Here is a 56,892-nt window from a genome sequence, read left to right as displayed (position 1 = left end):
GTGAGTATAGACGAGTTGCCAAAAAGTTTTCCAGTGTTACAGGTGGATAAGAAATTCTATAGATATATTGTTTAAGAAGGTCATGTAGAAATGGTCTTTTTTTATGAACTAAAATGGAAAAAGTGGTATAATTTGGGGTAGGGGGTGCGTGTATGAACATTCCGATTCAAAGAAGTAAATCGGTAGTAATTTTCGTTTGTCTCACGTTAGCTTTTATGTTTGTATATCCACTTGTCATGATTCTCACAAATAAAGAGCAGTGGATGTCAGCGTTAATTGGAATGGGTTTATGTTTCCTTGTAAATGTACCACTCGTTTGGGAAGTATTTATTAAAAAGCATAAAGTAGAAAATGGTGTATTAAAGTACGGCATTTTAAATGACGATATCGTATTAAAAGAGATAAGAATCATTCGTCAAGTGGGAAAATCTCTTGAAATTACGACGAATGCATACAAAGTACATATGGTTGCGATGCCGCAAGATATGAATGAATTTTTGGCGCTTATCGAGAAAGTGAACCCAAATGTGAAAATAGAAATGGTAGGTAAGAAATGAAATATGTAAAACCTTTATTCTGTTTAGAAATTTTGTTTGTGCTTGTTGGTTGCACTAGAGTATATATTAAATGGGATCTGCCCTTATATGTTCCAATATTAATAGGTACTATTGCAGTGGCGCCTTTATATTATTTTCATTTCCAGCAAACAAAAAGCGAGAAAAGTAGCTCTATGTAGTACAGGAGGGTTAGAAATGAAAAAAATCTGTATGTTGTTTTTGCTTCTGATAACAGCATCATTTCTTGTAATAGGGTGTAGTACGAAGAAGGAAAAGGCAGATATGAACTTAGAAAAGGCACAAAAGGTTGAGATTGAATCACTTACTGATTCAAGTGAGAAAAAAGTAATTACTGATAAGAAAGAAATTGAAAAGCTGTTTGAAGTTATGAAAATGGATAAGTGGGAAATGCAGTCGGTTCCTTTAGATACTCCGCAAGGGAAAACATTTAAAATGTACCAAGCGGATACAAAAAAATTATCGGAGTCGAGTAAAGATAAAAAAGAATTACATGAAATTGGTACTATGACAGTATATAAAGATGTTCCGTATGTCGAAGTTGAAATGAAAAATAAGAAAATGAGTTTTAAAGTGCCAGAAGATGTGGCGAAAGATTTATTACAATATTAATAAAAAGACGCTCGGAGAAAATTCCGAGCGTTTTTCATTATTTTAAGTTCTCTGGGTTTAAAGCTTCTAGTTCAGTTACAACGAAGCGTCCGTCTTTACGGATTAATACGTCGTCGAAGTAAATTTCACCGCCGCCGTATTCAGGGCGCTGAATGCATACTAAATCCCAGTGTATGTTTGAGTTGTTGCCGTTCCATGCATCTTCGTAAGCTTGTCCAGGAGTGAAGTGGAAGCTGCCATCGATTTTTTCATCGAATAGAATGTCTCCCATTGGATGTAAGATGTATGGGTTTACGCCGATTGCGAACTCACCAACGTAGCGTGCGCCTTCGTCTGTATCGAAGATTTTGTTAATGCGCTCTGAATCGTTTGCAGTTGCGTCAACGATTTGGCCATTCTCAAATTTAAGTTGTACATTTTCAAATGTATAGCCGTTGTAAGGTGATGGTGTGTTATAAGAAACTGTACCGTTAACAGAATCGCGAACTGGTGCAGAGTATACTTCACCATCTGGAATGTTTAAATGACCCGAGCATTTAATAGCTGGAATGTCTTTAATAGAGAATGTTAAGTCAGTTCCAGGGCCAGTTAAGCGAACCTTATCTGTTTTATTCATTAATGTAACAAGGCTATCCATCGCCTTATCCATTTTACCGTAGTCTAAGTTACAAACTTCGAAGTAGAAGTCTTCGAAAGCTTCTGTGCTCATTTTAGCAAGCTGCGCCATAGAAGCATTTGGGTAGCGAAGAACAACCCAGCGTGTTTTCGGAACACGGATGTCTCTATGAACTTTTTTGCCAACTGTTTGGCCGTGAACTTTCATACGTTCACTTGGAACGTCAGCTTGTTCGTTAATATTATCGCCAGAGCGAAGGCCAATGTAAGCATCCATATCTTTCATTACACTAGCTTCATATGCAGCGATTTGTTCGAAATGTTCTTCAGTAGCACCCATTAATAAAGAGCGATCTACTTGATGATCTTTTAAAGAAACGAATGGGAAACCACCAGCTGCATATGCTTCTTTTACAAGTGCAGTTACAAGTTCTTTTTGTAAGCCAAAGTTTTCAATTAATACTTTTTCGCCTTTTTGTAAACGAATAGAGTAGTTAATTAAATTGTATGCTAACTTTTCAATGCGTGGATCTTTCATATGTAAAGCCTCCCTACTAATTATGTATCCTCTCCTATTGTAACCTACTTAGTGGAATTTGTTGAATCATTTATGTTAAAGTTAACGAATAAGTATGAAAATTCTAATGAAAAGATAGGGATTAGAATGAAACGGAAAATGATTGTATAATGGGAGAAAGTATGAAAAAGATAAAGGAAGTGATGAAATGCAAGTTCTTCTATATGTAAGTGCGGCTATTATCGCGGTTGCTTTCGCAGTATTAGTAGTGTATGTATGCAGAACGTTGTTATCGGTTCAGAAGACGTTAGAAAACGTTGCGAGCACGTTAGAAGGTTTAGAAAAGCAAATGCAAGGAATAAGCGTAGAGACGGAGCAATTATTACATAAGACAAATGCGTTAGCTGATGATATTCAACAGAAGTCACAGTCGCTAAATAAAGTAGTAGAAGGTGTGGATGGAATCGGAACGACGATTCACTCTTTAAATACGAAGCTTCGCAATGTATCAGAGTCTGTTACGGACGAAATTGAAAATAATGCAGATAAAGTAGCACAAGTTGTACAGTGGAGCAGCGCAGCAATTGAAGTATATAATCATTACCGTACTACGAGACAAGAGAAAAAGATTGAAAAAGAAGAGCGTAAACTTGAGAGAGCTGAGCAGAAGGCTGAAAAGAGAGAGAAGCGCTCTAGACTTCGCATGAGAGGTGAGTAATAATGAGCATGATGAAGATTGAAACAATTGAAGAATTTGAAGCGTTAGTAGAAAAGAACGAGCCTTACGTTCTTTTTAAACATAGTACGACATGCCCAATTAGTCACGGTGCATATACAGAGTTTCAAGCATATTGCGGTGAAGAAAGAGAAGTGCCAGCATATTACTTATACGTACAAGAGGCGAGAGATGTTTCGAACCATGTTGCAGAGCAGTACAGCATTAAGCATGAATCTCCGCAAGTGTTATACATAAAAGATGGAATGGTAGTATGGCATACATCGCATTGGAATATTAAAAAAGAAGCTTTAGAAGAGAATGTAAAATAGGGAGAGGCAAGCGAAGGGCTTGCTTCTTTTTTATTTTGTTGCAATATATTTAGTGGTACACTAGAGATACTTTAAAACTAAGTAAATTGACTTTTGAAAGTGGGTTTTAAGCAATGAAGAAAATGGCATTATGCATCGCAAGCTTAAGTTTATTACTGGGGGCTTGCAGCAATAATACTATTGAGAAGAAGGATGAAGTTGTACAGAAAGATACGAAAGAAAAAAGTATGATTCCAAGAACTGCTGTTTCTAAGGATTACTATAGAACTGTTATTCCTTTAAAAGAACAAAAGGTAATTAATACAGTTAATGTTAAAACTAATTCTAAACTAGATTTAGCAGAATATGAAAATGGTTTAATGGATATTGCTTCAAAACAATTCGATACAGAAAATTACGTATTACAATTAAATCAATATATTCCAGAGAAAACAATTGATGAATTAGTTACGAAACAAGAAGTACCAGTTTTGACTAATATTATAGAACAGGACTACTTCGGCAAACAAAATTCAAATGAACTAAGCTTATCTGGTGTTGTTATTGGTTTATCTATGTCTTCAAGCGTATCTAATGAGGAAGCTATTTCTAAAGGTACTGAAGTCGCTAAGGGGCTTATAGAAGCTATTAATAAAAATGATAAATATAACAAATCTCCAATTACATTTGCTATATTCAAGCAAGAAAGTACAAGTTCTTTAAAGAATGGTACTTATATTTCAAGCGCTACTGTTCAAAAGAACGAGACTAATCTTGGAAATTGGGATACTATTGATGAAAAGTCGTATTCGTATCCTTCTCAAGAATTTGGGGGGGCACATGGAGAAGATAATGATAAGCTAAAGAAATTTTCTGAAGCAATGAAGGCATTTTCTCCAGGAGATTATATCCCTGTTAATGCTAAGATTTCTTATAAGCAAAATAAGATGGATAAATTAAAGATGGATATTGTCGTTAAATATAACGGTAAGTCAGAATTAATGGCACTCTCTCAAACGGCTGCTCAAAGTATGTTAGAACAATTTCCTAAAGATGCTAAAGTTCAATTACAAATAAAGTCCGAGAATAAAATCGAGGCTGTTATTATAAAAGAGAAGAACAGCGATAAACCGTTTGTTTCTTTCCTATAATAAAAAAAGACAGTTTTTAAGCTGAGGCTACTGAAAAAGTGAATACTTCGAGAAAAACATTTCGAATTTCCTAAAGATGTTGAAAGAAGAAAGGAGGTCATTACCTGTACATAGTAGGGAATGACCTCTTTTTTCTTATGAAATAGACTCTTTCAGTGCCTTCTTTAAAGTGTCAGATTATGTTGATGTTATTCAAATTGGCGCTCGCAATATGCAAAACTTTGAACTGTTAAAGGCAGCTAGTGCTGTAAATAAACCAATAGTATTAAAGCGTGGTTTATCAGCAACAATTGAAGAATTTATTAATGCAGCAGAATATAGTATGGCAGAGGGGAATGGTAATATCATTTTATGTGAGCGTGGTATTCGCACATATGAAACAGCAACGCGTAATACGCTTGATATTTCCGCTGTGCCAATTTAAAAGAAAGAAACACATTTACCTGTTGTTGTCGATGTAACGCATTCTACAGGGCGATGTGGCCTTCTATTACCGTTTGCAAATGGGGCTTTTGCTATTATGGCTGAAGTACATCCAGACCCAGCAGTTGCATTATCAGATGAAGCGCAGCAAATGGACATTCCAGAATTGAATGAGTTTATGAAAGAATTAAAAGCATTCGGAAGTAAATTATAAAAAGATTTCTTAGTCTATGTAGCCCTTGTTACATAGCTTTTTTACAAAAATTGACCTTTTTTGCATAAAAAATACGAAAATACGAGAAAAGAAGCGAATTTTTTCGAAACTTTTGCGGGAAAATATTGTATGACCCTGCGTTTTTATCGTATCATTAGTAAAAGGAAGAACTCGGGACGATTGTTGGCATCTGCAAATAGAGTTGATGTCTTTTTTTCATTCAAGTGAACCGATACATAAAAATAGATAACATAAATAGAAGGAGTGTGCGAAGAGATGAACGTAACAATCTATGATGTAGCGCGTGAAGCAAATGTTTCAATGGCTACCGTATCACGTGTTGTGAACGGTAACCCAAACGTAAAGCCTACAACAAGAAAGAAAGTATTAGAAGCAATTGATCTTTTAGGATACCGCCCGAATGCGGTAGCACGTGGACTAGCAAGTAAGAAGACAACTACAGTGGGTGTTATTATTCCTGATATCTCAAATACGTTTTATGCAGAACTTGCTCGTGGAATTGAAGATATCGCAACAATGTACAAATATAACATCATTTTAAGTAACTCTGACCAGAACAAAGAGAAAGAGTTCCACTTATTAAATACGATGCTTGGGAAACAAGTGGACGGGATTGTTTTCATGGGTGAAGATATTACAGATATTCACGTTGAAGAGTTCAAAAAATCTCCAGTACCAATTGTATTAGCAGCGTCATTTGATGAACAAAATGAAACGTCATCAGTAAATATTGATTATACACAAGCAGCTTACGATGCAATGAAGCATTTTATTGAGCAAGGACATAAACGTATCGGTTTCGTCTCTGGTCCTTTCATTAATAAAGCAGGAAGCGCGAAGAAGTTACAAGGTTATAAAAAAGCTTTAGAAGAAGCAGGTATTTCATATGATGAAAATCTTATAATTGATGGAGATTACACATATGATTCAGGTATAGAAGCGTTTGAAAGACTTTGGGGCATGGATGAAAAACCAACAGCAATCTTCGTATCTTCTGATGAAATGGCACTAGGTGTAATCCACGCAGCACAAGACGCGGGATTAAACGTACCAACTGATATCGAAGTGCTTGGTTTTGACAACACACGTCTTGCATTAATGGTTCGTCCGCAACTTTCGACAGTTGTACAACCAATGTATGATATCGGTGCAGTAGCAATGCGTCTACTAACGAAATATATGAACAAAGAAAAAGTAGAAGATCACTCAGTTATTTTACCTCACCGTATCCAATTTAGAGATTCAACGAAGTAAGAATAAGAGGGCTCACAGCGATAGCTGTGAGCTTTTATTCATATTCAGGATAATGGTGTTTAACTACTGTATCTACACTTTCAGTTTTCTTAACATGTAAAAAGCGTGCATATAATTCTTTTCCTGTCTCAAATGGTGTGTCATCTAATTCGAAAACATGCAACACTTTTCTAAACGTCCATGTTACTTGCTCACCGTACATATTATCGTACGTATCTTCAGACTGTAGAGCTATCTTTTCACCTAGCTTGTGAGCTTCCTCTAAACTGTTCGCCTTAACGAGAATGATACTTTCTTCAAAAAGTGTATCGTGATTCTCTTCATAATGTTCATCAATTTTACTAGGATTAGGCTCACCTGAATGGACAGATTCAAATAATAATTTTACAGCATACACATGAGATCAGTCTCCTTATGCTGAATGTTTTACTTTATAAACAATACTCGCGATAAGTGAAGCGGGTATTGTAAATACGTTACTTTGATAATGATAATGTATTTGGGATTCTTCATAAGACATTCGCTACAGTTGGGGTTATTCCTTGTTATATGTCACACAAGTGCAAATTTAACTATTATAGGGCAATGTCATGTATAATAGAAAGAAAAGGCTTGTGAGGGGGGAGAAGAGATGATCGTTCTTTGGATAATTACGCTTTGCATGACCGCTATTTTTGCATATATGACGTTAAAACAAAATGGCTTAAAGCGATTTGTTCCAGGAAGTATTCTTGCAGGAATCGCCCTTATCACGTATGTAATTTCTATTTTTATTGAAAGTGTATCAGTGGACATGAGCACAAGTTTAATGTTTATGGGTATTACATTATTTGCAGGTAGTATTATGGTACTTATGGTTGCTGGTATTATTTTATTTATTCATATGAATTCAGAAACGTTATAGCATATAGAAAAGGCATGTCCCGAGGGGGCATGCCTTTTTATCCGTTCAATTATGCTCTATCTTTAGAAGAGTTTTGTTGTTTTAGTAAGTCGCGAATTTCGCCAAGAATTTCTTCTTCTTTTGTTGGTTCTGGAAGTTCTTCTTTCTTTTCTTCTTCTTCTCTTTTAGATGTTAGTTTGTTGAAAACTTTAACAAACATAAAGATAGCAGCTGCAATAATTAAGAAATCAAAAATAGTTTGGATGAAGTTACCATACATAATAGATGATTTACCGAATGTAAGTTTTAAATCTGTAAAGTTAACGCCGCCCAGTACCATACCAAGTAATGGTGTGATGATATCTTTTACTAAAGAACTAACGATTTTACCGAATGCAGCACCGATTACAACCCCGACAGCTAAATCGATTACATTCCCTTTGAATGCGAATTTTTTAAACTCGTTCCACATGTGTCAATCCCATCCTTTCCACGATTCATTATGAAATTTATAATTCCTATCAACATATTCTATAGAAATTTGGAAGAGAAATAAAGAGGAAATGGGAATGAAAGTAAATTCTGAAAAATGTATCCGTTTTAATTTTTAGTTGCATTCTCCAGTAGAGATTGCAACAGTTGCTGCGTTTTTAATCCTTCTAATCCATCTACAGCAGGTTTTGTATCTCCGTGAACACATTCGATAAAATGATGAACAGCATCTTCAAAACCGCGCTGTTTTAACGTCGTATCCCATGATGGTGAACCGCTTTGCGAAACGGAGTTTTCTTGTTCAATTTCAAATGTATTCATATTTTTTACGCGAATAATTTTCCCTGTCGTTACAAGTTCAATTTGTTCTAAGTTTGTACCTGCATGGCGATGCATCGCGGTAGAAAGTAACAGTCCACTTGCAGTTGTATATGTATGATGTCCGTAAAGAAGTTCATTCTTTTCATTAATTTGCATCATATTATGAACGACGTTAAGATCATCATTAGCTAACCAGCGAGCAGTATCTACAATATGTAAGTAATCATCTAACATAGTAAAGTCGTACGTATATGGCCCGACTTTATTTGTGCGGTGTTTTTCAATTCGAACCCATGAAATATCATGAGCTTGCTCTTTTGCAGCAACATACATAGGAACGAATCGGCGATTAAATCCGACCATTAACTTTCGGTTATGCTTTTCGCTCAACTCGACTAGTTGCTCAGCTTGTTCCACTGTAGCTGCTAGCGGTTTATCAACATAAACGTCAATTTCTTTTTTTAGAAGTTCAGAAACGATTTCATAATGTGTAGCAGTTGAACTGTGAACGAAGATTGCATCACATTCCGAAGCTAACGTTTCAATAGAATGGAAGTCTTGAATGCGGTATTGCTGGCAAACTTGTTTCCTTTTCTCTGCGTTAGGTGTAAACGCCCCTACAAAATTCCAATTTGTTTCTTTTGTAAGTGTTGGGAGATAGGCTTTTTGCGCAATACTTCCAAGTCCAATCATCCCAATTTTAGGTTTGTTCATGTTTATTCCCACCCTATTAATATTAATGTAACGGGTTAAATGTAGCATAGGGTGGGGGAGGAAGGCAAAAATTAGCTTTTTACTTACGCCCTTCTAACAAAATCTTCTCTATCTCTTCAAAGTTATGAGCGCGAGCATGCTCTAACGGGGTAACACCATCGTTGTCTGGAATATTTACATCTGCACCGTGCTCAATAAGAAGCTGAATGACTTGTTGCTGTGTTTCGTTTCCATTACTTAGTACGATGGCTTCCATTAAAGCGGTCCACCCGAGATTATTTACATGGTTAACATCAATAGTTGTTCGCGTAAGAAGTTCTTTAATAACATCAATATAGCCATGTTCTGAGGCGGGGATAAGAGCTGTTCCGCCGTAACGATTTGTAAGCGATGGATCTGCACCGGCATCAATCGTTAGTTTTAAAATATCAAAGTAACCTTCTGCACCGGCGTATAGAAAGGGATTGTTTTTCATATCGTCTTGGATATTTACGTCAGCCCCTGCTTCAATAAGCGCTTTTGCAGTTTTTACATCATTTTTGTATGTAGAAATCATAAGAGGGGTACGTCCTTTACTGTCCGTTATATTTATGTCAGCCCCTTTTTTGAGTAACGATATAACAGTATTCGTTTCTTGTTTCTCAGTAGCTGCTAGTAGCGCTGTCTCCATGTTTGTCATCTCCTTTTTAACTTCTTGTTCTTGTGAGCATCCTTGTAAAAAAATTACGCAACATATCATGCTTAATGTTTTTTTGAACATGGAATTTCAACCTCCTTTTGTAAGCAATTCGGTATCCTAATTTAAACTGTAAAATAGGAACATTAAATTTTTATAAACTGGTGCTAAAATTACTATAAAATCGCTTGAGTATTTGAACATATATTTTTATGCTTATGAGTAATAAGGATAGATAAAGTGAGGATTTTAATTATGTCTATTAAAACAAGATTTTTATTTTCTTATATCGCTGTTATTCTCGTTTCCATTACGCTCATATTAGTCGCGGGATTTTTAATTGTTTTTTCCATAACAGGAGACTTGGAATCAGTGAAAAATTTCTATAAAAGTTCCTATATTCAAAAGCCGCTTACGCCAGAAGAAGAGAATACGTATATTGAATTGAAATTAGCGGCAAAGAAAAATCAATCACAGCTATTAGATGAATCGTTCGTTTCATCACTTGAACAAGAAGGTGTGAAAATAGTTGTAAGAAAGGGAGAAACCATTTCTTATGCTACAAAAATATTTGAAAGTGTATCTTTAAAAGAAGCTCTTCCGAAATTTGAATCAGCAAATATTAATAGTCGTGGTACAACGGAACTAGGCGATACATTTTATCGATATGTAAAATTTGATTTTTATTTTCCAGAGAATGAAGAAGGGAGTATATTTGTACTAAAAAAGCAAAGTTCGTTCGTAGATCTTACACAAAAATTATTTCCAATTTTGTTCGTATCGCTCTTACTTTTAGCCATTTTACTCATTGGACTATTAAGTTATTTCGTCTCAAGAAGTGTGATAAAACCAATCTTTGTATTGAAAGATGCAACTGAGAGAATTAAAGAAGGAAATTTAGATTTTCAAATTCCAGTTACATCGCACGATGAGGTAGGGCAATTAAATCAAGGGTTTGAGGAAATGAGGAAGAAGTTAAAAGAGTCGATTGAAGTACAAACGCAGTATGAAGAAAATCGAAAAGAGCTCATTTCAAACATCTCCCATGATTTGAAAACACCGATTACATCTATTATCGGATATGTGGAAGGAATAAAAGATGGGGTAGCAAATACCCCAGAAAAAATGGATAAGTATTTAACAACGATTCATACGAAAGCAAAACATATGGATACACTCATTGATGAACTATTTTTATTTTCGAAGCTCGATTTAAATCGAGTTCCATTCCAGTTTGAAACGGTTGAATTAAATATGTTTATGCAAGAATTAATAGAAGAGATGCAGATGGATTTAAGTAAAGAAGGTATAGAAATTAACTTACAATTACATGCATCACCACTATATGTAACGGCTGATTGCGAAAAGATAAATAGAGTGATATCAAATTTAATTCATAATAGTGTGAAATACATGGATAAAGAAGAAAAGAAAATTACTGTAACAGTATCGAGTGATAACGATAAAGTTATTGTGAAAGTGATGGACAATGGATCAGGTATAGAATCTGATACGCTACCGTATATATTTGAGCGTTTTTATCGTGCGGAACAATCACGAAACTCTAGTACAGGTGGAAGTGGACTTGGTTTAGCGATAGCGAAACAAATTGTTGAAGAACATGGCGGGGACATTTGGGCGGAAAGCGAGCTTGGGGAAGGCACAAGCATTTTCTTCTCATTGGAAAAAGTACAGGAATGTGGTGAGTAAATTGAAAAGAATCTTACTAATAGAAGATGAAATAAGTATTGCAGAATTACAGCGAGATTATTTAGAAATTAGTGATTTTCAAGTTGATGTAGAGCATTCAGGAGAAGTAGGTTTACAAATGGCCCTGCACGAAGATTATGACTTAATTATTTTAGATATTATGCTTCCGAAGATGAACGGATTTGAAATTTGTAAACAAATACGTGCTATAAAAGACATTCCTATTTTGCTTGTTTCAGCAAAGAAGGAGGATATAGATAAAATTCGCGGACTCGGATTAGGTGCAGATGATTATATAACGAAACCATTTAGTCCAAGTGAATTAGTTGCAAGAGTAAAAGCACATATTTCTCGTTATGAAAGATTATCAGGAAATATGGTTAAGAAACGTGATACATTATACATTATACATTCACGGGATTTCTATCGATCAGCGAGCGAGGAAAGTTTTTATCAATAATGAAGAAGTTTCGTTTACAACGAAGGAATTTGATTTATTAACATTTTTTGTGATGCATCCAAACCAAGTGTTAAATAAAGAACAGTTATTTGAACGCATTTGGGGATTAGACTCAGCTGGCGATTTAGCAACGGTTGTTGTTCATATTAGAAAGTTACGTGAAAAAGTTGAAAGAGACCCTGCCCACCCGCAATATATTGAAACAGTGTGGGGAGCTGGTTATCGCTTTAATGTGTAGTGAACCTGTCGAGTGATTGACAGGTTTTTTTATGCGTAATGGTGTAGTTCACTTGTTATTTGAATAAAAAGGTAAAAATAGGTAATTCGTGTTAGGATATAAGGAGAAATAAAACGTAGGATAGTTTGAGAGGGCGTGCTAGATTTTGGGGGAGAAATTGCAAAATAATAAATCAAACAAGGCTTTAAGGATTGGAACTAATATCGTAATTATTTTATTAATTATTGGTGCAATACAAATATTTTATGATGAAGATTATAAAAATGATCATTATGGTTGGTTATTTTTGATAGTGTGTTGGATAGTTAGAAGTGTTTTTAATATTACGATAAGTTTAAAAGAAGGAGATAAAAAGTCAGTATTACTGGATTTAGGTTTAGTGCTTTTTTCCTTTTACCTTATATTTGTATATAGTACGAAATATTTCTTCTGACAAAAAGCTCATAGTCTTATAGAGACTTTGAGCTTTTTGTCAGTAAATTTGCTTGTGAATTAATATGTTATTTTAGATTTTTACAATAATAGGCCCAGTACCAGCGTTGCTGTAACCAGGGGCAAAGTAAATATTTTAAACAGTAGAGTTCTGGCTTTCAGAACTCTTTTTACATGCTAAAATCTTCTTAAGATTTTTCAAAAAAGAAACTTCCTTATGGTAGTAGAGGGCACCATATATACATTGATATCACTGAGTTGTTTACTACGAGTAGAATATTTTATTTCTTTGTAAGGTGCTCTTTATCGAGCGATCCATTGGCGAAAATTTGAAGAAACACAGAAGTAAAAAACTTCGTGTTTCTTCTTTAATATATTTATTAGAAACCGCTTTGCACTTCCCGTCACAGTTGCTCCTTCTAGCCCTCATTAAACAAAGTAAAACCCACTGCACACAAGGGTCCTTTAGTCATAAGCTTCACTAATTGTTTTGCAGTATATTTCGGTGAATATTTCATGTCATTTTGAAGCCACCAAATTGCCATCCCAACAACACAGGAAGTGATGAAATGGAATACCATATCCTTTGGAATATCTAAGTCATGGTCTTCAATTTTAAGCTCAATGAAATTTTGTTCAAGATTATCCATAATAGTCTGCTGCATTTTTAGGTTAAAATCATGAATGCCATGAGAGCCAAGCATGCTTTTATAAAAGTCTGCATGTTTTAATATACACTCAAATATGGATTGTAAAATCCCCTCGAATTCCGAAAAATCTATTTGCTGTCCCTGCACATGAGTATATAGGACCATCTTACTTGTCAATTCTCCTAGTACATTTTCACTAAGCTTTGTTAACAAATCTTGTTTATCCCTGTAATGTGAGTAAAATGTCGCCCGATTAATGAGTGCCTCATCTGTGATGTCTTGAATGGTAATAGCATCGTATCCTTTTTCCGCTATCAGTTTAATAAAAGCATCATATATAAATTTCTTTGTCCGAATAATCCGCAGATCCGCTTTTTTCAACACCTTATACCTCCCTGTTCGTTATTGTCATTATAAACAACAGATTTCATTCTTTTGTTTTTTATCGTACATTCATGCCTTAACTGTAAATTGAATTGTTTAGTAAAAACGATATAATTACAATATAAACAACATGTATTTATTATAAACTACACTTTGTTTGTTATCTATCATTTTGTTAAATAAATACTAGGAGGAATAATTTTAAATGCTTACAATAAAGCAATTTTTCAAACAAAAGATGGTTCTAGGTGGCTTGTTAGGCATTATGGTTGCTGTTACCATCGCTAGTTTTGCTTTTATGGGATCAACTGTTAATCCTGTACCTAAAGACTTACCGATAGCTATAGTAATACAGGATACAGGTGTGAACTTACCAGGACAAGGAAGTGTAAATTTAGGAGATGAAATAAAAAAGCAAATTCTGCAAAATAAGCAAAGCCAAATTAAATGGACGTTCTTACAAACACAAGAAGATGTATTGCAAGGGATGAAGGATAAGAAGTATTACGCTGCCATTATGTTTCCACCAGAAATGTCCCAGCAACTTATATCGCTGACCACACCGAAAGGAGAACAACCTGAGGTGCAAGTCTTGGTGAATCAAGGAATGAACTATACTGCCGCAACGGTTTCGAGCCAAATGATTGATAAGTTCATTGGAGGGATAAACGAAAATATCCGTAATACCTTATTTAATCAGATTTCACAAAGCAATATGACAGTAACAACTGAACAGGCAAAGTTATTAGCCAACCCATTTCTTATTAAAACGGAGTTAATTCATCCAGTTCAAACACATACAGGTAATGGAAATATTCCTATTATGCTGACACAAATCTTATGGATTACTACTCTTATCAGTTCTTTAGTCTTATTTATAGCTGTCCAAAAGTTTACAAACGGACGCGTTACAGGAAAGTCAGTTTTATCACAGGTCCTTGCAGGTTCTGTTTTCATGACAGTAATTGCAAGTTTAACCCTTTTCATTGCTCATACTATACTCGATGTATATATACCGAACGCAGGAGAAATTTTCTTATTGTTACTTTTCTTTGGTTTCATGTTCTTCCTTCTGCAAAGTGCAGTACTCAACTGGATTGGGCGTGTCGGGGTACCAATATTAATGGTAGTCTTCTTCTTTTCCATGCCAGTTTTATCACTGGCACACGAATTTCTTCCTGATGTGACAAAACATTGGTTGTATTCTTGGACTCCTTTTAAGTACAGTGTAGAAGCATTTCGTAGCAGCTTCTTCTTTGGAGGGTACAGAGTGGGATCATATGTTCAGACGATGGGGCTTCTTGGACTTGTATCTTTTATCATTATGGTATTGGCTGTATTCAAAGGGAAAGATAAACAAAAAGGTTCTTTATCTACTGAGTCAGTGTAGAGAGAGTAGATCTAAAGCTAAAGAGATACAAGGAATTTCCCTTGTATCTCTTTGGCTTTCATGAGCTCGGCTTTATTCAGCATCATTAAAAAGGAAATGGAATATCACAAAATTCCATTTATCGGATCATATATTAGAGAAAACTTGAGGAAACGAGCCTTAGAAACCTCACAATTTATTAATCCATTATATTTTATATAAATGATATGACGGACTAGAGCAGCAACCATGTGATTCTCCTTAATAGAAATGCTAGGTTACAGCTCCCATATACGAACCCTACATTTAAGAAAGAATAGGTGAATTTTATAAAGATGAAAAACCCTAAAGTTCAATTATTATGTGTATTTACACTTGTATCTATCATTCTCTTTCTGTTAGATACATCTATTACCTCACTATACAACTTTGTCGACGTACTATGGTTTATCACAATAGTAGGAATTGCCTTCATTATTTTTATCGAAAACCGTTCACCAAAAAGTACTTTAGCATGGTTTTTAGTATTAGCACTTCTTCCTGTTGTTGGTGTACTTTTGTACGCTCTTTTTGGCCGAAGTCGTTGGAGAAGAAAGAAGCATCTACATCGTTCAGAAGAGCAAAGAAAATTATTCCGTGAGATTTTAGAAGGAAAACATCTAGATTTATCATTCACTTCCCCATTAAGTGAGCGCTCTACTTATTTAACACATGTTGTACAAAAATTCGGTGGCGGTCCTGTCGCCAATAATACAACAACAAAACTCTTAACAAATGGTGATCAAACATTTACAAGCATTATACAAGCTATTGAAAGTGCTACACATCATATACACATTCAATACTTTATTTATCGAGCAGATGAAATTGGTACAAAAATTCGCGATGCATTAATTGAGAAAGCAAAATCTGGTGTAATTGTACGCTTTCTCTATGATGGAATCGGAAGCAATTCATTACGAAATCGTTTCTTACAACCTATGAAAGATGTAGAAATTGAGGTTGTGGCATTTGATCCTATTCTTTCGTCATGGCCACTTGAAACAGTAAATTATCGTAACCATCGTAAAATTGTCATTGTAGATGGAGAGATTGGTTTTACAGGTGGGCTCAACGTTGGTGATGAGTATCTTAGTCGTTCTAAAAAATTCCCAATTTGGCGTGACAGCCACTTAAGAATAGAAGGAAAAGCATTGTACAAATTACAAGCAATATTCCTTGAAGATTGGCTTTATGCCACTAATGGTTTAAATACTTATTCTTGGAATCAATTTATGAATACAAAATACTTTCCAGGTAAACAAAATTCTCATGCAGAAGGTGCTGTTCAAATTGTAGCAAGTGGACCAAGTTCAGATGATACAAACATTCGTAATACTTTACTTGCTGTTATAGCTTCTGCTAAGAAATCAATTTGGATCACAACACCCTATTTCATTCCGGACCAAGAAACATTAACATTACTACGTTTAAGTGCAATAGCTGGAATAGATGTCCGTATTCTATACCCAGGTAAGAGAGATAGAATCATTAGTGATCTCGCATCTCAATCATACTTCACACCACTTCTAAAAGCCGGTGCTTCAATTTACAGCTATAAAGATGGTTTTGTGCACGCTAAAATTGTACTTGTAGATGATGAAATTGCAACAATTGGCACAGCAAATATGGATGTCCGTAGTTTTGAACTAAATTATGAAATCATTAGCGTACTTTATGAATCTAAGACAGTTCTTGATATTAAACGTGATTTTGAAGAGGACTTTAACCATTCAACTGAAATTCAATGGAAATCATTTCAAAAACGTAGTATTCGAAAACGAATATTGGAATCCCTAATGCGTCTAATTTCCCCTTTATTATAATTCTGAAAAAAGTAATCTAAACAAATTTGATTACTTTTTTCTTTTATAATCACATGTTTTCTGCAAAACAAAAGTGGTTATTACGCATATTTGGCGAAACAACAAAAGAATTTTTAATTGACAATACAATCGTTCATTTTTTATGAAACCTCAGAGTGAAAATGTGTTCAAGCAAGACTCTATCTTTTCTTTAATACGTACAATTTTTAAATCGTCACCAAAAGAGCGTAAGAACCATTTTTTATTACACTGGAAACGAAGTCAGAGGTTAAACGAGTTCGCGGTAAAATTCCTGTGCGAAGCTTACTCGTTTCCTTATTTATTTTAACAGGTGTCATTTGTATGCAAGTAACAGAAGCTGGAACAGAAAAGAGATGGCAAAGTCATCTCCAAAGAGACCTACTACCAGCGTAGCTACGTTTAGAGCAAAGTAGTTTTATGTAACAAAAACGACCGTTTATGTTACATAAAGTGCTTAAGAATAATAAATTCTATAACTCTTGAATTCGTTGTATCAAAAATGATTCGTAACATTACTAATCGAAACTCTTTTTGTTACTGCAAAACACATGCATATACGGCTGATTTTCTACACTTAATCGCTACTTTGCCCCTGATTACAAGAACGCTGGTACTGGGCCTAATAACGGAACTAAAGACAGGTATTTTCCTGACGCAGCGATTTGTAAAATTCTTGAATAGTAGAAGTAAAATGAGCAGCTTCCTCTAAAAAAGGATAATGATTACTATCCTCAAATGGCACAAAAATAGAATTACGTATGCCCTCATGCATCTCAATAGAATACTGAATCGGGCACTGTATATCGTGTCTGCCGCATGTAATAAGCGTCTTTGTTTGAATAGAGGAAAGGGAATCTCTTAGATTGAAGTATGGGTATTCTGTATTGAAAGCGTTCATCCGATTGGCAGACATTGATTTATGAATTGGTTTATAAAAATAAGATTCATAGTGTTCTGGTATATATAAAGATAATTTGGTTCGCTTAGTAGATAGTTCTTTTCGCTCTTCACTTGTAAGGTGTGGGCTTTTTAAGTTCTCAATAAGTTCTTGCATATAATGAAACTGTGGATGTGCAGGGTGATAAATACAAAATGGTGTTTCGGTATAGTTACTTGCTGCTGCTCCAACAACGACTAGTGATTGTAAGGATTCTGGATATGTAATCGCGTATAAAAGTCCAAGCACACCACCAGTTGAATGGCCGGCGAAATGCCATGTGGAAAATTGCAAAGCTTCTTTAATTGCTTCTAAGTCGTGAATCGTTTCAATCATACTTAATTCGTTTTCTACTTTGGCTTTTACAGAGTTCCCAGCGTCTCGTAAGTTAATAAGGAATACACGATGTGTAGAAGTAAAAACATCCGCAAAGTAATCACCAGTTTCATTAAATTGTGAATAGTGATGTGTCATGCAAAGCGGTTCGCCATTTCCTTTAGTAAAGAGTTCGAATGTCCCACGTTTTGTGCTGATTATTTGTTGTTTCCACATAATATCACTACCTTTTCTCATAAAAGTTGGGCCAACCCGTTATTAAATGAAAATATATCAGCGATACTCAAAATATATCAGCGATACTCAAAATATATCGGCGCAACTCGAAATATATCAGCGATACTCAAAATATATCGGCGCAACTCAAAATATATCAGCGATACTCGAAATATATCGGCGCAACTCGAAATATATCAGCGATACTCAAAATATATCGGCGCAACTCGAAATATATCAGCGATACTCAAAATATATCGGCGATACTCAAAATATATCAGCGATTTTTAAAAAATATCGACTTACCGACAGAAACCGACAATAAATAAAAGGAGGCTATTTAAAAACGAGCCTCCTTTTCGTTTAGTACAAAGATTTTGTCATATTATTCCGAATAATTTCAAGAGATTTCGCTACAGTTAATGCATTTTTTTCTTCGATTTCTGGTTTTCTAGGGATAGGTTGATACATGTTGTCTGGATCTTCCCATGTAAGGGGAAGGTCGGTTTCTGCTTGTCCTTTCCAAGCGTCAATCCATTCTGGAGGGAGATAACCTGAGATGTTTTGGATGTTGTTCATTTCGAGCCAAATGAGTGCCCAAGCTCTTGGTACGACGCGCCAGTGATCATAGCCACCACCGCCGACAGCAATCCAGCGACCGTCGCAATATTCATTAGCGATTTCACGAGCGAGCTTCGGTATTTCACGGTAAATGTTCATCGTTGCGCAAAGGTGTGTAAGTGGATCGTAATAATGTGCATCAGCACCATTTTGCGTTAAAATAATATCCGGTTTAAAGTATGCTGCCACTTCTTTTACAACTGTTCGATATGAATCTAAAAACGATTCGTCTTCTGTAAAAGCATCGAGTGGAACGTTAAAAGAATAATTATATCCATTTCCTTGTCCACGTTCATTTACTGCGCCAGTTCCAGGAAATAAATAACGCCCAGTTTCGTGTAATGAAATGGTGCATACGTTAGGATCGTCGTAAAAAGACCATTGTACCCCGTCACCGTGATGAGCATCTGTATCAATATATAAAACGCGTAAACCGTATTTCTTCTGAATATATTTCATTGCGATAGAGCTATCGTTATAAATACAAAAGCCAGATGCTTTACCACGAAAGCCATGATGTAAGCCGCCACCTAAATTGAGGGCGTGCTTTACTTTCCCAGAAATAACAGCATCGACAGCTGTTAATGTTCCGCCAACGAGTAATGCACTTGCTTCATGCATATTTGGAAACATTGGTGTATCTTCTGTTCCAAGTCCATATGTCATCGCAATTGATTTTTCTAACTTTCCTTCTCCAGCAAGTTTTACCGCATTTATGTACTCCTCTGTATGAATGAATGCAATTTCCTCATCTGTAGCCATTCTTGGCGAGATGACTTGAGAAGGGGAGATAAAACCACTCTTTTGTAATAAGTCATACGTAAGTGTGACGCGTAGTTGGTTAAAAGGATGATCAGGGCTAAAAGAATAGCCCCGAAAGTCATCCGAATAAATGAAGGCGCTGCTCATGCTTGCATCCCCATTATGTTTGGCCATAATACGCGGTAGCCCTCTGCTTCGAGTGCATCGATCACTTTTAGAGGATTCATCGTTTGAATGCGGAAAACGAGTACTTTATCATTCTCATCTTTTGCTGGATAGACGAGAACGCTCACAATATTTATTTGTAAATCACTAAAAATAGCAACGACTTTTCCAAGAATACCAGGTTCATTTTTCACTTGAATTTCAATTTGTGAACTCGGTTGATGAGCTCCTGTTAATTTTACTAACGTGTGCAGCACTGTAGATTCAGAAATGATACCTACGAGTTTTCCAGCTTTCGTAACAGGAAGACAGCCTATTTTATTTTCAAAAAATAAAGTCGCAATTTCCTCAACGAAATCGAGAGGGTGACAAGTCATAACAGGGTGTTTCATTATGAGTTCAAGCGGTTGCTTCAGCATATCGAGTGAAACTTGTTCATCTAAAATAGACGGACTTGCATCTCTTACATCCCGATCAGAAATAATGCCTACGACATGATTATTTTGATCGACAATTGGAATGTGCCGAATGCCTTTCGTACGTATTGTTCGGATTGCTGTTTCGATTGTATCGTTTGGATGTAGTGTTACTACATTTTGATTCATAATTTCTTCTACAATCATTCCAGTTGCCCCCTTTATTAATACATAAAACGATTGTGAAAACGTAGACGATCGAATGCTTGAATGGAATCCGTATCAACACGTTTACCGATGCGGACCATTAAACAGTTGGCAGGATGTGAACAAATTTCAGGATCATCTGTAGCCATCCATTGTAAACCACCAGCATTCATCATTTTTTCCATTACTTTTCGGTATTCCCAAACATTTAAGCCTGTTTGTTTTAAATCCCAGTGCCAATAATATTCAGTCGTTAATATAATGTAATCTTCCATATGATCGTCCATCATTGAAACTTCTAATAAATTTTTTCCGACAGAGCAACCACGAAAGGCTGGGACAACTTCAATCGCCCCGAGTTCAATTAAGTTTTCAATCTTTCCTTCTGACCATCGCTCGAGCGGATCAGGATATAAGTATGTAACATATCCAACGATCGTTTGGTCATGTCTAGCAATAATGAGACGAGCTTCTGGTAATTTAGAAATTTCGACAATTGCTTTATATTGCTGTTCGGCAGGACGAAACGCAATTAAGTCTGGATGAAATTCATACATTTCAAGATTATGTGTAGAGACAGGACCTTCAATAATTAAAGTGCCTTTCGCTGTTTTTAAGTTTCTGGCATTATATATTCTTTTATGAATCAATTTATTGCTCACCACCTTGAGGGTTTGTGAATCTATTAATATCGTACTTTATAATATATGCGATGTGAATCGAATTTTGTCATTAAAAATTTGTCTAAAAATCAACAAAAATACTGAAAATTTTAAATAATGTCATTATAATAGATAATAGAATACATAGGAGGGGGATGTAAAGTATGAAAGTGGAAACGCTTCCTGTCATTAAAGGAGAAAATAATTTGCCGAATTATGAAGAGGCATACGCGAATTTTAACTGGGAAGAGGTTAATAAAAATTTTACTTGGAATGAAACAGGACGAGTAAATATGGCGTATGAGGCAATTGATAAGCATGCGAAATCAGATCGAAAGAATAAAGTAGCACTTTATTATCAAGATGGGTCGCGAAAAGAGAAATATACGTTTAAGGAAATGAAGGATTTTTCTAATAAAGCAGGAAATGTCCTGAAAAACTATGGCGATGTTGAGAAAGGCGATCGCGTTTTTATTTTTATGCCGCGTTCCCCAGAATTATATTTCGCACTTTTAGGTGCAGTGAAATTAGGGGCAATTGTTGGACCATTATTTGAAGCATTTATGGAAGGCGCAGTTCGCGATCGTTTAGAAGATAGCGAAGCGAAGGTGTTAATTACAACTCCTGAATTGTTAGAGCGCATACCATTAAATGATTTACCTGCTTTAAAAACAGTCTTCCTTGTTGGAGACAATGCAGAAGAAGGCGGTAAAACTGTAGCGTTCAATCCTTTATTTGAACAAGCTTCAAAAGAATTACATATCGAGTGGTTAGGCCGTGAAGACGGTTTAATTCTACATTACACATCTGGTTCTACTGGTAAGCCAAAAGGCGTCCTTCATGCGCAAAACGCAATGGTTCAGCACTATCAAACAGCGAAATGGGTATTAGATTTAAAAGAAGATGATGTATATTGGTGTACAGCTGACCCAGGCTGGGTAACTGGAACAGCTTATGGTATTTTTGCACCGTGGTTAGTGGGAGCATCAAATGTTATTTTAGGCGGGAGATTTAGTCCAGAGGCATGGTATGAAGCACTGCAAGATTACGGTGTAACAGTTTGGTATAGTGCACCGACAGCGTTCCGTATGTTAATGGGAGCTGGACAAGACGCAATTAAAAAATATGATTTATCACAAGTGCGTCACGTATTAAGTGTTGGTGAGCCATTAAATCCAGAAGTAATTCGCTGGGGTATGAGCGCATTTGGACTTCGTATTCATGATACGTGGTGGATGACAGAAACAGGCGGACAAGTTATTTGTAACTATCCTTGTATGGAAATCCGTCCAGGTTCAATGGGGAAACCAATTCCGGGTGTGAAAGCAGCGATTGTTGATAATGAAGGAAATGAAGTGCCTCCATACACAATGGGGAACTTAGCAATTGGTAAAGGTTGGCCATCTATGATGCGTGCGGTTTGGAATAACCCACAAAAATATGATTCTTACTTTATGCCGGGAGATTGGTACGTATCAGGTGACTCTGCTTATATGGACGAAGATGGATACTTCTGGTTCCAAGGACGTATTGACGATGTAATTATGACGTCAGGTGAGCGTGTTGGTCCGTTTGAAGTAGAAAGTAAATTAATCGAGCATGCTGCTGTAGCAGAAGCTGGTGTAATTGGTATTCCTGATCCAGTACGCGGGGAAATCATTAAAGCATTTATCGCGCTTCGTGCGGGATACGAACCATCTGATGAATTAAAAGAAGAGATTCGTCAATTTGTGAAAAAAGGCTTAGCAGCTCATGCAGCTCCAAGACAAATTGAATTTAGAGATAAATTACCGAAAACGAGAAGTGGTAAAATTATGCGCCGCGTATTAAAAGCGTGGGAATTAAACTTACCAACAGGTGACTTATCGACGATGGAAGATTAAAGAATATTTAAATGTAAGTATTATCGTGATTTGAAATTTTGAAAATAGAAGGTAAGCAAACATATTAGTTATGTTTGCTTACCTTTTTCAATGGGATTAAAGATTTAAAATAAAGAATAATTAACATAGCGGGAGGAGAAATACGTGATTACACTAAAGCCTATGGCCGAAGAGGAGTTTCAGCGTTATTGTGAGTATGCGATTGAAGATTATGCGAAAGAGAAGGTTGCTGCTGGAAATTGGAGTGAAGATGAAGCTGTTAACTTGTCCAAAATAGAATTTGACCGGCTGTTACCAAAAGGTGAAAAAACCGAGTACAATTACTTATACTCTATCTTTCATGATCAAAATCTAGTTGGAATGATTTGGATTGCGCAAAAAGCGCCTACAAGTAATGAGGCAGGTTTTATTTATGACTTTATTATTTTTGAGCAATATCAAGGGTTAGGGTATGGTAAAAAGGCAATGAAAGAACTTGAAGTGATTGCTAAAGAATTAGGAATGAAAAAAATTGGACTTCATGTTTTTGGTCATAACAAAGTTGCTCGTGGATTATATGAAAAGTTAGGCTATGAAATTACAAATATAAATATGATTAAATCTATTTAAGAAAGCTATTTATAAGTATTAAAAGGGGACTTCCTATAAAACAGTTGACTTTCGTTACGTAATTTGACGCCGAAAAGAACCGGATTTTTTATGGAAGAAAGAGTGTGTTTGAACCACACTCTTTCTTTTTGTATGCTATTATAAGAATGAATAACTTATATATATAAGTTAAAGGGGGCAGTAAAATGAAAACAGAAAAAGAAAAGATGATACAAGGGGAAATGTACATACCGGCTGATCCCGTTTTAGTAAAGGACAGAGAGCAAGCTCGTATATTAACGAGAAAATTAAATGAAACACCAGAAATAAAACTAGAAGAACGTAGTGCAATCGTAAAAGAATTATTCGGAACGACTGGAGATAACTTTCATCTTGAATCTTCTTTTAGATGTGATTACGGTTATAACATTCACGTTGGTGAAAACTTTTACGCAAACTTTGACTGTACGATTTTAGACGTATGCCCAGTTACAATCGGAGTGAACTGTATGTTAGCTCCAGGTGTTCACATTTATACAGCAACGCATCCGCTTGATCCAGTAGAGCGCATAAGTGGATCAGAGTACGGAAAACCAGTTACAATTGGCGATAACGTATGGATTGGCGGAAGAGCTATCATTAATCCGGGCGTAACAATTGGAGACAATGCAGTTATCGCATCTGGCGCTGTTGTAACGAAAGATGTGCCGGATCATGTAGTAGTTGGCGGAAATCCTGCAAAGATTATTAAAAAAATAAAATAATATTTGAACGAAGCGCCTTCCTCGTCTGTATACATTTATGAAAGAATAGATGAGGGAGGCTTTTTTATGTCTAATAAATTACTTCTTACTTTTGCTTTAATTGGAATTATAGTCGTATTTTCTTGTGGTCTTTTCTTACCGATACCAATTGGATATAGAGTATCAATGCTTACAGCTGGAGTTATAATGAGTGTTATGTTTTCAATCATTATTCCGTTTGATAGAAAACATATAGTACGGAAAAATGGATATAAAATTGATTTTACAAAAACAAAAGTGTATTTTCGCTGGAATGTATTTGACACTATTTCTGTCTGTCTTGCGTTGTATGCATGCATATGTGTGCAAGCGTTAAATATTTTAGTTGCAATGGGATTTACGATTCAAAACCCATATGTTCAATTTTTTACAAATCAATCACAATTGTGGGTTTTTATTGCAATTGCATATTTAATTTCCCGCATTTCGTTAACGTTAAAAGGAATAAAGGAGATCAAAAATCATGGCGCAGATTGGGATTGAGGAGGAGCTCATGCTTGCGTATCAAAGTGGAGATAAACAGGCGGGAGAAAAACTATATGTTTTGATCAAACCAACGCTATACACATTTTTGTATCGATTTAACCGAGATGAACAATTAAGTATCGATCTCGTGCAAGATACGTTTTTGACGTTAGAACGTAAGAAACATATGTATGAACCTGAAAAAGGCAAAATAAAAACGTATTTATTTCAAATTGGTTATCGTCTTATGATTAATAAATTAAATAGAAGAAAAAAGTGGCGTACGCTTTTGCCGTTTTTAGTGCCGATTCAGGAAAAAGAATTTTCTATCGAAGACCGGCTCACGGTAAGAGCGGCAATTTTGAAAGTTCCTGAAGAACAGCGGGCTGTCCTTATTCTTTCTTATTATCATGATATGCAGCAAAAAGAGATTGCGGAGATATTAAACATTCCGATTGGAACAGTGAAGTCGAGACTTTATAACGGGATAAAGAAATTGAAACAATTGCTGGAGGTGGATGAAATTGAGCGAAAATCCCTTTAAGAGTGAATATAAATTAAAGCATCATTTAGATAGTGATCATGTAGAAATACCAAATTTTCCAAAAACGGTAAGTCGCTTCGATCGATTAATCAGATTTCTTGGTTCTCCAGCGAAAGATCCTGTGGAGGCGACGATTGGCAATGATTTATCGGTTATATTTCATGTGTCGTTATTAGTTGGAGTTCCAATTCTTTCTCTTATTACGATACTCTTTGCGACGTTGTAAAGGATTGGCAAGGAGAGAAACTCGACCTCTATTTGACACGCCTATATAAATGATGGTATAAAGAAAAGTATATGAATAATTGAGCGTGGAAAGGGAGAAGTAGTGATCATTTCCCTGTTTTAGAGAGCTGATGGTCGGTGGAAATCAGCACATAGATGATCGCGAATTACGCCCCTAGAGCATCTTTTTTCGATTGAATTGTATTCAAAAGGGAAAAGACGGTGCTAAGCCGTTATGTAAATAAGGTGGTAGGCTTTTTTTGTCTGCAACTAGGGTGGTAACGCGATGATCAAAATCGTCCCTTATTTAAAGGGGCGATTTTTTTATGTTTTCAACCTTCACGCCAGTAATGAACTTAAAGGAGAGTATGTAGGATATGGGTATTTTACAAGATCTTGAATTTCGCGGTCTAATTAACCAGCAAACAGATGCTGAGGGCCTTGAGCAATTATTAGAAAAAGAAAGCGTTAAATTATACTGTGGTTTCGATCCGACAGCGGATAGCTTACACATCGGTCATATGTTACCAGTATTAATGTTACGTCGTTTCCAATTAGCTGGTCACCAACCAATCGCACTTGTTGGCGGTGGTACTGGTATGATCGGTGACCCAAGTGGTAAAAAAGCTGAACGTACATTAAATACGAAAGATACAGTTGCTTACTACACAGAAAGCATTAAAAACCAACTTTCAAACTTCTTAGAGTTCGAAAACGTGGACAACCCAGCAACAATGGCTAATAACTATGATTGGCTTGGTAACTTAGATGTAATTTCATTCTTACGCGATATCGGTAAAAACTTCGGTTTAAACTATATGTTAGCAAAAGATACAGTAGCATCTCGTTTAGATACTGGTATTTCATTTACTGAGTTTAGTTATATGATTTTACAATCATACGACTTCTTAAACTTATACCAAAACCATAATTGCCGTCTACAAATCGGTGGTAGTGACCAATGGGGTAACATTACAGCTGGTCTTGAATTAATCCGTAAATCAGAAGAAGATGCGAAAGCGTTCGGTTTAACAATTCCACTAGTTACAAAATCTGACGGTACGAAGTTTGGTAAAACAGAGGGCGGCGCAATTTGGTTAGACCCAGAGAAAACAACTCCTTACGAGTTCTACCAATTCTGGATTAACACAGATGACCGCGACGTTGTTAAATACTTAAAATACTTCACATTCTTATCTCATGAAGAAATTCTTGAGCTTGAAAAGCAAGTAACTGAAGCACCAGAAAAACGTGCAGCACAAAAATCATTAGGATCTGAAATGACAAAACTTGTTCACGGCGAAGAAGCGTTAGAGCAAGCAATTAAAATTTCAGCTGCATTATTCAGTGGCTCTGTAGCAGAACTTACTGCAAGCGAAATCGAGCAAGGATTCAAAGACGTACCATCTGTAGAACGCACTGCAGAAGATACAGTATTAATCGACTTACTTGTAGAAAGCAAAATTTCACCATCTAAACGTCAAGCACGTGAAGATGTAACGAACGGTGCAATCTACGTAAACGGTGAGCGTACACAAGCGTTAGACTACGTTGTAACAGAAAACGACCGCATCGAAGGTAAATTCACAATCATTCGCCGCGGTAAGAAGAAATATTTCTTAATTCGTTACTAATCAGAAACGAATTTAAAACAAATAGTACCCCGAATGGTAGGCTGAAAAGTCTATCGTTCGGGGTTTTTATGTATGCATTTAAATTGCCTCATGATTTCTTTTAAATAGAATATGAAGAATTAATACGAGCATGTAAAGTAAGCTAATTAGCATAACGACAAATGCCCCGGGATAAAATTTTGCCGCATATATAAAGAAATCGATTTGATAAATATCGTCATAATGTGAAACGTACCCTTTAAAATAATTCGTAAACTTAGCGCTATATTTCCATTCATCAGGATAATCTATTAAATTACTCCCTTGATACCAACTCATAAGTGCTGAAGTAATAAACAGCATAAATGCACTGCCTAACTGAACCATTTGGTTTATTGTCAAAATGAAACAACCTCCTATTTAATGGTTATTATAGCGTGCATTCGTATTCCTGTAACCTTTTTGTTGTAATCTCCTTTTCGAGTTCATACGGAAATCACATGTAAGCGGTATGATAAATGTATAACAAATAGAAAGGAGTGGTAAAACAAAATGTCACTAGAAGCGCTCATTATTTTTTCTTTGCTAAATGCGGGTCAGCTTGCAGAGAACACGAAGGTTGATGTACATAAAGAGCAGAAAGATGCTTATGTATATGTTCAAAAAGAGGAAAATAAATAATTTTAATATATATAAATAAAAGCTATTTGAAGTGACTGCTAAGTTGCTTCAAATAGCTTTTTTTGTTAAGACGAAAGAATGGGGGGTTTTGCAGGAGTGGGCTTTTTTTATTACCCCTTAGGTATTAAAAAGGGATTAACATACCTCAAAGCGAACTTATCTATGTTTAAAATAAAAAAAGAAGAACGTTAATCCTCATGACAAGGCGTTCTTCTTTCATTTCTATTATTCTTCTGTATTTTCAACTTCTTCAGACGGCCTGTAATTAAACTGTAAGCCATATCCAGCAGCATGTAACTGATCTCGTAAGAGAGCATAAAACTCTTTTCCATATGCGTTAAGTTCATGTAAAGCATACACTTGTATAACAAATTTATTTTTCCCTACTGTTTCTGGTGTCGTTTCATAAACTTCGCCGCTTTCGATAAAGGCTAAATAATTATTAATTTTATCTTGTAAGAGTAATGCATGTTCATGCTCTTCTTTCCAATTTAATGCATCAAAAATAGTTAAGTATACAATATCTTTATTGTTATTATCTAAGGAAATTAAATCAACCTGATCTATATCATGTAACGCCATATAAATCCTCCTATTCTTTTTTTCGTATCACGTTAACTTTAGTGGGTGGGATTTCTTCGAGATATTCAAAAGGTGGCTTATTTTTACTTCTAATAACAGCGCCACTTTCTTCAATTTCAGGAAATGCTTTTTTCTGATTTTTGGTAAGTGGTGCTGTTGGCGATGATTTTAACTCAATTAATTCTATTTTACCATGTATGTCTTTCCCACCTATGTCTACACGGGTTCGAACACCTGATTTTGTCATTATAGTGACTTGATTATTTAATTCGAATTGTGCTTTCTCATTTTTTATAACTGTTTCCATTTCTCTTTCAAATGCTTTTCCGACTTTTATATTTGTATCTAAAGTTTTTCTTTGTTTTTCTAGTTTTGTTGCTGCATCTATTGTATTTGCAACCTTTTTACCTGATTTTAATATTTTAACACCTTTACCAATCGGTGTGATACCAGCTACTAACATTAGTCCTGCTGCACCACGTTCCCATGCTGAAAGTGTTTCGCCAGTGTCAGGATCTACACCCTCTATCAAACGTCTTGCATCATATTCTCCGGTCAATTCTCCGGCTATATCACGAGCTAATTTCCCGCCATCAATTCCTTTTTCGCCAGAAGATTTCCCACAAAATGAACCTTCTTCTAGTGTAACTTCTTGACTATCAGCTTTACGGAATTTTTCAGCAGCCTTTTCGAGTTCTTCTGCAATTTTATCAAGTTCCATTAAGACGATGAATATTTTCGGTTTTGCTTCGTTAAAATTTTGTTAGAAGTGTTCACTAGTTGCCCCATTCCACATTGAAGCTATATATTCAGTTTGATTGTATAAATCTTGATGTAATTGATCTAAGTAGTTTCGTGAATTCCTCACAGTTTTTGCCACTCGTTCTAATTCTTCAGGTGTTACCTTTATTTGCGCCATGTCATCCCTTCTTTTTCTAATATTTCACAAGAAAATTATACCATATTGATATTTTTCTACTAAAGGGATTTTCGGATGATTAATTACACATAAACTCACTATCAAAGTAAAACTTATCCGTATCAAAAATGAAAGGTGAGTTGCTCTTAGGGAAAGAAAAAGAACGAACGGTGTTAGATAATTCATCAAGTAAAAAAGCGAACGTATAAGGAAAATATCCGTTCACCTTTGTACTCTTTATAAATGTAATTCGTAATTTCCGTCAGTACTATTAGGACTTCTAAATATTTCCTCGAATGGAGCAACTTTTTTGGAAAAGCCATTTTTTAATGCAAAGTGGTAACCTTTTTCGGTTATAACTTCCTGTAACACTAAGCGTTTGAAGCCCTTTTCTTTTGCGAATTTTTTGAGCCATTCAAGAACAATACTGCCCTTACCTTGATTACTTGGAGTAATACTTATAGCAGTGATCGCCAAGTGTGGGTCGGGATAAAATTCACTTCTAAGATTAATTGTGATCATAGATTCTTTAGAAGAAATAATTAAAGAGTGTTTAGAAGAATTTCCAATGAATTCTATTTCGTCTTGTACTAATTCTTCTAATAGTATTTTAAATTTTTGAAAGTCATGTATATGAAGAGGAATTTTGATGAAGTTTTCTTTCAAAATAAGCAACTCCTTTTATCATTTATTTTTTGTACTTACCCATTGCTATACACACGCCAGCCTTATATTTTTTGGCCCCAAACTTGCCCCACTTAGCCCCAGGTACATTCTTTTTAATGTCTTATTTTGCGTTGTTAATAATAAATAAAAAAGCCCAGGCCCCTTGATAAACAAGGTTCCTAAGGCTTTTAATACTACTCTTTGCAGAGTACCGAGATTAACGAGAGTAGAACTCTACGATTAATGCTTCGTTGATTTCAGCTGCTAACTCAGAACGCTCAGCGTGACGAGTGTAAGTAGCTTCTAACTTATCAGCATCGAAAGTTAAGTATTCTGGTACGAAGTTGTTAACTTCGATCGCTTCTTTAACAACAACAAGGCTGTTAGATTTTTCGCGAACGCTGATAGTTTGGTTAGGTTTAACGCGGTAAGATGGGATATCTACGCGAGCGCCATCAACCGTGATGTGACCGTGGTTTACTAATTGGCGAGCTGCACGACGAGTGCGAGCTAAGCCCATGCGGTAAACTAGGTTGTCAAGACGAGCTTCAAGAAGGATCATGAAGTTTTCGCCGTGCTTACCAGGCATTTTACCTGCTTGGTCAAATGTGCGACGGAATTGACGCTCAGTCATGCCGTACATGTGACGAAGTTTTTGTTTCTCTTGTAATTGTAAACCGTATTCTGAAAGTTTCTTACGTTGGTTAGGACCGTGAGGACCTGGTGCGTAAGGGCGTTTTTCTAATTCTTTTCCTGTGCCGCTTAGAGAGATTCCAAGACGACGAGACAGTTTCCATGCTGGACCTGTATAACGAGCCATAGTTGACTCCTCCTTTAAAAATGTTTTTATTTTCGTAAAATAAAAACAGACGTAATCGATATTTACGGGTATTTTGTTTTCATGTACCTTCGCTCCAGCAGCAGGGAGTTACGAGATACACCTCCGCAGAGGAACAAAATACAAACGATAAACTCACATTACAAGGCTGCCTTTTTATTTTACACAAACGCTATTATATCTTTTACTTACAGTTTCGTCAAGAGACTCCCTTTTTGTTTTATGCAGATAAATTTTGGAAATTAACAAGAAGGAATTTAAAACAATATAAAAGAAGAGGTAGAAACAGAAGTGAAACGCTTACATAAAATGTAGTAAAGACGTTCATCAGATTTTTCCTGGTGGATATGTGGAAATAAAGACATAAGGGGGATGTTTTTATGAAAAAGAAACATATAGAGACAGCATTAATTCATCACGGATATGAATCAAATGAAAATAAAGGGAGTTTAACACCACCTTTATTTCAAACTTCTACATTTACGTTTGAGACAGCACAGCAAGGAGAATCGAGTTTTGCGGGAGAAGATCCATCTTATATTTATTCAAGGCTTGGGAATCCAACTGTGAAATTATTTGAAGAACGTATGGCTGTTTTAGAAGGTGGAGAGGAAGCGCTGGCGTTCGGTTCAGGTATGGCAGCCATTTCAGCAACGTTAATCGGTTTTCTAAAGGCTGGAGATCATATTATTTGTTCAAATGGATTATATGGATGTACGTACGGTTTTTTAGAAGTATTAGAAGAGAAATTTATGATTACTCATTCGTTTTGTGATATGGAGACAGAGACTGATATTGAAAATAAAATTCGTCCAAATACAAAGCTCATTTTCGTTGAAACACCGATAAATCCAACGATGAAATTAATTGATTTAGAAAAGGTGATCGGGGTAGCGAAGCGCAATGATTTGCTTGTTATTGTTGATAATACGTTTTGTTCACCTTATTTACAAAGACCTCTTGAACTTGGTTGTGACGCCGTCGTTCACAGTGCGACAAAATATATTGGTGGTCACGGGGATGTTGTAGCGGGTGTAACAATTTGTAGAACGAAAACGTTAGCTGACAAAATCCGTCCGATGCGAAAAGATATCGGCGGTATTATGGCGCCGTTTGACGCGTGGTTATTGTTACGCGGATTAAAAACATTAGCAGTAAGAATGGATCGTCATTGTGATAACGCGGAAAAAATTGTATCGTTTTTGAAAAATCATGAAGCAGTAGAAGGTGTTTGGTATCCCGAGGGAGAATTAGCATCTCGGCAAATGAAACGAGGTGGGGGCGTTATTTCTTTTTCAATTAAAGGTGGAAAAGAGGAAACACAGTCGTTTATCAATGACCTCCATTTTATTACAATTGCCGTAAGTTTAGGTGATACAGAAACGTTAATTCAGCATCCAGCGACGATGACGCATGCAGCTATTCCGGCTGAACTAAGAAAAGAAATGGGTATTTTTGATAATTTAATACGCCTATCTGTCGGCTTAGAATCATGGGAAGATATCGTTTCTGATTTAGAACAGGCACTAAAGAAGATATCTACTGTTAGTAATCAATAAAATGAAACTTTAATCAGTGGGGGTTTTGTCCATCCCCAGCTGATTATTAGCCCTCACCAATCGGGCTTTTACGGGCAGTTATCTCCCACTTAACTTCCTTGTATTCGCCGAATTTACTGCCCGTTAATGTGGGATAAAAAAGAGTGAGCTATCGGTTTCGTACGTTACGTACGTAATCGATAGCTCACTCTTTTTTTTATTAAATATGTTTTAGGAGTGTTTCCACAAACTTTTCTAAATAGTGCTGATCTACTTCATCGAAACGATTTTTTTCAGGACTATCAATATCAAGCACACCAATGATATTTCCTTCTTTCATAATCGGTACAACGATTTCAGAATTAGAGGCACTATCGCAAGCGATATGTCCTGGGAATTGGTGAACATCTGCTACAAGTTGCGTTGTTTTTGTTTCAGCTGCAACGCCGCAAACACCACGTCCGAACGGAATACGCACGCAAGCTGGCATCCCTTGGAATGGTCCAAGAACAAGTTGATTTCCTTCTGTTACATAAAAGCCAACCCAATTAACGCGATCTAAAAATTGATTTAATAGTGCGGACGCATTTGATAAGTTTGCGACTACGTTCGGTTCGCCAGTTAATAATGCATCCAGTTGTTTAATTACTGTCTCATATTGCTCTTCACGAGATCCTGCATAACTTTCTTTTGTAAACATGGAAACAACTCCCTTTTTAGCGAGATATGTAAAACGATAGCAAAATACGATGTATTTCACATGACTTTGTCGATAGAAAATTAAAGGAATTTGTCTTAAAAGTCAAGAAATTTAAACTATAGCTGTTCATTGAGAGGAAGTGAGCGCATGAAGCAGACGAAACAAAAGGTAATTGATGCGGCAATATCGTTGTTTAATACGAAAGGTTATGACGGGACATCAGTGCGAGACATTGCAAAGCGAGCGGATGTGAATGTAGCGAATATTTCATATTATTTTGCTGGAAAGCAAGGGTTATTAGAACAGCTTATTACTGATTTTTTAGAAGGATATATTCACGTAATTGAAACGTCATTTGAACAGAGAGAATATTTATCGGCTAAAGATGTGATGGTGCAAATGGTGCGCGGGATTTTACGATATCAATTTGATAATAGAGAACTGACACGTTTTTTTTATAGAGAGCTTTCGCTTGATACGACATTAATTCGTGAAGTGATGACCGTTTATTTTTCTAGAGAAAGATATTATATAGAGCAAATCATTAAACAAGGACAAATGAAGCAAGAATTTAAAAAGATATCTTTTACAATGTTTATGACGCAATTAAAAGGCATGATAAATATGCCGTTTTTATATCCACAATATATATCAGAGGTGCTACACTCATTTCCGTCTGAGACGTTTTTCTTAGAAATGTATACGAAGGAAATTGAGCAATGGATGGAACGAACATTATATAAAGCGAGTATGTATTATGAACTACCAAGAGCTGTTCATATGTGAAAAATCCCCACCTAACGAACTGAGGTGGGGATTTTTATATGTTGTTTTCTTTGCTATAAATTGTTGCATACTAGCGCAATAATTGTTAATGAGGCAACGGCAATTTCTATGTTATCGACAGTATAACTTTGAAACATAGAACCGATAAGTGCAAGTACAGGAACTAAATTCATAAATAATATGCCGTTAATAGATGAAATATATCGATTTCCCGTGTTCCAGCAAAATACAGGGATACATCCCGCAACAATCGACATATAAAAGAGTTCAAAACGAACGCTCATAACGGTATGTAGTGACGGTACAGAAATTATATTTGTGTAGGTATATTACCGAGTTTAGCGGCTCATTACATATCAAAGTGTAAAGACTTATTAGAGGATACATATGAAATAGAATGGAAAATTGAGCATATGAAAGTATTAATAGAGTTATTTAAAGAGTGAAAAGTTGAAGCGATGTTCATCGATTCAGTAGTAGAAGGCGCTACATATATATAAGAAATGCGGGAAGAAAAAATCGTTTGTGCTGTTTCAAATAATCATCCGTATAGAGTGAAAAAGGTAATCCGAATGGAAGAGTTGCAAAATGAACAGCTAATTGTATACCTAGAAATATGTGATGTAAGGAAAATGATTATGAATGTGTTTCAATGTATGGGCGCGAAACCAATAATTGCGGTTGAAACATCTTATGCAGAACCGATGATTGCGATGGTAGGAGCTGGACTTGGTATAACATTGCTTCCGGAAACCGCTTTACAGTAAGCCGTAATGCAAGGTAACGTACGTGCGATTTCTGTAGAACCACCACTAATGCGAAAGATTTATTTCGTCTCTCATATGAAAGAGAGCTCGTTATCCTGCATTAACTGCCCGTAAAAGTCTTACCTTTATTGCATTCATTTGAGGACGGATAATGGAATAAGTGGAATATTAAGAAATATTACAATCACATGTAAAGAAACATGAAATTTTAAAAAAAACTAGGTCAAAAACACGTCATTACATGGTATGATTAGAACATTGTTAGTTGTTAAATATAGGGGAATTCCCTTTTTATACATAATGCCTTCCATTTCATAAACGGAACGGACAAAAAAAGAGATATAACTAGGAGGCTTTTTTGCATGGATTCTATCCTGACGATCGTTATCATTGTAGTAAGCTCTATTCTAGTGCTGCTCATGATAGAGCTTGTGATAAGAAATCGTTCATATAAAGATATTGAAGCACTGGAGCAGTGGAAACAAGAGATAAAAGATAAACCTGTGGCAGATGAACTAAAGCGGGTAAAAGATTTAAATATGACAGGTCAAACAGAAGAGCTGTTTGGTAAATGGCGTGAAGAGTGGGATGAAATTGTATCAACAACTCTTCCGAAAGCTGAAAAAGATTTAGGGCAAGCGCGAAAATTCGCCTCGCAATTCTCCTTCCGCAAAGCAAAGCATGCGATGAAAGAATCCATAAGTGGTTTAGATGACGCTGATAATCGTATTACAGACATTTTAAATGAATTACAGCAACTGTTAGAAAGCCATGAGAAAAATAGCGCGGAAATTGAAGGGTTACGTGATACATATCGTAGTATGAAAAAGAGCGTTCTTGCTCATCGACACATGTATGGAGCAGCTGAGCAAAAAATTGAAGAGATGTTAGATGTTGAATCCGAGAAGTTCAAAACTTTTGAAGAGGCAACAGATAATGGTGATTATTTAAAAGCGAGAGAAATTGTTATTAGTTTAGAAGAAGGTTTAGCAAGTTTAGAAATCGTTATTCATCAAATTCCGGATTTATTGGTAGAGTGTCAAGCGACATTACCAGTTCAGCTGGAAGATTTATTACAAGGCCATGATGATATGATAAGACAAGGCTATGTATTAGAGTATTTGGAAATCCCTAAAGAAGTCCGCGATATGACGACACAACTACACACATGTTTAATGGATATACAGGAACTTCATATAACAGAAGCAGCAGAAAAAGTAGAGAACTTAAAAACTCATTTAGACAGTTTTTATGATCAACTTGAACAAGAAGTGCATGCGAAACATTATGTGGAGCAAAAAACACTGTCTGTTTATGAAGATTTAGAAGAAATTCGTACAGAAACAATTGAAACGAAAATAGAAACACAACTTGTGAAACAAAGTTATCAATTACAAGACAAAGATATTGAGTCACAAAAAGTAATTGAAAAGCAAATGCATATTTTAATGAAACGTTTTGAAGTGTTACAAATACGCGTTGCTGAACAAGATATTGCATTCTCTATCATTCGTGAGGAACTAGAAGAGGTTTATGAGCAATGTGAAACTTTAAAAGTACTTCATGCAGAATATAAAGAAATGTTGCAAACGATGCGCAAAGAAGAATTTGAAGCACGTGAGAAGTTACAAGAAATGCGAAATACAATTTTTGAGACGAAACGTTTTATGCAAAAGTCGAATTTACCAGGTCTTCCAGAGAGTATTATGGAAGATTTACAAAAAGGGCAAATGGCGATGCAAGCTGTATATGAGCAATTAGAAGTAAAGCCGTTAAATATGAATACTGTAAATAGCAGTTTAGAAGAAGCATACACAGTTGTGAATGGTGTATCTGAAATGACAGAAGAATTAATTGGACAAGCTTATTTAGTTGAAAAACTAATTCAATACGGTAACCGATACCGCAGTCATGATGAGAATCTTGCAGAAAGCTTAAATTATGCGGAGAAATTATTCCGTGAATATCAATACGATGCAGCTTTAGAACAAGCGGCTTCTATATTAGAGCAACTGGAACCTGGTGTTGTTCAAAAAATAGCTGAATATGTAGACAATGAGCAAACCCTTTAATAAAGGGTTTGTTTTTTTGTGTAATTTTGAAGTCGATGTTGCTATAATGAATAGCGGAATACAGTAAGGTTGTTCGTTTCAAAATAAAGTGAAACTTTAATCAGTGGGAGTGGGGGGCATCCCCCCACTGATTATTAGCCTTCACCAATCGGGCATTTACGGGCAGTGGATTTCCCACCTAACTTCTTTGCTCCAGCTGAATTTTGAGGTGGGAGTCTTACTGCCCACAAATAGCGGGATAAAGTGAAACCATAAGTGATGGAGTTTCATCCACCACTGATTATTAATCTTCATCACTCAGTATGCCTGCAAATGGCCGGGGGAAATGTACACTTTTATATAAAAACGGAACCTTTGAGTAGTCTTAGCGTAATTACACGTATTTGTGATATGATTATATGATGTGATAGCGCTGAAAGGGGAAGAACGATGATCTATTTTGATAATAGTGCGACGACGAAGCCATATCCAGAAGCGCTTCAATCGTACGTAACGGTTGCAGGGAAATATTTTGGTAATCCTTCTTCTATCCACTCGCTTGGAGGAGAGGCAGAGCGTCTATTAACACAATCGAGAACGATTGCGGCACAGCTCCTTCACGTTAAACCTTCTGAAATTATTTTCACATCAGGTGGAACGGAAGGGAATAACCTTGCGATTAAAGGGATAGCGATGAGGAATCGTTCGCGCGGCAAACATATCATTACAACAAATATTGAACACGCGTCTGTGTTTGAAGCATATAAACAATTAGAAGATCTCGGTTTTGATGTAACGTATTTACCGGTTAACGAGCACGGTGTTGTATCGGTAGAAGATGTAAAACGAGCACTTCGTGAAGATACGATTCTTGTGTCAATTATTCACGTGAACAACGAGACTGGAGCGATTCAGCCCGTTGCTGAAATTGGAACATTATTAACGAACTATCCGAAAATAAGATTCCACGTGGACCATGTACAAGGGATAGGAAAAGTACCACTTGATTTATACGCTTCTCATATTGACCTTTGTTCAATATCTGGACATAAATTTCATAGCGTAAAGGGGACAGGTCTTCTTTACGTACGTGATGGTGTAAGATTAGATCCAATCTTATCAGGTGGTCAACAAGAGCTCAAGTATCGTTCAGGTACAGAAAATTTACCTGGTATTGTAGCGATGGTGAAAGCACTTCGTATGACGATGGAACAAGTGAAAGAAAAGATAGTTCATTTGCAAAATTTACAAACAGAGCTGGTCCGTTTCTTTAAAGAGATGGAAACTGTAACGATTAATACATCACTTGAATATGCGGCACCGCACATTTTAAATGTATCATTTGTCGGTTTAAAACCAGAAGTAGTCGTTCATGCTTTAGAAGAGCATGGTGTATATGTATCGACGAAGTCTGCTTGTTCTTCAAAAGCAAATGAAGTGAGCAGAGTACTAGTGGCAATGGGAGTACCGCACGCCGCAGCTACAAGTGCGATTCGCATTAGTCTAGCACCAGACAACACGATGGAAGAAGTAAAACAATTTGAAGGTATTGTTAAAGAGACGATGCCAAAATTATATGAAGTGATGAGGTAAAGAAATATGATGACATATGAATATATTTTAGTTCGTTATGGAGAGATGACGACAAAAGGAAAGAACCGTTCTAAGTTTGTAAGTACGTTAAAAGATAATGTGAAATTCAAATTAAAAAAATTCCCAAACATTAAAATTGATGCAACACATGATCGTATGTACATTCAGTTAAATGGTGAAGACCATGAAGCAATTTCTGAAAGATTGAAAGATGTATTTGGTATTCATAAGTTTAACTTAGCAATGAAAGTAGCATCAGAATTAGAAGATATTAAAAAAGGTGCATTAGCAGCTTTCTTACAAGTAAAAGGTGATGTGAAAACATTTAAAATTACAGTGCACCGCTCTGATAAGCGCTTCCCAATGAAGACGATGGAGTTACTTCCAGAAATCGGTGGGCACATTTTAGAAAATACAGAGGATATCACAGTAGATGTTCATAATCCAGATGTGAATGTACGTATAGAAATTCGCAGTGGTTACAGCTATATTATGTGTGGTGAGCACATGGGAGCTGGCGGTTTACCAGTTGGCGTTGGTGGAAAAGTAATGGTACTTCTTTCTGGTGGTATCGATAGCCCGGTAGCAACTTACTTAACGATGAAACGCGGCGTATCTGTGGAAGCAGTTCACTTCCATAGTCCACCTTTCACAAGCGAGCGCGCGAAACAAAAAGTAATCGATTTAGCACAAGAGTTAACGAAATACTGTAAACGTGTAACACTTCACCTTGTTCCATTTACTGAAGTGCAAAAAACGATTAATAAAGAAATTCCATCTAGCTATTCTATGACAGTTATGCGTCGTATGATGATGCGTATTACAGAGCGTATTGCAGAGGAGCGTAATGCACTTGCAATTACGACTGGTGAAAGTCTTGGACAAGTAGCGAGCCAAACGTTAGATAGTATGCATACGATTAACGAAGTGACAAACTATCCTGTTATTCGTCCGCTTATTACGATGGATAAATTAGAAATTATTAAAATTGCAAAAGAAATTGGAACGTATGATATTTCAATTCGTCCATATGAAGACTGCTGTACAGTATTTACACCAGCAAGTCCATCGACGAAACCGAAGCGTGAGAAAGCAAATCGTTTTGAAGCGAAGTACGATTTCGCGCCGTTAATTGAAGAGGCTGTAGCGAACAAAGAAACAATGGTATTACAAACAGTAGAAGTAGTGGCTGAAGAAGAAAAATTCGAAGAACTTTTCTAAACCCATAAATTACCACATTCAAATGTGCATGAAGTCATGTTGTTTATCACACTCTATACTCACAAGGAGGTGATATAACATGACACGAAGCACAAATAAATTAGCGGTTCCTGGTGCTGAATCAGCATTAGATCAAATGAAATACGAAATCGCTCAAGAGTTTGGTGTTCAACTTGGAGCTGATGCAACATCTCGCGCTAACGGATCTGTTGGTGGCGAAATTACTAAACGTCTAGTTTCACTAGCTGAGCAACAATTAGGCGGTTACCAAAAATAATCCCATATACGATGGCTTAGAAAGAGCGGGTTCTCCCGCTCTTTCTTTTTGTCATTTTCGTCGTTATTTGCCGATGAATCGTTATGTTAAAAACATCGTCGCTATACATTCATACATCAATTCGACATAAATATAAAAAAATTGTCAAAAGAAGAGGGTTCAAAATTTACTGAAAATTCTTTATTATATAAGGGAGGCATAGAAATAAAGGAGGATGTTATATGAAGAGAGAGGAATTGTTAGCGCCGCCGTCTTATAATTTAGTTTCGGAAATAGAGAAATATACGAGTGATAAAGAGAAGCTTGCTTTAATTTGGCAAGATGATAAAGGGAATAGACGAGAGATTACATATTTTGAATTAATGCAAGGTGCGAATAGAATTGGAAACGCTTTTATAAAAAGTGGCTTACAAAAAGGGGACAAGCTCCTTATTATGATGCCGCGCTTAATTGAAGCTTACATGACGTATATTGCTGCGATTAAAGCAGGATTTGTCGTTATTCCAAGCTCAGAAATGTTGCGTAAAAAAGATATTGAGTACCGTATTGGGCACGGAGAAGTGAAAGCAATTGTAAGTTACGAACCGTATATTGGACAATTCGACGGCGTAGAAGCGGTGGAATCTCTTCAAAAATTCGTTTTGAGCGAGCGTTCAGTAGATGGTTGGAAAAATTTAAAAACAGCATTAGAAACAGAAAGTGACATGTTAGAAATGGCGAAGACAGATAAAGAAGATATGGTCTTTTTATCTTATACGTCAGGGACGACAGGAAATCCAAAAGGAGTTGTTCATACGCATGCATGGGCATACGCTCATTTACGTACAAGCGCTCCGAACTGGCTCGGAATTGAAGGAAATGATGTTGTATGGGCAACGGCTAGTCCAGGTTGGCAAAAGTGGATTTGGAGCCCGTTTGTAGCGACTCTCGGTTCAGGTGCAACAGGATTTGTATATAACGGCAAATTTGAACCAAAAACGTATTTAAATTTATTAGGTGATAATAAGGTGAATGTACTTTGTTGTACACCGACTGAGTATAGATTAATGGCAAAGGTAGAAAATTTAAGTGAGTACAATTTAGAAGCGTTACATAGCGCTGTATCGGCAGGTGAGCCGTTAAACAGGGAAGTCATTGAAACGTTCCAAAGGCATTTCGATATTACAGTAAGAGACGGCTATGGGCAAACGGAAAATACACTACTTGTTGGAATAATGAAAGGGATGGACATTAGACCAGGATCAATGGGAAAACCGACGCCAGGAAATCATGTTGATATCGTAAACGAAGAAGGAACTCCTGTACAGGTAGGAGAAGTTGGTGATATTGCAGTTCACATTGAAACACCAGCACTCTTTAAACAATATTATAAAGACGATGAGCGCACAGCGATGCAATTCCGCGGTGATTATTATATTACCGGTGATAAAGCGAAAAAAGATGAAGAAGGCTATTTTTGGTTTGAAGGTCGCGGTGATGATATTATTATTAGCTCTGGTTATACAATCGGACCGTTTGAAGTCGAAGATGCACTTGTAAAACATCCATATGTAAGAGAATGTGCGGTTGTCGCAAGCCCTGATGAAATTCGCGGAAGTGTCGTGAAGGCATTTATCGTATTAAGAGAGAATATAGACAAGAACGAAGAAACATTAATTCCAGTGCTCCAACAACATGTCAAAGAATTGACTGCACCATATAAATACCCTCGCAAAATTGAATTTGTAGATGAACTACCAAAAACGATTTCCGGAAAAATTCGCCGTATTGAACTTAGAAAACAAGAGATGGAGCTGCCTTCAAAATAATTTTGAAAATAGTGAAGTAAATAGTTGAATGAAATGTTAAATGTATGATATTATAAAAACGAACACAAGTTCGATTTTATAAACTAAAAAAAGAGGTGTCCGTATGATTTTAGGTATTAATCCGTACTTAGTTTTAGATGGTAGTGGGCAAGAAGCTGTACAGTTTTACAAAGAGGCGTTAGACGCAAAAGTAGAAGTAATGCAAACTTTTGGTGACATGCCTGAAAATCCAGAATACCCAATTCCAGCTGAAGCGAAAGAGCGCGTTTTACATGCTACTTTAAAAGTTGGTAATACGGACCTTATGATTTCTGATACATTCCCAGGTCAAGGGCATGCAATCGGATCTCAAGTAACAATCGCAATTCAAATTAATAATGCAGAAAAAGCGAAAGAAGTATTTGATAAGTTACAAGAAGGTGGAGAAGTTATTATGTCACTTCAAGAAACTTTCTGGAGCCCAGCATACGGACAAGTAAAAGATAAATTTAACATTGAATGGCAAGTTACAACGAACCCTACTGAACAAAATTAATTTTTGGAAAAGCACCATTTTTAATCGAAATGGTGCTTTTTTTATACGCTCTAATTTCGTAGACTAAAGGAAAAGGGGGACGAGTATATGGGAGAAATTTGGTATGGCGGCACCATTTACACTATGCGAGAAGAGAATGAAAAAGTAGAAGCTATTTACGTTGAAAATGGCGTCATTGTTCATATGGGGAATAAAGAAGAGTTAGAAAACCGATATTCAGAAGTGAAGTTATATGACTTAAAAGGGAAAACGATGATTCCAGGTCTTGTTGATAGCCATATGCATCTTATTGGGCATGGGGAGAGGTTGCTTCGTCTAGATCTATCAAATTGCAAATCTTATAGCGAAGTACTTACTCTTGTTCAGAAGCGCGTAGAAGAAGCGCCAAAAGGATCTTGGATTATCGGAGAAGGATGGAATGAAAATAATTTCACAGATACAAAACAAGTTCATGTACGTGATTTAGATGAAATCTCTAAAGAACATCCGATTTTATTAAAGCGTGTTTGTCGTCACGTGACATGGGTGAATTCATACATATTGCAAGAAGCAAACATAACAGAAGCGACGCAAGATCCAAAGGGCGGAAAAATTGGTCGTGACTCATTAAATAAATTAACAGGACTTTTATATGAGCAAGGACAAGAGTTAATTAAACATGCTCAGCCTGAAATAGATGGAGTGTATTTGCAAAGTGCTCTGCAAACAGCGATTTCAGACTGCTGGCAATACGGATTAGTTGGCGGACATACGGAAGACTTAAATTATTATGGCGGCTTTCAAAAAACGTACAATGCGTTTTCACACGTTATAAAAGAAATGCGGTTTAAAGCGCATTTACTCGTTCACCATGAAGTAGCGAATGAACGAAAAGAATATGAAAATGAGCACTATATTGAATTTGGTGCGATGAAAATTTTTTCTGACGGCTCTTTTGGCGGAAGAACAGCTTTATTAAGTGAACCGTATGAAGATGCGAAGGAAACAAATGGAGTTGCCATTTTCTCACGTGAAGAGCTTGCAGGTTTAGTGAAAAAAGCACGAGATTTACATATGCCAGTTGCGATTCATACAATTGGTGATTTATCGCTTGAATATGTCATTGATGCGCTTGAATTACATCCACCAGCAGAAGGATTACGTGACCGTATTATTCATTGTCAGCTAGCTCGTGAAGAGTTGATTGAAAGAATGAAACAATTGCCAGCTATTATTGATATTCAACCAGTCTTTGTTTCATCGGATTTTCCATCAGTGATTGAAAAACTAGGAGAACATCGTCTTCGTTACGCGTACGCTTGGAAGACGTTACTAGATGCAGGATTACACTGCAACGGTGGATCTGATGCTCCAATTGAACAAGTGAATCCATTTTTAGGTATATATAGTGCTGTTACACGTAGAAGTTTTATTGATGGTGTATGCTATATGCCAGAAGAAAGATTAACGGTGTATGAGGCTGTCTCTTTATTTACAACAGGAAGTGCCTATGCAATCGGAAAAGAAGCGAAGCGAGGAAAAATCGCAAAAGGATATGAGGCAGACTTTACGATATTAGACCGCAATATTTTTGAAATTGAGGCGGAAGAAATAAAAGAAGTACAGGCAGAAATGACCGTCATTGATGGGAAGATTGTTTATAGAAAAGACGTGTGAAAATTTGAGGGAGCGGCTCCGAAAATACATTTTGGTGCTGCTTCCTTTTTTTAGATAGGTTGATGATGTCGGTAAATTGATATTTTGGGTAAAATCGTTGATATAATTTCATATACTGTTGTCCTGTTCCAAAATGTTTTGTGAAACAGCGTCAAGTTGCATTTGATAAATAAAAAACCCTCGAATTATGGAAATCCCATAATTCGAGGGTTTTTTGATTACTATAAAAACGTTCTCTGTACTTTTTCCCAGAAAGAGTTGTTTTTTAATTTAACAGTTTTAATTTGTTTATCGCTTAAACGAACAACGGCTTTTTCCACTTGTTTAATGCTAAGTGCTTCGTTATCCATTCCGATAACAGGATAATCATTTCCATCTGGTTTAAGTGTTAAAGTTAACGTACGCTCGTGATTTAAAAGGAACGGTGACCCGAGTGTACGGTATGTGTTGTTATTTAAAGATGCTAGTTCGCTTACTTGGAAACATGGGATAAGTGGATCGACAACTGCACCATGTAATGATTTATTGTAAGCGGTACTGCCTGTTGGTGTGGAGATAACTAATCCATCACCTCTAAATGTTTCAAAATGTAAATTATCGACGTGTACATCTACGACAAATGTTTTAATGATGCTAGAGCGTAATGAAAATTCATTTAAACAATGGAAAGATGTACCATGATCTACATCTACTTTAATTGTTGGATATTTTCGCACTTCAATTTCGTTTTTTGTAATTTCTTGAAGGGCTGTATCAACGTGATCGATGTGGAAATCGCAGTAGAAAGAAATTTCATCCTTCGTAGAAATACCTGCGTATAAGCAATCTTCTCTAAAGCCAGTTTTACGAACGGCTTGTAAGAAAGTTCCATCATCTCCAACGCTGACGATAGCGTTTGCATTTTTTGGATGATCTAATATGGTAAATCCATTCTCCTCTAAAATACGATATACTGGTTTCATTTTTTCAACGAGCGTTACTTTGTCATCACCATAAAAGAAAAATAAATTGCGACGATTTGCCATTATGTATCCCTCCACTGCAGTTAAATTTTCTAGTCTTAGTGCTGCATATCATCAAAATGTATTCTGAATAATATGCTCAAATAGTATATTTCGATATAAAATGTCAAAATCCCTTTTTATTTTTAGAAAAATTTTTATATTCAATTTTATAAAAGGTTGTTTAATGATGAATAAACTTGTCGATAATGGGTATGGAGTGAAAGGATGGTAAGAATGAAATGGCTTGTAATTGGAATGATAATTCTTCTACTTTTTATTTTGCTTATACTATTATCGAAAATATCGCTTAAGGTGACGTTTTTATATTCAGAAATGGAAAAACAATGTTTATTTCAAGTGAAAATATGGATGATTCGATATACGTTTGATGTATTGGAAAGAATTGAAAAACAACAGAAAAAAACGGGGCAGAAAATCGAAAAAGCTGAGAAAGATGGCGGAATAGATAATAAAATTATGGCACAACTTGATAGCATTGGAGAACTGATAAAAAAGCTTCAAGAAGTTCATACTATTGTTAAAGATTTTCTCAAACGAGTGAAAATCAATAGTTGGAAGTGGCATTCACAAATTGGAGCAGGCGATGCGGCTAGTACTGGAATTGTCACTGGGTATGCATGGGGGACAAAAGGAATGGCTGCTGGAGTTGTAGGACAATATATGCATATTGTCGACGTACCAGAATTTGAAATTACCCCTGTTTTTCAAGGGAAAGGATTTGCATCAAGGTGTGAGTTAACAGCATCTTTTCGTATATTTCGTGCTATAAAAACGGGTATCAAATTACTCACGTTTATGAGAAGACAAAGATCTGGTACGAACGAAAAATCAGTTCAATCATAGGGGGGATATAAAGTGGACCATCCAATTCAAGGTTTAATGACAACTGCAATGCAGCATTTAAAACAAATGACTGATGTAAATACAATTGTTGGTGACCCAATTAAAGCGGCAGATGGAAGTGTAATTCTTACAGTTTCGAAAGTCAGTTTTGGATTTGCTGCTGGTGGAAGTGAATTTGGTAAAGTAGAACATTCAGGCCGTCATCCATTTGGCGGGGGAAGTGGTGGAGGAGTTTCTATTAATCCTGTTGCCTTTCTTGTTATAAATGGAGAAGGTGTGAAAGTATTACACTTAGATAAGCAAACACACGTCATCGATAAAATAATTGAATTAGCGCCACAAGCTGTTGATAAAGTGAAAGAAATGATGGATAAACGAAAAGAAGATGATCCTGAATTTCAAATTTAACGAATAAAGAAGCTGATCAGTGGATTAGCTTCTTTAATTTTTTTGTAAATAAAGCGATTTTATTTGCATTATCGATAGGGACAAACTATCATTTACATTGTACATATTTTGTTTAAAATAAGGGAGGATTTTTAAGTGGCAAACGTAACTTTTAAAGGTAACCCAATGACTTTAGTTGGAACAGAAGTTAAAGTTGGCGATCAAGCGCCAAAATTCCAAGTATTAGCAAATGACTTATCTCCAGTAAGTTTAGAAACATACAAAGGCGAAGTAAAATTAATTAGTGTTGTACCTTCAATCGACACAGGTGTGTGTGATGCACAAACACGTCGTTTTAACCAAGATGCAGCAGGTATTGAAAACGCGAAAGTATTAACAATTAGCGCTGATTTACCATTCGCTCAAAAACGCTGGTGTGCAGCAAACGGTTTAGAAAATGTTGTAACACTTTCTGATCACCGTGACCTTTCATTCGGTGAAGCTTACGGCTTAGTAATGAAAGAACTTCGTTTACTTGCTCGTGCAGTATTCGTAGTAGATAGCAATGACAAAGTAGTTTACGCAGAATACGTTGGCGAAGGTACAAGCCATCCAAACTATGAAGCAGCATTAGAAGCAGCTAAATCTGCGAAGTAATGTAAATGAAGACGACCTCTCATTAAAGTTTTACTTTAGAAGAGGTCGTCTTTTCTCATGTATTGTTAACTGAACCAATATATGAGAAAAGACGTTACATCATAAACAACTTGAAGGGGAGCTCTTTGCAAGAGGTCGCTTTTTCTTTTGGGAAAAATTTAGATTATGGTATGATATAAGTTATGTGTAAAAGAGAGAAGGAGGAATGTACGTGAGTCAGGCAGTAGAAACATTATTTTCTATTTTTGATTCTTCTACGGTAGTTTTACGTAAAGAATTAGATGTAACATATTTAGAGGCGCTTGTAGAAACAGGTGATAACTTGTTTGAAGGAGCGATTTTACAAGAGGAATTATCCGAATCAACAATTGAACGGTTGAATCGTGAATATAGTACGTTTAATGAAGAAACATATAAAGGGGAAGAAATTCGTAAAGCATTTCAGCTAGCCATTTTAAAAGGAATGAAAGAGGGCGTACAAGCGAATCACGAAATGACGCCAGATGCAGTTGGAATGTTCATGAGCTACTTATTCCATAAGTTTATGCAAGGTCAAAAAGAAATTACTGTTTTAGACCCTGCAATTGGAACTGGTAATTTAATGACTACATTGTTTAATAGCGCCAAAGAAGAACTAACAATGAGTGGATTTGGTGTAGAAGTGGATGAGGTGTTAATTAAACTTGCTTTAGTAAATGCAAATTTACAAAAGCATGCAATCGAATTCTTCCACCAAGATGGACTAGCACCACTTTATATTGATCCAGTTGATGCAGTCGTTTCAGATTTACCAATTGGTTATTATCCAAATGAAATTGTTGCAAGTGAATATACATTAAAAGCAAATGAAGGAATGTCATATGCACATCACTTATTTATTGAACAAAGTGTGAAACATACGAAAGAAGGCGGGTATTTATTTTTCTTAGTACCAAACTTCATTTTTGAAAGTGATCAAGCGCCAAAGCTACATGCATTCATTAAAGAGACATGTTTTATTCAAGGATTATTACAGCTTCCTGTTTCCATGTTTAAAAACGAGAAAAATGCAAAAAGTATATTTGTTCTCCAAAAGAAAGGCCAAGGTGTAACAATGCCGAAACAGGCACTACTAGTGGAATTACCTAAATTCTCTAACATGAAGGCTATGGAGAACATTATGGATCAATTGAATACTTGGTTTGCAACACATAAATAATACGATATATATGTAACAGGGTTAGTAATTAATGTAGTACAGTTTTATAGGATATGTAATGTTTTTTAATATATACAAGATTTAACTGAATTTTTTTGAAATCTGTAATATATTTTTTTTCTTGGTGTTACAATTTTTTCACTTGAAATATATGTCGGACGATGTTTAAATTAAAATCGTGAGTATAAAATTTACTAATGATGAAACGTTTTCATATTGAGTGAATTTAATTAGATAAAATCGAGCGGTTTGTGGAATGATCCACACAACTACCAAGAGAAAAAGGGGCGAAAGACTAGATGTCAAAAATCATCGCGATTAACGCAGGAAGCTCTTCGTTAAAGTTCCAATTATTTGAAATGCCAAGTGAAACAGTATTAACAAAAGGTTTAGTAGAACGTATCGGTTTAGAAGATAGTATCTTCACAATTACTGTAAATGGCGAAAAACAAAAAGAAATTACAAACATCCCAGATCATGCAGTAGCAGTTAACATGCTTCTTAAGAAATTAACTGAAAACGGAATCGTAAAATCTCTTGATGAGATTGGCGGTATCGGTCACCGTGTTGTACACGGAGGCGAAAAATTTGCTGATTCTGTTTTAATTGATGCTGAAGTATTAGCTGATATCGAAGAATTAAGCGATTTAGCACCACTTCACAACCCAGCAAACCTTGTTGGTATTAAAGCATTCCAAGAAGTACTACCAAACGTACCAGCAGTAGCAGTATTCGATACAGCATTCCACCAAACAATGCCGGAATCTGCATTCCTATACAGCTTACCATATGAGTACTATGAGAAATTTGGCATCCGTAAATACGGTTTCCACGGAACTTCTCATAAATATGTAACTGAGCGTGCGGCTGAATTATTAGGTCGTCCAATTGAAAGCTTAAGCCTACTTTCTTGTCACTTAGGTAACGGTGCAAGTATCGCAGCAGTAGAAGGCGGTAAGTCTATCGATACTTCTATGGGCTTCACTCCACTTGCTGGTGTAACAATGGGTACACGTTCTGGTAACCTTGACCCTGCGTTAATTCCATACATCATGGAAAAAACAGGCCAAACAGTAGAAGAAGTAGTTAACGTATTAAACAAGAAGAGTGGTATGTTAGGTCTTACTGGTTACTCTAGTGACCTACGTGACATCATTGCGAAAGAAGAAGAAGGCGACCACCGTGCGAAAGTAGCACTTGATGTATTCGTAAGCCGTATCCACAAATACATCGGTTCTTACACTGCTCGTATGAAAGGTGTAGACGCAATCATCTTCACAGCTGGTGTAGGTGAAAACAGTGCGATTATTCGTGAGCGCGTATTAGAAGGCCTTGAGTACATGGGCGTATACTTCGACGTAAAACGTAATAACGTATTCGGTGAAGAAGCATTCATCAGCTTCCCACACTCTCCAGTAAAAATTATCGTAATTCCAACTGACGAAGAAGTTATGATTGCTCGTGACGTATTACGTCTTGGAGATATTGGTTAATATACTATATGAAAAAAAGACGAGATCCTATAGGATTTCGTCTTTTTTCTTTTGGATATAGTTTAAAATTCCATTTGGATATAGTACTTTTTCCTTCTGAATGAAAGCTGTAATGGGAATCCATTTCGCATACGATACGGTTTGCTCATCTTGTATATTCATTTTTTCCATTTCATATAGTGATGTGTCTAATAAGCGTAAAGAATATAGCTGAATGATTTCATGACCAATTTCTCCATCAAGATGAAAGATATTTTCTAAGCAGCCTAAATAATTGTTGATTTCCACTTCTGTGTGAAGCTCTTCTTGAAATTCGCGAATAACAGTATGTGCTGATTTTTCACCAAGTTCAATTGATCCGCCAAGAGGTCGGTAATATGTTTCATCGCCTGTATGATATTCTTGTACGAGAAGGCGACCGTGATGTATAGCAATGCCAAAAGCTTTTGCACGTGGATACATATATAATCACTCCTTATTTATTTTGTATAAGGATGATTATAAGGCAGGGTGTGATAAAAGGTGACGTGTATTTAAGCGTTTGGCCGAATTGTGATGCCATTAAATAAGTCATTCCAAAATGCTTCATTGTACTGGTATATATCCATCACTGGGCATTTTATAACACAAATATTTTGTAATCCCCAATCTTCTTGGGCGATAGTTGGTACATCTTCAGGAATGAGTAATAGGACAGAGAATGTATGTTTAACTATTTGAGATAAAATTTGTTCCAAGGAACGTGCTTCTTCGTATGTTCCTCCCGTTCGAATAAACAATGTGGATTCTGCCGTTTCGATTGTAGTTAGAAAACGATTAATTCGATGCTCATAGTTTAACTTAATTTCTGTATAAGAAGGCCAGGATGTTGGTGTGTTTACATCTGTTTTAAAGTCGTGACAGGAGTCAATTTCATATAGGTTGTCACGGAGTCTTAATTTCGCATCATCATCCCAAAATGAGATGAAGGATAAGTTTTCGAACTGTAAAAAACGGTCAAATCGATTTTGTAATAATAAATTCACTTTTTCTAATGAAGGGCTTAGCATAAAATCGATAACACCAAAAAATGGTGATAATTCGAATTGATATAAAGCCCAAGCAGGCCAGCAGTTTTGTCCTAAGCTGAATACTGCATTATATTCTTTTTTTATATTGGATAGATTCATGTGATTCATTTCATCCTTTTTGCTAATATTTTATGTCACTAAAAAATGGTATGTGAATAAAGATAGACAAGCATATTTGCAAAGAAGAAGCAGAAATATGTTACAATAGAAAAAAATCGAACGAGGTGGTTGTTACGATGCGATCGAAGCGAGAACAAGCCATTTTAGACAATATAAAAGAGTGGGAAGGGCAATTAGTAGAGCAAGAAGCGACCGATTTTCAAAAGATGTTTGATAAGTGGTTGCATACGACAATTGCGAAACTGCCTGAGAAAAAACGAAAAGACTTTTTTACGAAAGCAGATGGATGGCTCTTTCATTTGCATGCGCTTATTCAAAGTTCACAATCACAGCTAGATGCACGTAATCGTATTTTAGGAACATCGAGATTATTTGATGAATCAATTGAGCAACTTGAAGATTTGAAGGCGTTATCTATTGATCAATTAACATACATAGCAGAGCAGCAAACAGCACGTCATCGTCTATATTCATTCGTACAAGGCGGAGCAACTGGTGCTGGTGGTTTATTATTATTAACGGCTGATTTTCCGGTTATGATTGCGTTAAATGTGAAGGCTGTCCAACTTGTTGCGACATCATTTGGGCATGATGTGAACAAGCCGTATGAAATGATGCTTGCGTTAAAGGTATTCCATGCAGCATTATTGCCGGCGAGACTTCAGCAATATGCATGGTACAATTTACTGAGAGAACTCGAACAAGAGGATTCATTCTTCTATGAAGGAGACGAAGCAGTATTAAAGCCAGCTTCTACTGAGGTTGTGTTAAAACAAATTTTGAAGACGTTTTCGATTTATGCTCTTCGTCGTAAAGTATTCCAAGGCATTCCTGTACTCGGAATGGCGATTGGCTCTACAGTGAACTATCGCTTAACGAGGAATGTTACTGAATTTGCAAATAAGTTTTATCAAGTACGCTACATATTAGAAAAAGAAAAGAGAGCATGAAAAAAGCGAGAGGCCGAAGCCTTTCGCTTTTTAGTTTGTCGCATGTTTTTTGGATATTGGAATAGAAACGGGTTGCTTTGCTGCTTTCTTTTCTGTTTTTGGATAGTAAATTAAATCCAATGTTTTTGCCTGTACGGCAATCGAAAGAATAGTAAAAGCAATTTCTGTCCAATTTAAATAATATAATGAAAGCGCAAGAACAATCGCGTCAAAGACGAAGAAAATTTGCCCAATTGTAAACCGAGTTCGTTTACTTAATATAATTGTTAAAATATCGTCTCCACCGGTTGCACCGCCAAATCGCAATATAAAACCGAGTCCAATACCAGCTAACGCACCGCCAACTACTGCAGCTACAAATAAATTATTTGATAAATCTACCGTAAAAGGAGAATAATTTTCCATAAGGGAATAAAATACTCCGAATGAAAGTGAACCTAAGAATGAATAGCCAACCATTTTTCTACCTAAAAATGAAGCACATAGTAAAATAATAGGGATATCCATTACTACAGTTGAAATAGATGGTGAAATATCATAAAAATTTTGGATAAATAGTGCAATACCTACAAAGCCACCTTCTGTTAAGTGGTTTTGGAAGTGAATGTGATATAGCGCTGCTGCTAATATAAATGAACCGATTAAAACCATAAAAACTTCTTTAATAATTTGTCGACTTTGGATGTTCCTCATCGTTATTCCTTCTTTCAGTAGTTAGTAGTCCTTTTGGTGTTGTAAACTAACTACGAGCTCACATGTAGCTTTCAGTTAGTTTACGAAAAAAACTAACTACGCTATATGTCGCTGAAGAAATAACGAATAATCCTCTCGTCCATCAATTCTCCCTACCTTCGTTTTAGTTTAAGTCTTAAAGCGACTAAACAAAACGGGGAGTAGGATTCTTCATTTAGCAATCCTGCTCTTCTTTGTTTTGTTTAGCTAGTAACAATTAAGTCCTAAACAAAACGCTATGTGTAAGAAGAGTCTTTTTTTTGCCAAATTATCCTTCGGGCAATCATAATTTCCCCACTCTCGTATTTTTTTCGCTAGACTAAAGTATCTGAGCTGAAAAATACGCTACGTGTATGATTCGTCAATACGATGCCACATGCTCCTTCGAGCGATCATGATATCAAAATCCCTTCCTTCAAGATTTATATTATTATATCATACTTTCAAAAAATACATGCGGATGGAAACCGACAATAACCGGAGAGAATCTACAAAAAATGTTATGTTTAAATATTTTTGTAGAAAAGCCTAAGTTATTTCGTAGAACTGGACAACTTTTAGAAGTTTGTCCAATAAGTAAGAAAAGAAGGGTTTTTATTCAATTGTATTGTTCTCATCACTTTTATCTTTAAAAAATGCATCCCAGCTAATGATACTTAAAAAAGTTAAAGCGATAATAATGAAAGCTCGCATAAGTTTGAGACCTGCTTTTGTACATAGTATATGAATAATTTGTTTCGGAATGTGTCATTTTTTTACAAGCTCTAACTATTATGAGAGTATATTAATATAGATAGATGAGGGGGAGAATGGAGATATGCTAAAAGACATGTTTAAAAGAAAAGAATTAAAATGTGTTTCATGTCAGAAAAAGATTCAATATGAAGAAGAGCTAGTTGCTTTTGTAAAGTTGCCAAAAGAAAGAAGTATATTAGTTGGTCCGTTTGATGTGTGTTTGGCGAAAACAGCACAAGAAATATATTGTAAATCGTGTTACGACAAAAAAGCATGACCCGAATTAATTGAGGGGCATGCTTTTTTCATTGGTGTGCTTTTCCCTCAGATACGTTTTGGGTTAGACGATACCAAAGCCAAAGATCGTTAATAATTGAAGCAAGATCGGCAATTTCTGAATTTAGCTTGCAAGAAATTTCGAAGTCTTCTTCGTTATTTAAGTGGTGTTGTTTAGCGTTAATATGGTGCTCAAGTTCCTTTATGCGATCAGGTATTTTTCCGCGAACTTGCTCCCATTTTAATAAAATAGAATGCTGCGCTTGTTCAGAGATGTCTTCCCATTTTTTTTGTATGTTCGGTACTTCAATTCCTAGATGTTCATTGTATATAAAATACTTTTTCATAGACACCCCTCCATTTTCCTTCCTCTATTTTACATAAAAAAAGAAAGAAGTTCGACGGAATTGTTTGAAAAAAATTTATAAATTCCCCTTGATTCATTTTATGAAAGGTGATAAAGTTTGGATTATTATAAGAAAAGATGAATATTTATTCTTTAGGGGGATGCAAAATGGAGAAGAAAAAAGTTGTATTAGCATATTCCGGAGGTCTTGATACTTCCGTTGCAATTAAATGGTTACAAGAGAAGAATTATGATATTATCGCGCTTTGCTTAGATCTAGGGGAAGGTAAAGACTTAGCGTTTGTAAAAGAAAAAGCACTTTCAGTAGGTGCAATTAAATCATATATGATTGATGTTCAAGAAGAATATGCGAATGAATATGCATTGATAGCGATGCAAGCTCACACGTTATACGAAGGGAAATATCCTCTTGTCTCTGCATTATCTCGTCCGCTTATTGCAAAAAAATTAGTAGAAATTGCAGAGCAGGAAGGCGCAAGTGCAGTTGCACATGGATGTACAGGGAAAGGGAATGACCAAGTTCGTTTTGAAGTTTCTATTCAAGCGTTGAATCCATATTTAGAAGTTATTGCGCCTGTACGTGAATGGAAATGGTCACGTGAAGAAGAAATTGCATATGCAAAAGAAAACGATATACCGATTCCAATTAATTTAGATAGCCCGTTTTCAATCGATCAAAACTTATGGGGACGCAGCAACGAATGTGGAATTTTAGAAGATCCATGGGCAGCGCCGCCAGAAGAAGCATACGAGATGACATTAGCATTAGAAGATACACCGAATAAACCAGAGTTTGTAGAAATCGGATTTGAAGCAGGAGTACCGACGACTTTAAACGGCACTGCATACCCACTCTCAGAACTAATTAAAACGTTAAATGCCTTAGCTGGAAAACATGGCGTGGGACGTATCGACCATGTAGAAAATCGCCTTGTCGGTATTAAATCTCGTGAAGTATATGAATGCCCAGCAGCAATGACATTAATAACAGCGCATAAAGAGCTTGAAGATTTAACACTTGTGAAAGAGGTCGCTCATTTCAAACCGATGATTGAGCAAAAACTAACAGAATTAATTTATAACGGTTTATGGTTCTCACCTTTAAAACAAGCGCTCAATGCTTTCTTACAAGAAACGCAAAAAAATGTAACAGGTACAGTGCGTGTGAAATTATTTAAAGGTCATGCGATTGTAGAAGGGCGTAAATCTGAGTACTCTTTATACGATGAAAAATTAGCAACGTATACTGCCCAGGATGAATTTAATCATGATGCAGCAGTTGGATTCATTTCATTATTCGGTTTACCTACGAAAGTATACAGCCAAGTGAATCAAAAGAAGGTGGAAGCGTGAGCAAACTTTGGGGCGGACGTTTTACAGAAGAAGCGGAAGCGTGGGTTGAAGAGTTTGGAGCATCCATCTCCTTTGATCAACAATTAGTAAATCAAGATATAAAAGGGAGTATCGCACACGTAACGATGTTAGCAAAGCAAGGCATTGTTACGAAAGAAGAAGCAGAGAAAATAAAGATAGGGCTTCAATATTTACTAGAGGAAGCGAAACAAAATAAATTGAATTTCTCAGTCGAGGCTGAGGACATTCATTTAAATATTGAAAAAATGTTAATTGAAAGAATCGGTGAAGTAGGAGGGAAACTTCATACAGGCCGAAGCCGTAACGATCAAGTAGCGACAGATATGCATTTGTATTTAAAAGAAAAAGTAGAAGATATTATAAAAGCTACAAAACAATTGCAAACTGTTCTTGTTCATCAAGCGGAAAATAACATTGAAACAATTATGCCCGGCTATACGCACTTGCAACGTGCACAGCCGATTTCATTTGCGCATCATATTCTTGCTTACTTTTGGATGTTAGAGCGCGATGTGAATCGTTATGAAGATTCGTTAAAGCGTATTAACATTTCACCATTAGGAGCAGGAGCACTAGCGGGAACAACATTTCCTATTGACCGAGAATATAGTGCGGAGCTTCTTGGATTTAATGGAATCTATGAAAATAGTTTAGATGCGGTAAGCGATCGTGATTTCATATTAGAGTTTTTAAGTAACTCATCTATGCTCATGATGCACTTATCACGCTTTTGCGAAGAACTTATTTTATGGAGTAGTCAAGAGTTTCAATTTATTGAAATGAGCGACCAATACGCGACAGGTAGCAGCATTATGCCGCAAAAGAAAAATCCAGATATGGCTGAGCTCATTCGCGGAAAAACAGGCAGAGTATATGGTAATTTATTTAGCTTACTTACAGTAATGAAAGGATTACCGCTCGCTTACAATAAAGACTTACAAGAAGATAAAGAAGGAATGTTTGATACAGTGAAAACGGTGGAAGGATGCCTTCATATTATGGCAGGCATGATTGAAACGATGAATGTAAACAAAGAAAAAATGGGGCAAGCTGTGACGCAAGACTTCTCTAACGCAACAGAAATTGCCGACTATTTAGCAAGCAAGGGACTGCCGTTCCGTCAAGCTCATGAAATTGTCGGGAAACTAGTTCTTCATTGTACGCAAAAAGGAATCTATTTATTAGATGTACCACTTGAAACGTATAAAGAAATGAGTCCGTTATTTGAAGAAGATTTATATGAAGTTCTTTCACCTTATGCAGCTGTAAAGCGCCGTAACAGTGCTGGTGGGACAGGGTTTGAGCAAATTGAAAAAGCTTTGGAGAAAGCGAAGGGGTTAGCAATAGAGTTTGTTGGAAGTTAAATGATATATGATATATAAGGTAAGGTGCTTTTTTAGAAAGTACCTTACCTTTTTTTATGGATTTAATTAAGCCTAGAACAATATGCTCTAGGCTTAAATTTTCATCGATTAATCATACTTGTGTCGATCTTCCGTAATTCGAATGTATTCAATATCCATTAAATCTCTAAGTAATGCACCGTGGCTTAGTTCAACACCATGTTTTTCTTTAAAATGCTCGCGAATCGTATTTAACATTTCGAGTTCTGTACCGTTCACATCTAAAATAATACGTTCATAATCATCCATGTAGCATCCTCCTTTTCTAAACACATATATTTTGTCCGTCTATTTCTAAAAAATGTATGTTAATGTAATGTTAGGAAATGAGAAAGGAATGGAAAATGAGACGTATTTATTTTGTAGGGTTAATTTTGTATACGCTAATTGTATTACACGCTGCATTCCCAAAAATATTTTCATTTGAGAATGTGGAAACAATACATATAGCAATATTTATCTTTACTTTATTTGTAGTAGATTGCTGTATTTCTGTATGGCTTTCTAGAAAAAAGAAAGTACAAGAAGTAAAAGATAAAAAAGAAATAGAACGGAAAAAGAGAAAACGTTCATTTTGG

General features: G+C 36.0%; 61 protein-coding genes, 7 pseudogenes and 1 other annotated feature (2 of these 69 only partly in view). Of the genes and pseudogenes, 44 read left to right on the top strand and 24 right to left on the bottom strand.

Annotation, left to right across the window (positions count from 1 at the left end):
* The 4 genes from MKY70_RS24355 to MKY70_RS24340 all read left to right on the top strand — a co-directional run.
* Window positions 1–75, top strand: partial view of a GNAT family N-acetyltransferase gene (locus MKY70_RS24355; protein WP_088032262.1) — the 3' portion only. It extends 417 nt beyond the left edge of the window; 75 of the gene's 492 nt are visible here — the last part of the coding sequence; the start codon falls outside the window, past its left edge; the stop codon is at window positions 73–75.
* Between the two features lie 77 nt (window positions 76–152).
* Window positions 153–557 (top strand): PH domain-containing protein, encoded by a 405-nt coding sequence (locus tag MKY70_RS24350; protein WP_060750643.1) that lies wholly within the window; start codon window positions 153–155, stop codon window positions 555–557.
* Window positions 554–736, top strand: coding sequence for a hypothetical protein (locus tag MKY70_RS24345; protein WP_088032263.1), 183 nt, complete (start codon window positions 554–556; stop codon window positions 734–736). The genes MKY70_RS24350 and MKY70_RS24345 overlap by 4 nt, the downstream gene beginning before the upstream one ends.
* A 16-nt stretch (window positions 737–752) precedes the next feature.
* The gene (locus MKY70_RS24340) at window positions 753–1,187 is read left to right on the top strand and encodes a hypothetical protein (protein ID WP_088032264.1); all 435 of its coding nucleotides are present in this window, start codon (window positions 753–755) and stop codon (window positions 1,185–1,187) included.
* Window positions 1,188–1,224: 37 nt separating this feature from the next.
* Here the strand turns inward: MKY70_RS24340 and MKY70_RS24335 are convergent, their stop codons facing one another.
* Window positions 1,225–2,340 (bottom strand): aminopeptidase, encoded by a 1,116-nt coding sequence (locus MKY70_RS24335; RefSeq protein ID WP_061689098.1) that lies wholly within the window; start codon window positions 2,338–2,340, stop codon window positions 1,225–1,227.
* 187 nt (window positions 2,341–2,527) lie between these two features.
* Between MKY70_RS24335 and MKY70_RS24330 the strand changes: the two genes are divergently transcribed.
* The 5 genes and pseudogenes from MKY70_RS24330 to ccpA all read left to right on the top strand — a co-directional run bounded on the left by MKY70_RS24330 (window position 2,528) and on the right by ccpA (window position 6,408).
* Entirely contained in the window at window positions 2,528–3,037 is a 510-nt protein-coding gene (locus MKY70_RS24330) for a DUF948 domain-containing protein (protein WP_088032316.1), read from the top strand.
* A gap of 2 nt (window positions 3,038–3,039) precedes the next feature.
* The gene (gene ytxJ, locus MKY70_RS24325; RefSeq protein WP_033728252.1) at window positions 3,040–3,366 is read left to right on the top strand and encodes a bacillithiol system redox-active protein YtxJ; all 327 of its coding nucleotides are present in this window, start codon (window positions 3,040–3,042) and stop codon (window positions 3,364–3,366) included.
* Window positions 3,367–3,479: 113 nt separating this feature from the next.
* Window positions 3,480–4,496 (top strand): CamS family sex pheromone protein, encoded by a 1,017-nt coding sequence (locus tag MKY70_RS24320; protein WP_002015611.1) that lies wholly within the window; start codon window positions 3,480–3,482, stop codon window positions 4,494–4,496.
* A 172-nt stretch (window positions 4,497–4,668) separates the two neighbouring features.
* Window positions 4,669–5,133 (top strand): annotated as a pseudogene (locus tag MKY70_RS24315) (N-acetylneuraminate synthase family protein); the annotation flags it as partial.
* A 276-nt stretch (window positions 5,134–5,409) separates the two neighbouring features.
* Window positions 5,410–6,408, top strand: coding sequence for a catabolite control protein A (gene ccpA / locus MKY70_RS24310; RefSeq protein ID WP_088032268.1), 999 nt, complete (start codon window positions 5,410–5,412; stop codon window positions 6,406–6,408).
* A 34-nt stretch (window positions 6,409–6,442) separates the two neighbouring features.
* Here the strand turns inward: ccpA and MKY70_RS24305 are convergent, their stop codons facing one another.
* Together MKY70_RS24305 and MKY70_RS24300 are read right to left on the bottom strand one after the other, a co-directional pair.
* Entirely contained in the window at window positions 6,443–6,805 is a 363-nt protein-coding gene (locus MKY70_RS24305) for a DUF4288 domain-containing protein (protein ID WP_088032270.1), read from the bottom strand.
* Window positions 6,806–6,820: 15 nt separating this feature from the next.
* Window positions 6,821–6,928 (bottom strand): annotated as a pseudogene (locus MKY70_RS24300) (DUF3949 domain-containing protein); the annotation flags it as partial.
* 111 nt (window positions 6,929–7,039) lie between these two features.
* Between MKY70_RS24300 and MKY70_RS24295 the strand changes: the two are divergent.
* Window positions 7,040–7,312, top strand: coding sequence for a DUF3917 domain-containing protein (locus MKY70_RS24295; RefSeq protein ID WP_000636592.1), 273 nt, complete (start codon window positions 7,040–7,042; stop codon window positions 7,310–7,312).
* Window positions 7,313–7,361: 49 nt separating this feature from the next.
* Here the strand turns inward: MKY70_RS24295 and mscL are convergent, their stop codons facing one another.
* The 3 genes from mscL to MKY70_RS24280 all read right to left on the bottom strand — a co-directional run bounded on the left by mscL (window position 7,362) and on the right by MKY70_RS24280 (window position 9,578).
* The gene (mscL, locus tag MKY70_RS24290; RefSeq protein ID WP_002015591.1) at window positions 7,362–7,763 is read right to left on the bottom strand and encodes a large-conductance mechanosensitive channel protein MscL; all 402 of its coding nucleotides are present in this window, start codon (window positions 7,761–7,763) and stop codon (window positions 7,362–7,364) included.
* A gap of 128 nt (window positions 7,764–7,891) precedes the next feature.
* Window positions 7,892–8,818, bottom strand: coding sequence for a Gfo/Idh/MocA family protein (locus tag MKY70_RS24285; protein ID WP_088032272.1), 927 nt, complete (start codon window positions 8,816–8,818; stop codon window positions 7,892–7,894).
* A gap of 79 nt (window positions 8,819–8,897) precedes the next feature.
* Window positions 8,898–9,578, bottom strand: a complete 681-nt coding sequence (locus MKY70_RS24280; protein WP_088032274.1) for an ankyrin repeat domain-containing protein — start codon at window positions 9,576–9,578, stop codon at window positions 8,898–8,900.
* 171 nt (window positions 9,579–9,749) lie between these two features.
* Between MKY70_RS24280 and MKY70_RS24275 the strand changes: the two genes are divergently transcribed.
* The 3 genes and pseudogenes from MKY70_RS24275 (at window position 9,750) to MKY70_RS24265 (ending at window position 12,335) form a co-directional block, all read left to right on the top strand.
* A complete protein-coding gene (locus tag MKY70_RS24275) occupies window positions 9,750–11,204 on the top strand; it encodes a sensor histidine kinase (RefSeq protein WP_088032276.1) in 1,455 nt (484 codons plus the stop codon).
* Between the two features lies 1 nt (window position 11,205).
* Window positions 11,206–11,902: pseudogene (locus MKY70_RS24270) on the top strand (response regulator transcription factor).
* Between the two features lie 145 nt (window positions 11,903–12,047).
* The gene (locus MKY70_RS24265; RefSeq protein ID WP_088032280.1) at window positions 12,048–12,335 is read left to right on the top strand and encodes a hypothetical protein; all 288 of its coding nucleotides are present in this window, start codon (window positions 12,048–12,050) and stop codon (window positions 12,333–12,335) included.
* 418 nt (window positions 12,336–12,753) lie between these two features.
* Here MKY70_RS24265 and MKY70_RS24260 read toward each other — a convergent pair whose 3' ends face one another.
* Entirely contained in the window at window positions 12,754–13,368 is a 615-nt protein-coding gene (locus MKY70_RS24260) for a TetR/AcrR family transcriptional regulator (protein WP_088032282.1), read from the bottom strand.
* Between the two features lie 205 nt (window positions 13,369–13,573).
* On the opposite strand from MKY70_RS24260, the gene MKY70_RS24255 reads away from it, so the two are divergent.
* The 3 genes and pseudogenes from MKY70_RS24255 to MKY70_RS24245 all read left to right on the top strand — a co-directional run.
* Window positions 13,574–14,758: a YhgE/Pip domain-containing protein gene (locus MKY70_RS24255; RefSeq protein ID WP_341025889.1), complete on the top strand. Its 1,185-nt coding sequence runs from the start codon at window positions 13,574–13,576 to the stop codon at window positions 14,756–14,758.
* Between the two features lie 314 nt (window positions 14,759–15,072).
* Window positions 15,073–16,602, top strand: a complete 1,530-nt coding sequence (locus MKY70_RS24250) for a cardiolipin synthase (RefSeq protein WP_341025888.1) — start codon at window positions 15,073–15,075, stop codon at window positions 16,600–16,602.
* Window positions 16,603–16,839: 237 nt separating this feature from the next.
* Window positions 16,840–16,965: pseudogene (locus tag MKY70_RS24245) on the top strand (multidrug resistance efflux transporter family protein); the annotation flags it as partial.
* Between the two features lie 289 nt (window positions 16,966–17,254).
* Here MKY70_RS24245 and MKY70_RS24240 read toward each other — a convergent pair.
* The 4 genes from MKY70_RS24240 to acuA form a co-directional block, all read right to left on the bottom strand.
* Window positions 17,255–18,133 (bottom strand): alpha/beta fold hydrolase, encoded by an 879-nt coding sequence (locus tag MKY70_RS24240; protein WP_341025887.1) that lies wholly within the window; start codon window positions 18,131–18,133, stop codon window positions 17,255–17,257.
* 342 nt (window positions 18,134–18,475) lie between these two features.
* Complete coding sequence (gene acuC, locus MKY70_RS24235) at window positions 18,476–19,642, bottom strand: acetoin utilization protein AcuC (RefSeq protein ID WP_078175968.1); 1,167 nt, start codon at window positions 19,640–19,642, stop codon at window positions 18,476–18,478.
* Complete coding sequence (locus MKY70_RS24230) at window positions 19,639–20,283, bottom strand: acetoin utilization AcuB family protein (protein WP_002123078.1); 645 nt, start codon at window positions 20,281–20,283, stop codon at window positions 19,639–19,641. Before MKY70_RS24230 ends, acuC begins: the two co-directional genes overlap by 4 nt.
* Before the next feature lie 17 nt (window positions 20,284–20,300).
* Window positions 20,301–20,933 (bottom strand): acetoin utilization protein acetyltransferase AcuA, encoded by a 633-nt coding sequence (gene acuA, locus MKY70_RS24225; protein ID WP_088032288.1) that lies wholly within the window; start codon window positions 20,931–20,933, stop codon window positions 20,301–20,303.
* Between the two features lie 176 nt (window positions 20,934–21,109).
* On the opposite strand from acuA, the gene acsA reads away from it, so the two are divergent.
* The 7 genes from acsA (at window position 21,110) to tyrS (ending at window position 27,087) form a co-directional block, all read left to right on the top strand.
* Window positions 21,110–22,828 (top strand): acetate--CoA ligase, encoded by a 1,719-nt coding sequence (acsA, locus tag MKY70_RS24220; RefSeq protein WP_002034343.1) that lies wholly within the window; start codon window positions 21,110–21,112, stop codon window positions 22,826–22,828.
* A gap of 144 nt (window positions 22,829–22,972) precedes the next feature.
* Entirely contained in the window at window positions 22,973–23,437 is a 465-nt protein-coding gene (locus MKY70_RS24215; protein ID WP_002129425.1) for a GNAT family N-acetyltransferase, read from the top strand.
* A gap of 185 nt (window positions 23,438–23,622) precedes the next feature.
* Window positions 23,623–24,180, top strand: coding sequence for a maltose acetyltransferase domain-containing protein (locus MKY70_RS24210; RefSeq protein WP_088032290.1), 558 nt, complete (start codon window positions 23,623–23,625; stop codon window positions 24,178–24,180).
* 66 nt (window positions 24,181–24,246) lie between these two features.
* Window positions 24,247–24,702 (top strand): hypothetical protein, encoded by a 456-nt coding sequence (locus MKY70_RS24205; protein ID WP_088032292.1) that lies wholly within the window; start codon window positions 24,247–24,249, stop codon window positions 24,700–24,702.
* On the top strand, window positions 24,683–25,228 hold the full coding sequence (locus MKY70_RS24200; RefSeq protein ID WP_088032294.1) for an RNA polymerase sigma factor: 546 nt from the start codon (window positions 24,683–24,685) through the stop codon (window positions 25,226–25,228). The genes MKY70_RS24205 and MKY70_RS24200 overlap by 20 nt, the downstream gene beginning before the upstream one ends.
* Window positions 25,209–25,454 carry a hypothetical protein gene (locus MKY70_RS24195; RefSeq protein WP_088032295.1) on the top strand — a complete coding sequence of 82 codons (246 nt, stop codon included), beginning with the start codon at window positions 25,209–25,211 and terminating at the stop codon, window positions 25,452–25,454. Before MKY70_RS24200 ends, MKY70_RS24195 begins: the two co-directional genes overlap by 20 nt.
* A 77-nt stretch (window positions 25,455–25,531) precedes the next feature.
* Window positions 25,532–25,760 (top strand) — a binding site (T-box leader).
* A gap of 70 nt (window positions 25,761–25,830) precedes the next feature.
* The gene (gene tyrS, locus MKY70_RS24190; RefSeq protein ID WP_002015575.1) at window positions 25,831–27,087 is read left to right on the top strand and encodes a tyrosine--tRNA ligase; all 1,257 of its coding nucleotides are present in this window, start codon (window positions 25,831–25,833) and stop codon (window positions 27,085–27,087) included.
* A 78-nt stretch (window positions 27,088–27,165) separates the two neighbouring features.
* Here the strand turns inward: tyrS and MKY70_RS24185 are convergent, their stop codons facing one another.
* Window positions 27,166–27,468, bottom strand: coding sequence for a YjdJ family protein (locus MKY70_RS24185; protein ID WP_002190894.1), 303 nt, complete (start codon window positions 27,466–27,468; stop codon window positions 27,166–27,168).
* Between the two features lie 150 nt (window positions 27,469–27,618).
* Here MKY70_RS24185 and MKY70_RS24180 point away from each other — a divergent pair, with 150 nt between their 5' ends.
* Entirely contained in the window at window positions 27,619–27,747 is a 129-nt protein-coding gene (locus tag MKY70_RS24180; protein ID WP_044737572.1) for a hypothetical protein, read from the top strand.
* A 225-nt stretch (window positions 27,748–27,972) separates the two neighbouring features.
* On the opposite strand, the gene MKY70_RS24175 is transcribed toward MKY70_RS24180, so the two are convergent.
* From MKY70_RS24175 to rpsD, 4 genes and pseudogenes are all read right to left on the bottom strand, one after another.
* Window positions 27,973–28,329 carry a DUF6572 domain-containing protein gene (locus tag MKY70_RS24175; RefSeq protein ID WP_088034013.1) on the bottom strand — a complete coding sequence of 119 codons (357 nt, stop codon included), beginning with the start codon at window positions 28,327–28,329 and terminating at the stop codon, window positions 27,973–27,975.
* 10 nt (window positions 28,330–28,339) lie between these two features.
* A pseudogene (locus tag MKY70_RS24170) lies at window positions 28,340–29,248 on the bottom strand (WXG100 family type VII secretion target).
* A gap of 237 nt (window positions 29,249–29,485) precedes the next feature.
* Window positions 29,486–29,914, bottom strand: coding sequence for a GNAT family N-acetyltransferase (locus MKY70_RS24165; RefSeq protein WP_088034015.1), 429 nt, complete (start codon window positions 29,912–29,914; stop codon window positions 29,486–29,488).
* 217 nt (window positions 29,915–30,131) lie between these two features.
* Window positions 30,132–30,734 (bottom strand): 30S ribosomal protein S4, encoded by a 603-nt coding sequence (gene rpsD / locus MKY70_RS24160; RefSeq protein ID WP_002015568.1) that lies wholly within the window; start codon window positions 30,732–30,734, stop codon window positions 30,132–30,134.
* Window positions 30,735–31,132: 398 nt separating this feature from the next.
* On the opposite strand from rpsD, the gene megL reads away from it, so the two are divergent.
* Window positions 31,133–32,311: a methionine gamma-lyase gene (megL, locus tag MKY70_RS24155; protein ID WP_088034018.1), complete on the top strand. Its 1,179-nt coding sequence runs from the start codon at window positions 31,133–31,135 to the stop codon at window positions 32,309–32,311.
* 199 nt (window positions 32,312–32,510) lie between these two features.
* On the opposite strand, the gene MKY70_RS24150 is transcribed toward megL, so the two are convergent.
* Window positions 32,511–32,990: a GAF domain-containing protein gene (locus MKY70_RS24150; RefSeq protein ID WP_002138633.1), complete on the bottom strand. Its 480-nt coding sequence runs from the start codon at window positions 32,988–32,990 to the stop codon at window positions 32,511–32,513.
* Between the two features lie 147 nt (window positions 32,991–33,137).
* Between MKY70_RS24150 and refZ the strand changes: the two genes are divergently transcribed.
* Entirely contained in the window at window positions 33,138–33,776 is a 639-nt protein-coding gene (gene refZ / locus MKY70_RS24145) for a forespore capture DNA-binding protein RefZ (RefSeq protein WP_044442170.1), read from the top strand.
* 53 nt (window positions 33,777–33,829) lie between these two features.
* Here the strand turns inward: refZ and MKY70_RS24140 are convergent.
* Window positions 33,830–34,102, bottom strand: a pseudogene (locus MKY70_RS24140) (EamA family transporter); the annotation flags it as partial.
* Between MKY70_RS24140 and MKY70_RS24135 the strand changes: the two are divergent.
* The 8 genes and pseudogenes from MKY70_RS24135 to MKY70_RS24100 all read left to right on the top strand — a co-directional run.
* Window positions 34,091–34,657, top strand: a pseudogene (locus MKY70_RS24135) (LysR family transcriptional regulator substrate-binding protein); the annotation flags it as partial. The pseudogenes MKY70_RS24140 and MKY70_RS24135 sit on opposite strands and share 12 nt — an antisense overlap.
* A 248-nt stretch (window positions 34,658–34,905) precedes the next feature.
* Window positions 34,906–36,615, top strand: a complete 1,710-nt coding sequence (gene ezrA, locus MKY70_RS24130; RefSeq protein ID WP_088034022.1) for a septation ring formation regulator EzrA — start codon at window positions 34,906–34,908, stop codon at window positions 36,613–36,615.
* Window positions 36,616–37,044: 429 nt separating this feature from the next.
* Window positions 37,045–38,187 (top strand): cysteine desulfurase family protein, encoded by a 1,143-nt coding sequence (locus tag MKY70_RS24125; RefSeq protein ID WP_033731427.1) that lies wholly within the window; start codon window positions 37,045–37,047, stop codon window positions 38,185–38,187.
* Window positions 38,188–38,193: 6 nt separating this feature from the next.
* Window positions 38,194–39,408, top strand: a complete 1,215-nt coding sequence (thiI, locus tag MKY70_RS24120; protein ID WP_088034024.1) for a tRNA uracil 4-sulfurtransferase ThiI — start codon at window positions 38,194–38,196, stop codon at window positions 39,406–39,408.
* A 79-nt stretch (window positions 39,409–39,487) separates the two neighbouring features.
* Window positions 39,488–39,685: an alpha/beta-type small acid-soluble spore protein gene (locus MKY70_RS24115; RefSeq protein WP_060750624.1), complete on the top strand. Its 198-nt coding sequence runs from the start codon at window positions 39,488–39,490 to the stop codon at window positions 39,683–39,685.
* A 221-nt stretch (window positions 39,686–39,906) separates the two neighbouring features.
* On the top strand, window positions 39,907–41,493 hold the full coding sequence (mbcS, locus tag MKY70_RS24110) for an acyl-CoA synthetase MbcS (RefSeq protein WP_002034333.1): 1,587 nt from the start codon (window positions 39,907–39,909) through the stop codon (window positions 41,491–41,493).
* 103 nt (window positions 41,494–41,596) lie between these two features.
* On the top strand, window positions 41,597–42,028 hold the full coding sequence (locus tag MKY70_RS24105) for a VOC family protein (protein ID WP_341025880.1): 432 nt from the start codon (window positions 41,597–41,599) through the stop codon (window positions 42,026–42,028).
* Between the two features lie 87 nt (window positions 42,029–42,115).
* Window positions 42,116–43,684, top strand: coding sequence for an amidohydrolase (locus tag MKY70_RS24100; protein ID WP_088034028.1), 1,569 nt, complete (start codon window positions 42,116–42,118; stop codon window positions 43,682–43,684).
* Window positions 43,685–43,905: 221 nt separating this feature from the next.
* Here MKY70_RS24100 and MKY70_RS24095 read toward each other — a convergent pair whose 3' ends face one another.
* Window positions 43,906–44,709, bottom strand: coding sequence for an NAD kinase (locus MKY70_RS24095; RefSeq protein WP_016120893.1), 804 nt, complete (start codon window positions 44,707–44,709; stop codon window positions 43,906–43,908).
* Window positions 44,710–44,913: 204 nt separating this feature from the next.
* Here MKY70_RS24095 and MKY70_RS24090 point away from each other — a divergent pair, with 204 nt between their 5' ends.
* The 5 genes from MKY70_RS24090 to ackA all read left to right on the top strand — a co-directional run bounded on the left by MKY70_RS24090 (window position 44,914) and on the right by ackA (window position 49,287).
* Window positions 44,914–45,552, top strand: a complete 639-nt coding sequence (locus tag MKY70_RS24090) for a DUF2953 domain-containing protein (protein WP_016106347.1) — start codon at window positions 44,914–44,916, stop codon at window positions 45,550–45,552.
* A gap of 12 nt (window positions 45,553–45,564) precedes the next feature.
* Window positions 45,565–45,960, top strand: coding sequence for a GerW family sporulation protein (gene ytfJ, locus MKY70_RS24085; protein WP_000350005.1), 396 nt, complete (start codon window positions 45,565–45,567; stop codon window positions 45,958–45,960).
* A 135-nt stretch (window positions 45,961–46,095) separates the two neighbouring features.
* Complete coding sequence (gene tpx / locus MKY70_RS24080) at window positions 46,096–46,596, top strand: thiol peroxidase (RefSeq protein WP_107887372.1); 501 nt, start codon at window positions 46,096–46,098, stop codon at window positions 46,594–46,596.
* Between the two features lie 211 nt (window positions 46,597–46,807).
* Window positions 46,808–47,794, top strand: a complete 987-nt coding sequence (locus MKY70_RS24075) for a class I SAM-dependent methyltransferase (protein WP_002015548.1) — start codon at window positions 46,808–46,810, stop codon at window positions 47,792–47,794.
* Window positions 47,795–48,093: 299 nt separating this feature from the next.
* Window positions 48,094–49,287 (top strand): acetate kinase, encoded by a 1,194-nt coding sequence (ackA, locus tag MKY70_RS24070; protein WP_060752077.1) that lies wholly within the window; start codon window positions 48,094–48,096, stop codon window positions 49,285–49,287.
* A 27-nt stretch (window positions 49,288–49,314) separates the two neighbouring features.
* Here ackA and MKY70_RS24065 read toward each other — a convergent pair whose 3' ends face one another.
* A complete protein-coding gene (locus MKY70_RS24065) occupies window positions 49,315–49,749 on the bottom strand; it encodes an NUDIX hydrolase (RefSeq protein ID WP_088034030.1) in 435 nt (144 codons plus the stop codon).
* 71 nt (window positions 49,750–49,820) lie between these two features.
* The gene (locus MKY70_RS24060) at window positions 49,821–50,456 is read right to left on the bottom strand and encodes a DUF1796 family putative cysteine peptidase (protein WP_002129398.1); all 636 of its coding nucleotides are present in this window, start codon (window positions 50,454–50,456) and stop codon (window positions 49,821–49,823) included.
* A 137-nt stretch (window positions 50,457–50,593) separates the two neighbouring features.
* On the opposite strand from MKY70_RS24060, the gene MKY70_RS24055 reads away from it, so the two are divergent.
* Window positions 50,594–51,427 carry an EcsC family protein gene (locus MKY70_RS24055; protein WP_002129397.1) on the top strand — a complete coding sequence of 278 codons (834 nt, stop codon included), beginning with the start codon at window positions 50,594–50,596 and terminating at the stop codon, window positions 51,425–51,427.
* Between the two features lie 30 nt (window positions 51,428–51,457).
* Here the strand turns inward: MKY70_RS24055 and MKY70_RS24050 are convergent, their stop codons facing one another.
* Window positions 51,458–52,120, bottom strand: coding sequence for a YitT family protein (locus tag MKY70_RS24050; RefSeq protein WP_002015542.1), 663 nt, complete (start codon window positions 52,118–52,120; stop codon window positions 51,458–51,460).
* 856 nt (window positions 52,121–52,976) lie between these two features.
* Between MKY70_RS24050 and MKY70_RS24045 the strand changes: the two genes are divergently transcribed.
* Window positions 52,977–53,171 (top strand): hypothetical protein, encoded by a 195-nt coding sequence (locus MKY70_RS24045; protein WP_002067549.1) that lies wholly within the window; start codon window positions 52,977–52,979, stop codon window positions 53,169–53,171.
* Window positions 53,172–53,199: 28 nt separating this feature from the next.
* Here MKY70_RS24045 and MKY70_RS24040 read toward each other — a convergent pair whose 3' ends face one another.
* Complete coding sequence (locus tag MKY70_RS24040) at window positions 53,200–53,517, bottom strand: hypothetical protein (RefSeq protein WP_002015540.1); 318 nt, start codon at window positions 53,515–53,517, stop codon at window positions 53,200–53,202.
* 167 nt (window positions 53,518–53,684) lie between these two features.
* Between MKY70_RS24040 and MKY70_RS24035 the strand changes: the two genes are divergently transcribed.
* Entirely contained in the window at window positions 53,685–54,890 is a 1,206-nt protein-coding gene (locus MKY70_RS24035) for an argininosuccinate synthase (RefSeq protein WP_002143375.1), read from the top strand.
* Window positions 54,887–56,275, top strand: a complete 1,389-nt coding sequence (gene argH / locus MKY70_RS24030) for an argininosuccinate lyase (protein WP_341025872.1) — start codon at window positions 54,887–54,889, stop codon at window positions 56,273–56,275. The genes MKY70_RS24035 and argH overlap by 4 nt, the downstream gene beginning before the upstream one ends.
* 108 nt (window positions 56,276–56,383) lie before the next feature.
* Here the strand turns inward: argH and MKY70_RS24025 are convergent, their stop codons facing one another.
* Window positions 56,384–56,563: a hypothetical protein gene (locus tag MKY70_RS24025; protein ID WP_002034316.1), complete on the bottom strand. Its 180-nt coding sequence runs from the start codon at window positions 56,561–56,563 to the stop codon at window positions 56,384–56,386.
* A 95-nt stretch (window positions 56,564–56,658) separates the two neighbouring features.
* Here MKY70_RS24025 and MKY70_RS24020 point away from each other — a divergent pair, with 95 nt between their 5' ends.
* Window positions 56,659–56,892, top strand: the 5' portion of a protein-coding gene (locus MKY70_RS24020; RefSeq protein WP_341025870.1) for a hypothetical protein. The gene runs 504 nt beyond the window's last position; only the first 234 of its 738 coding nucleotides appear in the window; the start codon lies at window positions 56,659–56,661; the stop codon falls past the right edge of the window.

It is taken from the genome of Bacillus sp. FSL R9-9492, assembly GCF_038007365.1.
Lineage (GTDB): Bacteria > Bacillota > Bacilli > Bacillales > Bacillaceae_G > Bacillus_A > Bacillus_A mycoides.
This window is presented reverse-complemented; position numbering and strand designations above follow the sequence as displayed.

Excerpts from the sequence above, each read along its gene's own strand:
- MKY70_RS24350 (WP_060750643.1), top strand. The coding sequence starts at position 153 with ATGAACATTCCGATTCAAAGAAGTAAATCGGTAGTAATTTTCGTTTGT.
- MKY70_RS24345 (WP_088032263.1), top strand. The coding sequence starts at position 554 with ATGAAATATGTAAAACCTTTATTCTGTTTAGAAATTTTGTTTGTGCTT.
- MKY70_RS24340 (WP_088032264.1), top strand. The coding sequence starts at position 753 with ATGAAAAAAATCTGTATGTTGTTTTTGCTTCTGATAACAGCATCATTT.
- MKY70_RS24335 (WP_061689098.1), bottom strand. The coding sequence starts at position 2,340 with ATGAAAGATCCACGCATTGAAAAGTTAGCATACAATTTAATTAACTAC.
- MKY70_RS24330 (WP_088032316.1), top strand. The coding sequence starts at position 2,528 with ATGCAAGTTCTTCTATATGTAAGTGCGGCTATTATCGCGGTTGCTTTC.
- ytxJ (WP_033728252.1), top strand. The coding sequence starts at position 3,040 with ATGAGCATGATGAAGATTGAAACAATTGAAGAATTTGAAGCGTTAGTA.
- MKY70_RS24320 (WP_002015611.1), top strand. The coding sequence starts at position 3,480 with ATGAAGAAAATGGCATTATGCATCGCAAGCTTAAGTTTATTACTGGGG.
- ccpA (WP_088032268.1), top strand. The coding sequence starts at position 5,410 with ATGAACGTAACAATCTATGATGTAGCGCGTGAAGCAAATGTTTCAATG.
- MKY70_RS24295 (WP_000636592.1), top strand. The coding sequence starts at position 7,040 with ATGATCGTTCTTTGGATAATTACGCTTTGCATGACCGCTATTTTTGCA.
- mscL (WP_002015591.1), bottom strand. The coding sequence starts at position 7,763 with ATGTGGAACGAGTTTAAAAAATTCGCATTCAAAGGGAATGTAATCGAT.
- MKY70_RS24285 (WP_088032272.1), bottom strand. The coding sequence starts at position 8,818 with ATGAACAAACCTAAAATTGGGATGATTGGACTTGGAAGTATTGCGCAA.
- MKY70_RS24280 (WP_088032274.1), bottom strand. The coding sequence starts at position 9,578 with ATGTTCAAAAAAACATTAAGCATGATATGTTGCGTAATTTTTTTACAA.
- MKY70_RS24275 (WP_088032276.1), top strand. The coding sequence starts at position 9,750 with ATGTCTATTAAAACAAGATTTTTATTTTCTTATATCGCTGTTATTCTC.
- MKY70_RS24255 (WP_341025889.1), top strand. The coding sequence starts at position 13,574 with ATGCTTACAATAAAGCAATTTTTCAAACAAAAGATGGTTCTAGGTGGC.
- MKY70_RS24250 (WP_341025888.1), top strand. The coding sequence starts at position 15,073 with ATGAAAAACCCTAAAGTTCAATTATTATGTGTATTTACACTTGTATCT.
- MKY70_RS24240 (WP_341025887.1), bottom strand. The coding sequence starts at position 18,133 with ATGAGAAAAGGTAGTGATATTATGTGGAAACAACAAATAATCAGCACA.
- acuC (WP_078175968.1), bottom strand. The coding sequence starts at position 19,642 with ATGAGCAGCGCCTTCATTTATTCGGATGACTTTCGGGGCTATTCTTTT.
- MKY70_RS24230 (WP_002123078.1), bottom strand. The coding sequence starts at position 20,283 with ATGATTGTAGAAGAAATTATGAATCAAAATGTAGTAACACTACATCCA.
- acsA (WP_002034343.1), top strand. The coding sequence starts at position 21,110 with ATGAAAGTGGAAACGCTTCCTGTCATTAAAGGAGAAAATAATTTGCCG.
- MKY70_RS24210 (WP_088032290.1), top strand. The coding sequence starts at position 23,623 with ATGAAAACAGAAAAAGAAAAGATGATACAAGGGGAAATGTACATACCG.
- MKY70_RS24205 (WP_088032292.1), top strand. The coding sequence starts at position 24,247 with ATGTCTAATAAATTACTTCTTACTTTTGCTTTAATTGGAATTATAGTC.
- MKY70_RS24200 (WP_088032294.1), top strand. The coding sequence starts at position 24,683 with ATGGCGCAGATTGGGATTGAGGAGGAGCTCATGCTTGCGTATCAAAGT.
- tyrS (WP_002015575.1), top strand. The coding sequence starts at position 25,831 with ATGGGTATTTTACAAGATCTTGAATTTCGCGGTCTAATTAACCAGCAA.
- MKY70_RS24180 (WP_044737572.1), top strand. The coding sequence starts at position 27,619 with ATGTCACTAGAAGCGCTCATTATTTTTTCTTTGCTAAATGCGGGTCAG.
- MKY70_RS24175 (WP_088034013.1), bottom strand. The coding sequence starts at position 28,329 with ATGGCGTTACATGATATAGATCAGGTTGATTTAATTTCCTTAGATAAT.
- rpsD (WP_002015568.1), bottom strand. The coding sequence starts at position 30,734 with ATGGCTCGTTATACAGGTCCAGCATGGAAACTGTCTCGTCGTCTTGGA.
- megL (WP_088034018.1), top strand. The coding sequence starts at position 31,133 with ATGAAAAAGAAACATATAGAGACAGCATTAATTCATCACGGATATGAA.
- MKY70_RS24150 (WP_002138633.1), bottom strand. The coding sequence starts at position 32,990 with ATGTTTACAAAAGAAAGTTATGCAGGATCTCGTGAAGAGCAATATGAG.
- refZ (WP_044442170.1), top strand. The coding sequence starts at position 33,138 with ATGAAGCAGACGAAACAAAAGGTAATTGATGCGGCAATATCGTTGTTT.
- ezrA (WP_088034022.1), top strand. The coding sequence starts at position 34,906 with ATGGATTCTATCCTGACGATCGTTATCATTGTAGTAAGCTCTATTCTA.
- MKY70_RS24125 (WP_033731427.1), top strand. The coding sequence starts at position 37,045 with ATGATCTATTTTGATAATAGTGCGACGACGAAGCCATATCCAGAAGCG.
- thiI (WP_088034024.1), top strand. The coding sequence starts at position 38,194 with ATGATGACATATGAATATATTTTAGTTCGTTATGGAGAGATGACGACA.
- MKY70_RS24115 (WP_060750624.1), top strand. The coding sequence starts at position 39,488 with ATGACACGAAGCACAAATAAATTAGCGGTTCCTGGTGCTGAATCAGCA.
- mbcS (WP_002034333.1), top strand. The coding sequence starts at position 39,907 with ATGAAGAGAGAGGAATTGTTAGCGCCGCCGTCTTATAATTTAGTTTCG.
- MKY70_RS24105 (WP_341025880.1), top strand. The coding sequence starts at position 41,597 with ATGATTTTAGGTATTAATCCGTACTTAGTTTTAGATGGTAGTGGGCAA.
- MKY70_RS24100 (WP_088034028.1), top strand. The coding sequence starts at position 42,116 with ATGGGAGAAATTTGGTATGGCGGCACCATTTACACTATGCGAGAAGAG.
- MKY70_RS24095 (WP_016120893.1), bottom strand. The coding sequence starts at position 44,709 with ATGGCAAATCGTCGCAATTTATTTTTCTTTTATGGTGATGACAAAGTA.
- MKY70_RS24090 (WP_016106347.1), top strand. The coding sequence starts at position 44,914 with ATGGTAAGAATGAAATGGCTTGTAATTGGAATGATAATTCTTCTACTT.
- ackA (WP_060752077.1), top strand. The coding sequence starts at position 48,094 with ATGTCAAAAATCATCGCGATTAACGCAGGAAGCTCTTCGTTAAAGTTC.
- MKY70_RS24065 (WP_088034030.1), bottom strand. The coding sequence starts at position 49,749 with ATGTATCCACGTGCAAAAGCTTTTGGCATTGCTATACATCACGGTCGC.
- MKY70_RS24060 (WP_002129398.1), bottom strand. The coding sequence starts at position 50,456 with ATGAATCTATCCAATATAAAAAAAGAATATAATGCAGTATTCAGCTTA.
- MKY70_RS24055 (WP_002129397.1), top strand. The coding sequence starts at position 50,594 with ATGCGATCGAAGCGAGAACAAGCCATTTTAGACAATATAAAAGAGTGG.
- MKY70_RS24050 (WP_002015542.1), bottom strand. The coding sequence starts at position 52,120 with ATGAGGAACATCCAAAGTCGACAAATTATTAAAGAAGTTTTTATGGTT.
- MKY70_RS24045 (WP_002067549.1), top strand. The coding sequence starts at position 52,977 with ATGCTAAAAGACATGTTTAAAAGAAAAGAATTAAAATGTGTTTCATGT.
- MKY70_RS24040 (WP_002015540.1), bottom strand. The coding sequence starts at position 53,517 with ATGAAAAAGTATTTTATATACAATGAACATCTAGGAATTGAAGTACCG.
- MKY70_RS24035 (WP_002143375.1), top strand. The coding sequence starts at position 53,685 with ATGGAGAAGAAAAAAGTTGTATTAGCATATTCCGGAGGTCTTGATACT.
- MKY70_RS24025 (WP_002034316.1), bottom strand. The coding sequence starts at position 56,563 with ATGGATGATTATGAACGTATTATTTTAGATGTGAACGGTACAGAACTC.